48 protein-coding genes (1 of these 48 only partly in view) are annotated in these 57,671 nt (G+C 54.3%); 34 read left to right on the forward strand and 14 right to left on the reverse strand.

From position 1 onward, the window contains the following. The 4 genes from H4F65_RS19575 to H4F65_RS19590 form a co-directional block, all read left to right on the forward strand. Positions 1 to 621 carry the 3' portion of an amino acid ABC transporter substrate-binding protein gene (locus tag H4F65_RS19575; RefSeq protein ID WP_010284946.1) on the forward strand. It extends 171 nt beyond the left edge of the window, so the window shows 621 of its 792 coding nt (coding positions 172-792); the start codon falls outside the window, past its left edge; the stop codon is at positions 619 to 621. A 158-nt stretch (positions 622 to 779) separates the two neighbouring features. Beyond that, complete coding sequence (locus H4F65_RS19580) at positions 780 to 1,451, forward strand: amino acid ABC transporter permease (RefSeq protein WP_010284942.1); 672 nt, start codon at positions 780 to 782, stop codon at positions 1,449 to 1,451. Positions 1,452 to 1,460: 9 nt separating this feature from the next. Next, entirely contained in the window at positions 1,461 to 2,222 is a 762-nt protein-coding gene (locus H4F65_RS19585) for an amino acid ABC transporter ATP-binding protein (RefSeq protein WP_010284939.1), read from the forward strand. Positions 2,223 to 2,299: 77 nt separating this feature from the next. Beyond that, on the forward strand, positions 2,300 to 3,457 hold the full coding sequence (locus tag H4F65_RS19590) for a M20 peptidase aminoacylase family protein (RefSeq protein ID WP_010284936.1): 1,158 nt from the start codon (positions 2,300 to 2,302) through the stop codon (positions 3,455 to 3,457). A gap of 682 nt (positions 3,458 to 4,139) precedes the next feature. On the opposite strand, the gene hemY is transcribed toward H4F65_RS19590, so the two are convergent. Genes hemY through hemC form a run of 4 tightly spaced genes read right to left on the reverse strand, consistent with a single transcriptional unit; the run spans position 4,140 to position 8,168 of the window. Next, positions 4,140 to 5,333 (reverse strand): protoheme IX biogenesis protein HemY, encoded by a 1,194-nt coding sequence (gene hemY, locus H4F65_RS19595; protein WP_039311631.1) that lies wholly within the window; start codon positions 5,331 to 5,333, stop codon positions 4,140 to 4,142. A gap of 2 nt (positions 5,334 to 5,335) precedes the next feature. Then, a complete protein-coding gene (hemX, locus tag H4F65_RS19600) occupies positions 5,336 to 6,466 on the reverse strand; it encodes a uroporphyrinogen-III C-methyltransferase (RefSeq protein ID WP_010284933.1) in 1,131 nt (376 codons plus the stop codon). 23 nt (positions 6,467 to 6,489) lie between these two features. Next, positions 6,490 to 7,230, reverse strand: coding sequence for a uroporphyrinogen-III synthase (hemD, locus tag H4F65_RS19605; protein ID WP_010284932.1), 741 nt, complete (start codon positions 7,228 to 7,230; stop codon positions 6,490 to 6,492). Beyond that, positions 7,227 to 8,168: a hydroxymethylbilane synthase gene (hemC, locus tag H4F65_RS19610; RefSeq protein ID WP_010284931.1), complete on the reverse strand. Its 942-nt coding sequence runs from the start codon at positions 8,166 to 8,168 to the stop codon at positions 7,227 to 7,229. The genes hemD and hemC overlap by 4 nt, the downstream gene beginning before the upstream one ends. 337 nt (positions 8,169 to 8,505) lie before the next feature. Between hemC and H4F65_RS19615 the strand changes: the two genes are divergently transcribed. Then, the gene (locus H4F65_RS19615; protein WP_010284927.1) at positions 8,506 to 11,064 is read left to right on the forward strand and encodes a class I adenylate cyclase; all 2,559 of its coding nucleotides are present in this window, start codon (positions 8,506 to 8,508) and stop codon (positions 11,062 to 11,064) included. Positions 11,065 to 11,110: 46 nt separating this feature from the next. Beyond that, complete coding sequence (locus H4F65_RS19620; protein ID WP_010284925.1) at positions 11,111 to 12,283, forward strand: MFS transporter; 1,173 nt, start codon at positions 11,111 to 11,113, stop codon at positions 12,281 to 12,283. Between the two features lie 34 nt (positions 12,284 to 12,317). Here the strand turns inward: H4F65_RS19620 and cyaY are convergent, their stop codons facing one another. Further along, complete coding sequence (gene cyaY / locus H4F65_RS19625; RefSeq protein ID WP_010284924.1) at positions 12,318 to 12,638, reverse strand: iron donor protein CyaY; 321 nt, start codon at positions 12,636 to 12,638, stop codon at positions 12,318 to 12,320. Between the two features lie 59 nt (positions 12,639 to 12,697). Between cyaY and lptM the strand changes: the two genes are divergently transcribed. The 10 genes from lptM (at position 12,698) to H4F65_RS19670 (ending at position 21,876) form a co-directional block, all read left to right on the forward strand. Beyond that, positions 12,698 to 12,883 (forward strand): LPS translocon maturation chaperone LptM, encoded by a 186-nt coding sequence (gene lptM / locus H4F65_RS19630; protein WP_010284923.1) that lies wholly within the window; start codon positions 12,698 to 12,700, stop codon positions 12,881 to 12,883. 77 nt (positions 12,884 to 12,960) lie between these two features. Next, on the forward strand, positions 12,961 to 13,785 hold the full coding sequence (dapF, locus tag H4F65_RS19635; RefSeq protein ID WP_010284921.1) for a diaminopimelate epimerase: 825 nt from the start codon (positions 12,961 to 12,963) through the stop codon (positions 13,783 to 13,785). Further along, the gene (locus H4F65_RS19640; RefSeq protein WP_010284919.1) at positions 13,782 to 14,486 is read left to right on the forward strand and encodes a DUF484 domain-containing protein; all 705 of its coding nucleotides are present in this window, start codon (positions 13,782 to 13,784) and stop codon (positions 14,484 to 14,486) included. Before dapF ends, H4F65_RS19640 begins: the two co-directional genes overlap by 4 nt. Beyond that, on the forward strand, positions 14,483 to 15,418 hold the full coding sequence (xerC, locus tag H4F65_RS19645; RefSeq protein WP_010284917.1) for a tyrosine recombinase XerC: 936 nt from the start codon (positions 14,483 to 14,485) through the stop codon (positions 15,416 to 15,418). The genes H4F65_RS19640 and xerC overlap by 4 nt, the downstream gene beginning before the upstream one ends. After that, on the forward strand, positions 15,418 to 16,134 hold the full coding sequence (gene yigB / locus H4F65_RS19650) for a 5-amino-6-(5-phospho-D-ribitylamino)uracil phosphatase YigB (RefSeq protein ID WP_010284912.1): 717 nt from the start codon (positions 15,418 to 15,420) through the stop codon (positions 16,132 to 16,134). Before xerC ends, yigB begins: the two co-directional genes overlap by 1 nt. A gap of 80 nt (positions 16,135 to 16,214) precedes the next feature. Next, on the forward strand, positions 16,215 to 18,377 hold the full coding sequence (gene uvrD, locus H4F65_RS19655; protein WP_010284910.1) for a DNA helicase II: 2,163 nt from the start codon (positions 16,215 to 16,217) through the stop codon (positions 18,375 to 18,377). 144 nt (positions 18,378 to 18,521) lie between these two features. Further along, positions 18,522 to 19,268, forward strand: coding sequence for a cyclase family protein (locus H4F65_RS19660; RefSeq protein WP_010284906.1), 747 nt, complete (start codon positions 18,522 to 18,524; stop codon positions 19,266 to 19,268). Between the two features lie 187 nt (positions 19,269 to 19,455). Continuing rightward, complete coding sequence (ysgD, locus tag H4F65_RS22170; RefSeq protein ID WP_349814568.1) at positions 19,456 to 19,512, forward strand: YsgD/CorL family protein; 57 nt, start codon at positions 19,456 to 19,458, stop codon at positions 19,510 to 19,512. A gap of 166 nt (positions 19,513 to 19,678) precedes the next feature. Further along, positions 19,679 to 20,629, forward strand: coding sequence for a magnesium/cobalt transporter CorA (gene corA, locus H4F65_RS19665; protein ID WP_010284904.1), 951 nt, complete (start codon positions 19,679 to 19,681; stop codon positions 20,627 to 20,629). A 188-nt stretch (positions 20,630 to 20,817) separates the two neighbouring features. Further along, complete coding sequence (locus H4F65_RS19670) at positions 20,818 to 21,876, forward strand: AbrB family transcriptional regulator (protein ID WP_039311610.1); 1,059 nt, start codon at positions 20,818 to 20,820, stop codon at positions 21,874 to 21,876. Here H4F65_RS19670 and rarD read toward each other — a convergent pair. Both rarD and H4F65_RS19680 read right to left on the reverse strand, forming a co-directional pair. Further along, on the reverse strand, positions 21,842 to 22,771 hold the full coding sequence (rarD, locus tag H4F65_RS19675) for an EamA family transporter RarD (protein ID WP_010284900.1): 930 nt from the start codon (positions 22,769 to 22,771) through the stop codon (positions 21,842 to 21,844). The two genes, H4F65_RS19670 and rarD, sit on opposite strands and share 35 nt — an antisense overlap. A gap of 102 nt (positions 22,772 to 22,873) precedes the next feature. Further along, a complete protein-coding gene (locus H4F65_RS19680) occupies positions 22,874 to 23,362 on the reverse strand; it encodes a thioesterase family protein (RefSeq protein ID WP_010284896.1) in 489 nt (162 codons plus the stop codon). 269 nt (positions 23,363 to 23,631) lie between these two features. Between H4F65_RS19680 and pldA the strand changes: the two genes are divergently transcribed. From pldA to rhtC, 3 genes are all read left to right on the forward strand, one after another. Continuing rightward, positions 23,632 to 24,504 carry a phospholipase A gene (gene pldA / locus H4F65_RS19685; protein WP_010284892.1) on the forward strand — a complete coding sequence of 291 codons (873 nt, stop codon included), beginning with the start codon at positions 23,632 to 23,634 and terminating at the stop codon, positions 24,502 to 24,504. Positions 24,505 to 24,652: 148 nt separating this feature from the next. Continuing rightward, a complete protein-coding gene (gene recQ / locus H4F65_RS19690) occupies positions 24,653 to 26,479 on the forward strand; it encodes an ATP-dependent DNA helicase RecQ (protein ID WP_010284890.1) in 1,827 nt (608 codons plus the stop codon). A gap of 42 nt (positions 26,480 to 26,521) precedes the next feature. Beyond that, on the forward strand, positions 26,522 to 27,145 hold the full coding sequence (gene rhtC, locus H4F65_RS19695) for a threonine export protein RhtC (RefSeq protein WP_010284889.1): 624 nt from the start codon (positions 26,522 to 26,524) through the stop codon (positions 27,143 to 27,145). Positions 27,146 to 27,214: 69 nt separating this feature from the next. Here the strand turns inward: rhtC and rhtB are convergent, their stop codons facing one another. Beyond that, positions 27,215 to 27,835 carry a homoserine/homoserine lactone efflux protein gene (gene rhtB, locus H4F65_RS19700; RefSeq protein ID WP_010284886.1) on the reverse strand — a complete coding sequence of 207 codons (621 nt, stop codon included), beginning with the start codon at positions 27,833 to 27,835 and terminating at the stop codon, positions 27,215 to 27,217. Between the two features lie 130 nt (positions 27,836 to 27,965). Between rhtB and pldB the strand changes: the two genes are divergently transcribed. Continuing rightward, on the forward strand, positions 27,966 to 29,003 hold the full coding sequence (gene pldB, locus H4F65_RS19705) for a lysophospholipase L2 (protein ID WP_010284883.1): 1,038 nt from the start codon (positions 27,966 to 27,968) through the stop codon (positions 29,001 to 29,003). Positions 29,004 to 29,105: 102 nt separating this feature from the next. Continuing rightward, entirely contained in the window at positions 29,106 to 29,906 is an 801-nt protein-coding gene (yigL, locus tag H4F65_RS19710) for a sugar/pyridoxal phosphate phosphatase YigL (RefSeq protein ID WP_010284879.1), read from the forward strand. 72 nt (positions 29,907 to 29,978) lie between these two features. Here the strand turns inward: yigL and glpQ are convergent, their stop codons facing one another. Further along, a complete protein-coding gene (glpQ, locus tag H4F65_RS19715; RefSeq protein WP_010284878.1) occupies positions 29,979 to 31,046 on the reverse strand; it encodes a glycerophosphodiester phosphodiesterase in 1,068 nt (355 codons plus the stop codon). Positions 31,047 to 31,121: 75 nt separating this feature from the next. After that, positions 31,122 to 32,471 (reverse strand): glycerol-3-phosphate transporter, encoded by a 1,350-nt coding sequence (gene glpT, locus H4F65_RS19720; protein ID WP_010284875.1) that lies wholly within the window; start codon positions 32,469 to 32,471, stop codon positions 31,122 to 31,124. 311 nt (positions 32,472 to 32,782) lie between these two features. On the opposite strand from glpT, the gene glpA reads away from it, so the two are divergent. The 5 genes from glpA to gntR all read left to right on the forward strand — a co-directional run bounded on the left by glpA (position 32,783) and on the right by gntR (position 39,133). Beyond that, positions 32,783 to 34,453 carry an anaerobic glycerol-3-phosphate dehydrogenase subunit A gene (gene glpA / locus H4F65_RS19725; RefSeq protein WP_010284868.1) on the forward strand — a complete coding sequence of 557 codons (1,671 nt, stop codon included), beginning with the start codon at positions 32,783 to 32,785 and terminating at the stop codon, positions 34,451 to 34,453. After that, the gene (gene glpB / locus H4F65_RS19730; protein ID WP_010284867.1) at positions 34,443 to 35,705 is read left to right on the forward strand and encodes a glycerol-3-phosphate dehydrogenase subunit GlpB; all 1,263 of its coding nucleotides are present in this window, start codon (positions 34,443 to 34,445) and stop codon (positions 35,703 to 35,705) included. The genes glpA and glpB overlap by 11 nt, the downstream gene beginning before the upstream one ends. After that, positions 35,702 to 36,913: an anaerobic glycerol-3-phosphate dehydrogenase subunit GlpC gene (gene glpC, locus H4F65_RS19735; RefSeq protein WP_039320277.1), complete on the forward strand. Its 1,212-nt coding sequence runs from the start codon at positions 35,702 to 35,704 to the stop codon at positions 36,911 to 36,913. Before glpB ends, glpC begins: the two co-directional genes overlap by 4 nt. 367 nt (positions 36,914 to 37,280) lie before the next feature. Then, positions 37,281 to 37,976: a pirin family protein gene (locus H4F65_RS19740; RefSeq protein WP_010277898.1), complete on the forward strand. Its 696-nt coding sequence runs from the start codon at positions 37,281 to 37,283 to the stop codon at positions 37,974 to 37,976. A 161-nt stretch (positions 37,977 to 38,137) separates the two neighbouring features. Beyond that, on the forward strand, positions 38,138 to 39,133 hold the full coding sequence (gntR, locus tag H4F65_RS19745) for a gluconate operon transcriptional repressor GntR (protein WP_010277894.1): 996 nt from the start codon (positions 38,138 to 38,140) through the stop codon (positions 39,131 to 39,133). 9 nt (positions 39,134 to 39,142) lie between these two features. Here the strand turns inward: gntR and H4F65_RS19750 are convergent, their stop codons facing one another. After that, positions 39,143 to 39,655, reverse strand: a complete 513-nt coding sequence (locus H4F65_RS19750; RefSeq protein WP_010277892.1) for a gluconokinase — start codon at positions 39,653 to 39,655, stop codon at positions 39,143 to 39,145. Between the two features lie 158 nt (positions 39,656 to 39,813). On the opposite strand from H4F65_RS19750, the gene H4F65_RS19755 reads away from it, so the two are divergent. After that, entirely contained in the window at positions 39,814 to 41,190 is a 1,377-nt protein-coding gene (locus H4F65_RS19755; protein WP_010277889.1) for a GntP family permease, read from the forward strand. Positions 41,191 to 41,637: 447 nt separating this feature from the next. Here the strand turns inward: H4F65_RS19755 and H4F65_RS19760 are convergent, their stop codons facing one another. Next, the gene (locus H4F65_RS19760) at positions 41,638 to 42,231 is read right to left on the reverse strand and encodes a YhgN family NAAT transporter (protein WP_010277887.1); all 594 of its coding nucleotides are present in this window, start codon (positions 42,229 to 42,231) and stop codon (positions 41,638 to 41,640) included. A gap of 299 nt (positions 42,232 to 42,530) precedes the next feature. Here H4F65_RS19760 and asd point away from each other — a divergent pair, with 299 nt between their 5' ends. Continuing rightward, a complete protein-coding gene (gene asd / locus H4F65_RS19765) occupies positions 42,531 to 43,634 on the forward strand; it encodes an aspartate-semialdehyde dehydrogenase (protein WP_010277885.1) in 1,104 nt (367 codons plus the stop codon). Between the two features lie 103 nt (positions 43,635 to 43,737). Continuing rightward, positions 43,738 to 44,223: a GNAT family N-acetyltransferase gene (locus tag H4F65_RS19770; RefSeq protein ID WP_010277883.1), complete on the forward strand. Its 486-nt coding sequence runs from the start codon at positions 43,738 to 43,740 to the stop codon at positions 44,221 to 44,223. Between the two features lie 79 nt (positions 44,224 to 44,302). Here the strand turns inward: H4F65_RS19770 and H4F65_RS19775 are convergent, their stop codons facing one another. Continuing rightward, positions 44,303 to 46,021, reverse strand: a complete 1,719-nt coding sequence (locus H4F65_RS19775; protein WP_010277881.1) for a sensor histidine kinase — start codon at positions 46,019 to 46,021, stop codon at positions 44,303 to 44,305. A gap of 386 nt (positions 46,022 to 46,407) precedes the next feature. Between H4F65_RS19775 and glgB the strand changes: the two genes are divergently transcribed. From glgB to glgP, 5 genes are all read left to right on the forward strand, one after another. Further along, entirely contained in the window at positions 46,408 to 48,585 is a 2,178-nt protein-coding gene (gene glgB, locus H4F65_RS19780) for a 1,4-alpha-glucan branching enzyme (protein WP_010277878.1), read from the forward strand. Then, positions 48,586 to 50,562: a glycogen debranching protein GlgX gene (gene glgX / locus H4F65_RS19785; protein ID WP_010277875.1), complete on the forward strand. Its 1,977-nt coding sequence runs from the start codon at positions 48,586 to 48,588 to the stop codon at positions 50,560 to 50,562. Between the two features lie 35 nt (positions 50,563 to 50,597). Beyond that, the gene (gene glgC, locus H4F65_RS19790) at positions 50,598 to 51,875 is read left to right on the forward strand and encodes a glucose-1-phosphate adenylyltransferase (protein WP_010277871.1); all 1,278 of its coding nucleotides are present in this window, start codon (positions 50,598 to 50,600) and stop codon (positions 51,873 to 51,875) included. Between the two features lie 28 nt (positions 51,876 to 51,903). Continuing rightward, positions 51,904 to 53,343, forward strand: coding sequence for a glycogen synthase GlgA (gene glgA / locus H4F65_RS19795; protein ID WP_010277868.1), 1,440 nt, complete (start codon positions 51,904 to 51,906; stop codon positions 53,341 to 53,343). Positions 53,344 to 53,418: 75 nt separating this feature from the next. After that, on the forward strand, positions 53,419 to 55,866 hold the full coding sequence (glgP, locus tag H4F65_RS19800; protein WP_010277865.1) for a glycogen phosphorylase: 2,448 nt from the start codon (positions 53,419 to 53,421) through the stop codon (positions 55,864 to 55,866). Between the two features lie 89 nt (positions 55,867 to 55,955). Here the strand turns inward: glgP and glpD are convergent, their stop codons facing one another. Next, complete coding sequence (gene glpD, locus H4F65_RS19805) at positions 55,956 to 57,455, reverse strand: glycerol-3-phosphate dehydrogenase (RefSeq protein ID WP_010277863.1); 1,500 nt, start codon at positions 57,453 to 57,455, stop codon at positions 55,956 to 55,958. Positions 57,456 to 57,671 lie beyond the last annotated feature (216 nt).

Raw genomic sequence — 57,671 nt, forward strand, 5'->3', positions numbered from 1 at the left:
GTTGAAGTCACGGAAGCCATCGCGAAAGATCTGAACTACAAAGTTGAGTGGGTCACCGCCGATTTCAGTGGCCTGATGGGCCAGTTGGAAGCGAAAAAGCTGGATACTGTAGCGAACGTGGTAGCCATTACTCCAGCGCGTCAGGAAAAATACAATTTCGCTCAACCGTATAGCTTCTACGGTAGTCAGATTGTGACGCACAAAGACAACGCGGACATTAATACACTGGCTGACCTGAAAGGGAAGACGGTTGCCGGGGTTCTGGGTTCCAACCACGTCAACAACCTGAAAAAAGCGTTTGCCGACGGCAGCGTGAATATTCGCACCTATGAAACACGCGATGGCGCGATGAACGATGCGCTGTCTAAGCGCGTTGAAGGCTACGTGAATTCACGTCCTATCCTGTTGGCAGAAATCAATAAGCGTAACCTGCCGTTCAAACTGGTCGGCGAGCCGCTGGTGATTGAAGAAGTGAGCTTCCCGTTCCATAAGGACGAGAAAGGCGATGCGCTGCGTAAGCAGTTCGATGCAGAGTTAACGAAAATGCGTGAAGATGGACGCCTGAAAGCGATCTCCGAAAAATATTTTGGTGAAGACATCACGGTATCACCGGCTAAATAACCTCACGCCGTCATCTTGGCCGAGTCATTACGTAACTTGATGATTCGTTATGCCGCCAGATGCCTTGTTATGTAGCCAGATGTTCGTTATATAGCAAATAGTCATAATCCTGTTCCACCGGCGCAATATGGCCGGTGGATGCATTAATGGTATTACTCATGAATATCGATCTTGCCTACCTGTTAAAGGTCTTTCCCCAGGTATTAATGTATTTGCCAACCACGTTGTTCCTCGCCGTGGTTTCGATGTTTTTTGCTATGGTTCTCGGCCTTATCCTGGCGTTAGTCCGTGAAAGCAAGATTGTCGTAGTAGTAAAAATCGTCGAGCTGTATATCTCGCTGTTCCGCGGCATTCCGTCGCTGGTTCAACTGTTTATCATCTACTTCGGCCTGCCGCAGCTATTCCCCGGCTTATCCAATCTGGATGCGATGACGGCCGCGATTATCGGCTTTAGCCTGAAAACGTCCGCCTATATGGCTGAGATTTTCCGTGCGGGCTTGGCCTCGGTGGATTTCGGCCAGACGGAAGCGGGCTTATCTATTGGTATGAGTAAAGCGCAGGTTTATCGCCGCATCGTGTTGCCTCAGGCCATGCTGAATGCGCTGCCCGCGACGGGGAACACCTTCATTTCTCTGATTAAAGATACCTCGGTGGCCTTTGCGCTGGGCGTCTCCGAACTGTTTGCGGAAGGCAAGATGATTGCCGCTGAATCTCTGCGTTTCTTTGAGACCTTCCTGGTTGTGGGTCTGATTTACTGGTTGGTGATCATTGTTTATTCCTGGCTGCAAAAACAGCTGGAGAAGAAACTGAATCACTCGCTACAGCGATAAGGGGCTGACATGATCAGTGTAAAGAATCTTTCTAAACGCTTTGGCGATCAGGTGGTGTTGGACAACATTAGTCTGGATATCGCGAAAGGCGAAGTCGTGGCCATCATTGGCCCCTCCGGTTCGGGTAAATCCACGCTGCTGCGCTGTCTGAACCTGCTGGAAACGCCAGAGTCGGGCACGATTGAAATTGGTGACCAAACGCTGGATACGCGTCGTTATTCCTCTAAAGAGGCCTATGCGCTGCGCCGCCAGACGGCGATGGTATTCCAGAGTTATAACCTGTTTAAGAACAAGACGGCGCTGGAGAACGTGACGGAAGCGCTGATTGTTGTGAAAAAAATGCCGAAGAAGCAGGCGGATGAAATCGGTCTGGCACTGCTGGAGCAGGTTGGTCTGCTGCCGCAGGCGGCACAGTATCCGGTGACGCTATCCGGCGGGCAGCAGCAGCGCGTGAGCATTGCGCGTGCGCTGGCGGTGGACCCGAAGGCGATTTTGTTTGATGAACCGACCTCGGCGCTGGACCCGGAAAGGGTACACGAAGTGCTTCAGGTGATTCAGAAGCTGGCGAAAAACGACACCACGATGGTGATCGTCACCCACGAAATGCAGTTTGCGAAAGAAGTGGCTGACCGAGTGATCTTCATGGCGGACGGTCATATCGTTGAGGAAGGTCCGGCGGAGCAGGTGATTAGCTTCTCGGATAACCCGCAAACCCAGCGTTTCCTGCGTCAGTTGACCAAGCTGCCTGAGCCGCTTGAGTACGATATTTAACGCATACGTAGACACACCTGCACGCCTGAACAAGGCAGCCCTGTCAGGCAGGGCACGATAATGTGGAGCAAGTATTCATGAGAACAGCACCTCAGCATGAGCCTCTGGCTCAGTTTATTCAGGCGTTTCGCCACGATTTACACCGTAATCCTGAACTGTCGAATCAGGAGTTCGAAACCACGAAGAAGATTCGTACGGTATTGGAAAAAGAGGGGATTCGCATCCTCGACCTACCGCTGAAAACCGGTCTGGTTGCTGAAGTCGGCGGCCTTCAGGATGGCCCACTGGTCGTGGTACGTTCTGATATCGATGCTCTGCCGATTGAAGAAGAGTCTGGCGTAGAATTTACGTCGCTCAACAAAGGCGTGATGCACGCCTGCGGTCATGATTTTCACTCTTCCGCTGCACTTGGCGCGGCGATTCTGCTGAAAAAAATCGAGCCGGAGCTGAAAGGCACCGTGCGAATTTTGTTCCAGGCCGCTGAAGAGACCGGGCTGGGCGCACCGGAAGTCATCGCCGTTGGTGCGTTGGACAATGCGGTAGCGATTTTCGGCATTCACAACGATCCGACGCTGCCTGTTGGCGTCATCGGCGGGAAAGACGGCGCATTGACGGCGGGTGTTGACCGCTTTGAGATCAAGATCGCAGCGAAAGGCTGTCACGCTGCGAAGCCGCATGAAGGCAACGATCCGATTATCATTCTGGGTCAGCTGATTTCTGCCGTACAGACAATCATCAGCCGCACGGTATCGTCCGATAATAATGCGGTGGTGTCGATTACTCAGGTTCATAGCGGCAGCACCTGGAACGTTATCCCAGACACGGCCTACGTTGAAGGCACGGTCAGAACGTTTAATCAGGACGCGCGTGATTTGATTGAACAGCGTTTCCGTCAGATCGTTGCAGGTATCGCCAGCACCTTTGGTGCGGAAATTGAGTTCCTGTGGCACGCGGGGCCACCATCGGTGATCAACACGCCAGAGTGGGTTGAGTTTGCGCTGAATGTGGCGAGTGACGAAGGGTTTGAAGCGCGTCGCGTGGAAGCCAGCCCGATTGGTGAAGATTTCGCGTTCTATCAACAAAAATTACCGGGTACGTTCATGATGGTCGGTTCCGGCGGGCCGTATGCGCTGCACCACCCGAAATTCCGCGTTGATGACAGCGCACTGTTCCCGACCGCACACTATCTGTATCAGGTGGCGAAGCAGAGTTTAGAGCAGTTATCCTCCCGCTAGTCTCCTCTCATTAAGTCAGTTCTGTCCGCGTCGGTTTCCCGGCGCGGATATTTCCCTTTTTCTAAATTGAATCAGCAGCTTTGATAGGGCTGTCGGAAAAACACGACACTCTAGGGGTTCTGCTGTCTCAAAAAAGAGACATTTAATTCATTGATTATTAATGGTTAATATTTTACGTGACAAAATCGTCTCTGAATGGCGACAGGTTTTGTGAGCGCGATCTCGTTTTTGTCGCTCATTGTGTCTTAGCTTCGCTCACAATGGATAAATAAAAATAGCATTTATTATTAGATATTTACCTCTATTTTGTGAGGCTGAGTTAATAAAATTATGCATGTTGGCATAATTTATGCTTAAATAAGCGTGTAGATGCTCATTCCACCTTCTATGCTTGCTTCGGCTTCATAATCCTGGGAATGACGCAGAGCCAATTTGAGGTGCCTATCGTCCAACTCCAGATGAAGATGCAAGTCTCCATCGGGCCTTCCGGACATAACGTTGAGTGAGGCACCATTCTGTTGTCTGACAGACCTGATATTTTCAACGCTTACCGTTTATCGGTAAGCGTTTTTTTTCGTCTGAGGAAAATGTTCGGTAACGGCCTTCTGTCGCGCTATGCAGGACGGGTCACACAAAAGAATAAGGCTCCAAAAGGAGCCTTATGAAAGGAGCTGCGTAGCGGTTAGTCGGCAGGCTGCTGTAGCGTGAGTAGTAGCCCTTCGCGCCGCATTTGAGCCGCTTCATCCGGCAGACGCAACCGATCGAGTGCGTCGGCGCGCCAGGCATAATCATACGCGTCTGGGCGGAGCTCCAGAGCGGTGCGGAAAGCATCGCTGGCCTGCTGCCATTCGCCGTGTTTCATCAGCAATTGACCTAACGTGCTGCTCAACAGCGGCGTCGCCCCATGTTGCTTGATGTACTGGTGCAGCACTTTTTCCAGCTGTTCTGGGTTTCCGGCTTTGAGGCGTGGCATTAGCAGGATCAAACGTTCGTCATACTGGCGCTTGAGACCGTCGAGAATGATCTTCTGAGCGGTATCATGATCGTCACACTCGATCAGATGCTCAGCCATCGCGACTTGAAGCGGTATCTCATGGCGTACTTTGCGACTCTGATTATTCCACCATGACTTCAGCCCTTCGCTGCCGCCATCCGCCATTGCCTGATTCATCAGGCCGATATAGGCCTGCTGCTGTAGATCCAGCAAACGTTGTTCAGGGTACAGGTTGATCTTGCGCATCGCAGGCAGAATATCCAGCAGCGCGCTATAAGCGTGAGTACGCAGGAAAGCCTGCTCCGCTAAACGCAGCACCTCAGGGTGGCGGGGCGCGACTTCCAGCAGTTTGTCGACGCCGTGACGTGCGGCATGATCTTCATTACGCGCTAGCTGAATACGCACGCGCGTAATATCCACCGGAAGCTGATCGGTGTCTGCAACCTCGGCAGCACGTTCCAGATATTGCTTGGTGCGGAATTCGTCGCCGCGCTGCTGAGCGGCTTCTGCTGCCAGTAGGTAGTTAACCACGGGCTGCTCGGCATGGTCGGCATTGCGCGTCAGCAGTTTCTCTACCTGTAAATAATCCCCCTCGGCCAGCTTGAGCAGCGCGGCTTTGGTTTGTTTTCTGGCGCGAGTGCGTTTGCGGCCGAGGAACCAGCCGCGCGTGCGGGATCCGGTACGAAAGATCCGGCGGAGCACCCATTCCACTGCCAAAAAGGCGAGAAAGAACAGTATCAGCATAATGACCAGACCGGTCACGCTGGTTTGAATGTCATAGTTATCCGTTTGGATCAGGACGTAGCCTTGGTGACCCGCGACGATCGGGCCGATCACCACGCCTGCGATCAGGATCAGGAACAGCAATAAGACTTTTAGCATGCTCATTCCCCTTGCTGTGTGGCTGGCGCTGGTGCCTGAGCCAGTAGGTTACGAACGCGCGTTTGCATCAGTTTTTCCAACAGCGCCTGACTTTGTAGCTCCGTTGGGACATCCAGTGAAACCGACTGCTGACTTAAGGCATCGAGCTGATCTAAAAAAGCCTGCGTCGTGGGGTCGGTGGTATCGAAGTAGGCGCGAACCCAGGTTGCTGCCGTTTCCAGCGACTGTTTGTACACTTCATTCTGGTGGCGAGGAATGGCCTGTGCGGCAACCAGTAGACGTGAGCGGATATTCTCGCGCAGATACACATCCTGATTCGGTGCCAGCAGCGGTTCGGCGGCGCTGTCGCGGCGGCGAATGGTGATAAAATCAGCCAGGAAATTGTGCCAGCTCTTGCTCAGATTTTGTCGCCACTCGTTCAAGGAGGCGGACAGCTCTGTGGTGTTGGCGTCCATCGGCGCTTCATCGGTGTTGTTGTCGGCGAGCTGCAAGTTATCCAACTGATCGGTGAGCTGATTGACTTTCAGGATGATGCCATCAAAATCGACCTGACTTACGCCTGCCAGCGCACCGATATCGTTGGTCAGCGCGCGGCGGATTTCTATCAGGCTGGGATCGTTCATTTCTGCCAGGCTGGCGTCCGCGCTTTTCAGCAACGCGCCTGCGGTGGTGACGTCTTTGTCGCTCCACAGCTTGCGTCCTGCCAGTTTCACCAGAAAATCTGCCTGAGCAATCAGCCAGGTATTGGTGTCATGACTGGAAAGCGCCGCCAGCTTATCGCGCAGCTCGTCTGACTGACGCGTTAGCGCCTCAAGACGCTGTGCGGCCGTGTCCTGCGCTTTGCTTTGCTGCTGTTGAGCGTCCAGCCACTGCTGCTGCTCTTGCTTATGCTGCTGCTGCAAGGTGTTGAACTGCGCTTCCAGACGTTGAAGCGCGGCAGTTTCTTTCTGCGCCTGCTGGTGGCCGTGGTAATACAAGCCCGCGCCTATGGCTAACGCAATAACAATTGCGATCGCCCCCAGCACGGCACCGCTACGTTTGGGCTGCGGTGCGGGATCCTGCTGCTGATGCGCGGGTTCAACCCGTTCAGCAACCTCGTCGGATGGAGCTGTGGGGGTATTGTGTTCCGTCATAATGGTACATCCCATGATCAGGTTTATTGTAGTGCGCGCACGAGCGCATCGTTATCGGCGTTATCAGCCACTCGGATATCACGCCAGCCAAGCTGACGTGCCTGTTCAGCCAGCCGTTCGCTGACGACGATCAGCCAGCAGCCGAGTAACCAGGAAGCCCGATAGTAATCAGGTACTAAAGTATAGATCCGTTGTAGCATTTCTCCGCTGGTGATCACCAGTTTGTCGATGCCTATTTGTTGCCAATGGCGGCTTTGCTCTAGCCCGTCATAGTGAACGTCTCTGCGCTGATAACATTCACAGTAGGTTACCTGTGCGCCGCGTTCGGTTAGCGTTTCTCCCAGCAATTCCCTGCCGCCGTTGCCGCGCAGCAATAATGCGCGTTTACCGGAAACATCTTGCAGGTCAGGAAGTTGCAGGAGCGTTTCGCTGGTTTCGCGCTCAGGTGGATAGGTTACCGGGTGTGCACTGATTTTATGCAGCGCCAGCGCGGTGGTACGGCCGATGGCGTAATAAGCGAGATGGGCAGGCCAACTGATGCCCGTACGTACCAGCATCGGATCGGCGTAATGAATGGCGTGTTGTGAGAGCGCAAACACCAAATCGTCGGCGCTCAGTGCCTGTAATAAGGCAGGCAGGCTGGCGAGTTCTCGTCCGGGGGAAAACTCGATCAGCGGGCTGTGCCAGGCGTTATAGCCGAGCTTTCTTAAACGGGTCACCAGTTGTTCGCCAGTTGGTGACGGACGGGTAACCAGAATCGTCATGATGAGCTTGACCCTTGATAAACGGCTTGAAGGATGGCGCTGGCCCCTTTGGCTAACAGCTCTTCAGCCAGTGCAATCCCGAGTTGTTCGGCATCGGAGACGTTTCCTTTGCGTTCACCGACAATCATTTGGCTGCCGTCCGGCGCGCCGACCAACGCACGTAGCCACAGCGTATCGCCTTCCAGTTCAGCGTAGCTGCCAATCGGCACCTGACAGCCACCTTCAAGGCGTACATTCATGGCGCGTTCAGCCAGTACGCGGGCCGCGGTAGCGGGGTGATTGAGCGGGGCAAGAAGGTGACGGACATGTTCGTCATCCAAACGGCATTCGATGCCGATAGCGCCTTGTCCAACGGCTGGCAGAGACTCTTCCGGGCTTAACGCACAGCGGATGCGCGCTTCAAGGCCGAGACGTTTCAGGCCCGCGACCGCAAGAATAATGGCGTCATACTCGCCGTTATCCAGTTTTGACAGGCGTGTGCCGACATTACCGCGCAAATCTCGAATCACCAGATCGGGACGTCGTGCGCGCAGCTGGCACTGACGGCGCAGGCTGGAGGTGCCGACACAGCTGCCTTGCGGTAATTGATCGAGGCTGTCGTAATGATTGGAAACAAAAGCGTCGCGTGGGTCGTCGCGCTCGCAAATGGTGGTCAGACCGAGGCCGTCTGGGAATTCGACAGGGACATCTTTCATGGAGTGGACGGCAATATCGGCGCGCCCTTCAAGCAGCGCCAATTCCAGTTCTTTAACAAACAATCCTTTACCGCCGACCTTTGCCAGTGGCGTATCGAGAATGATGTCGCCGCGGGTGACCATCGGCACCAGCTCCACGTGTAAATCCGGGTAGAGGTGGTTCAGACACTGCTGAACATATCGTGCTTGCCACAGGGCGAGCGGGCTTTGTCGGGTGGCAATTCTAATAATATTGGCTAACATGCTTGATACCGTTTTTATCATTTTCCGCCATCGTATCATTGATGGTGCGTTGGTGTCAGGTTGTGGGCATTAGCGGTGCGCCTTTTAAAACGGTCTGAAATTCGGGTGCCGCATACATAGATAGGAAGCCGTGCTGATGCAGTCGGGTAGGTAAATTCGTAATAAAGCAAGATAGATAAGTCTAACTTTCTTTACTTTCTTTACGCCCAATCAGCAAGGTGTTAAATTGATCACGTTTCCAGCAATAATTCGCTAAACATAAACATTCTTCTAATTCATCATGCGGATTTGGAACACGGGGTTTTTCTAGGCACTGGGATAAATCAGGCGAAACGTCTTGTACTTCTACATCGAGACTTTGAAGCAAAGACTGGATGCGATCAACCAACTGCGTGTTGACCGTGCTCTGGGAGCAATGAAACCCGCTTTTCAGCAGGTTTACAGTCTTCTGCCCATTTTATTACATCATCATCACCCGTTGATGCCCGGCTACCTTGAAGGCAAGGTGCCTCACGGTATCTGCACTCACACGCCTGATGAAAAGCAGCAACAGTACCTTGATGGCATCGCGTTGCGCTGGGGTCAATTTGACTGTTCTCATCCGCAGGGTGAACTGCCGATCACGGGCATCTATTCAATGGGAAGCACCTCGTCTATCGGGCAGAGCTGTAGCTCCGATCTCGATATCTGGGTGTGCCACCAATCCTGGCTGGATAGCGAAGAACGCCAACTCCTACAGAAGAAATGTACGCTGCTTGAGCAGTGGGCTGCGGCGCAGGGCGCTGAGGTCAGCTTCTTCCTGATGGATGAAAGCCGTTTCCGCCACAATGAAAGCGGTAGCCTGAGCGGCGAAGACTGCGGCACCATGCAGCACATCCTATTACTCGACGAATTCTACCGCACCGCCGTGCGTATGGCGGGTAAACGTATTCTGTGGAACATGGTGCCGGTCGAGGAAGAATCTCACTACGACGAGTATGTGCTGTCGCTCTACTCGCAAGGAGCGCTGGCTCCTAACGAGTGGATGGATTTAGGCGGCCTGAGCACGTTGTCGGCGGAAGAGTATTTCGGCGCGAGTCTCTGGCAGCTCTATAAAAGCATCGATTCCCCCTATAAAGCCGTACTGAAGACGCTGCTGTTGGAAGCCTATTCCTGGGAATACCCGGACACAAGCCTGCTGTCGACTGAAATTAAAAAACGTCTGCATGACGGCGAGATCGTCTCTTTCGGGCTTGATCCTTACTGCATGATGTTGGATCGCGTGACGCACTATCTGACGGCGATCAACGATCCCACGCGTCTCGATCTGGCGCGTCGATGTTTCTACTTAAAAGTCTGTGAAAAGCTCTCCAGAGAAAAAGCCTGTGTCGGCTGGCGTCGTCAGATTCTGAGCCAACTGGTGCAAGAATGGGGATGGAGCGACAAACATCTGGCGATGCTGGATAACCGCGCTAACTGGAAAATCGAACAGGTACGCGAAGCACATAATGAGCTGTTGGATGCGATGATGCAGACCTATCGCAACCTGATTCGCTTCGCCCGCCGCAATAATCTGAGCGTCAGCGCCAGCCCGCAGGATATCGGTGTGTTGACCCGTAAACTGTACGCTGCGTTTGAAGCGCTGCCGGGTAAAGTTACCCTGCTGAACCCACAAATTTCGCCCGATTTGTCGGAGCCGAATTTAACCTTTATCTATGTTCCGGCAGGTCGCGCGAACCGTTCTGGCTGGTACCTGTACAATCAGGCACCGTCGATGGATGCGATCGTCAGCCATCAGCCGCTGGAATATAACCGCTATCTGAACAAACTGGTGGCGTGGGCGTATTTTAATGGCCTGCTGACGCCAAGCACGCGCCTGTATATTAAAGGTAACGAGCTGTGCGACATCACGCGCCTGCAAGCATTGGTGGACGACGTAGCCAGCCACTTCCCGCTGCGTCTGCCTGCCCCCACACCAAAGGCGCTGTACAGCCCGTGTGAAATTCGTCATCTGGCGATTATCGTCAATCTGGAACACGATCCGACGGCGGCCTTCCGCAATCAGGTGGTGCATTTCGACTTCCGTCATCTGGATGTCTTTAGCTTCGGCCAGCAGCAGCAGTGTCTGGTTGGCAGTATCGACCTGCTGTATCGCAACTCGTGGAACGAAGTACGTACGCTGCATTTCAGCGGCGAACAGGCGGTGTTGGAAGCGCTGAAAACCATTCTGGGCAAAATGCATCAGGATGCGGCGCTGCCGGAATCGCTGGAAGTCTTCTGCTACAGCCAGCACCTGCGCGGGCTGATTCGTACCCGCGTGCAGCAGTTGGTGTCCGAATGCATTGAGCTGCGCCTGACCAGTACGCGTCAGCAAGAGCCAGGGCGTTTTAAAGCGGTGAAAGTGGCGGGGCAAACCTGGGGCTTGTTCTTCGAGCGGCTGAGTGTATCGGTGCAGAAGCTGGAAAATGCGGTCGAGTTTTATGGCGCGATTTCCAACAACAAACTGCAAGGTCAGCCGGTTCAGGTTGAAACCAACCATGTGCATTTACCTCCGGTGGTCGATGGCGTCGCCAGCGAAGGGATCATCCAATTCTTCTTTGAAGATCTGACGGAAAATCAGGGCTTTAATATTTATATTCTGGATGAATCGAATCGCGTCGAGGTGTATCACCATTGTGAGGGCAGTAAAGAGGAGCTGGTGCGTGATGTCAGCCGCTTCTATTCGTCTTCGCACGATCGCTTTACCTACGGCTCCAGCTTTATCAATTTCAACCTGCCGCAGTTCTACCAAATCGTACAGCTGGACGGTCGCACGCAGGTGATCCCGTTCCGCAGCAGCGCACTTTCTCATCTGTGCATTACACCCGCAGTGGATGATGAGGTGACGACGATGAAGCAGCGGCTACAGATTCTATAACGTTCTGACCACTTGGCTTTCAGCGTATTCAGAAAGGGATGTATTGATGGATTCGTTGCAACGCCGAAACCTGATACTGCTGGCACTCGGACAAGGGCTGACCGGCAGTATTATTTCCCTGATGACGCTCTGTTCTACGTTGGTTGGCGTATTAATGACGCCGGTTCCGCTGTTGACCACGCTGCCGATTACCGCGACGGTATGCGGTGCGGCGCTCATGATCTATACCGTTTCGTCGCTGATGACGAAATATGGCAGGCGCAATGCGTTCATCATCGGCACGCTGCTGGGGCTGGTAGGCGCGCTGTTGGCGGCGCTGGCGATTCTGCTACACAGCTTCTCCCTCTTTGTATTTTCGACGTTTGTGCTGGGGATGTCCTGCGCCTTCAATCAGTATTATCGCTTCGCTGCGGCTGAAATTTTTACCGACAATCAGCAGAAAAATCGTGCTATTTCGTGGGTGATCAGCGGCGGTATCCTCGGCGGTTTTCTCGGCCCGTTCGCGGCCAGCCAGTCTTCTCAGCTCTGGGCGTCGTACCCGTTTCTCGGCAGCTTTATCGCCGCGGCCTGCATCTGTGTTATCACGTCTCTGCTGTTGCTTGGCCTGAAACTGCCTCCGATGTCCGTTGCCACGGTCAGTACTCAGCGTAGTGAACCGCTGGCGTCAATCCTGAAAAGTCGGGCATTTGTGCTGGGAACGGCAAGCTGTTCTGTCGGGTTTGTGGTGATGACGCTATTAATGAATTCCGTGCCGTTGGCGATGCACCAGCACCACTTTTCCGTCAGCCACAGTGCGACGGTGTTGCAGTGGCACTTTGTGGCGATGTATGCGCCCGCGCTGCTGTTAGTGCTGCTGGCGAAGCGACTGACGCCGATTCAGGTCGTGGTGATTGGCATGGTGTGTAACGTTGTCGGGGTAGCGGTCGCGCTAAGCGGTTTGACGTTCTGGCACTTCCTTTTTGCGCTGATGCTGTTCGGCGTCGGGTGGGCGTTTATGTTCAACGGCGGGACATTCATGCTGAACGCGTTTACCCATTCAGTGCATAAATCCCGTTTGCAGGGGATTAACTCGCTGGTGATTTACGTGCCTAACGCGCTGGCTTCGTTATCTGCCGGTAGCCTGATGGCGCTAACCAGCGGTTGGCCGCTGGTCAATATGGTGGGTATCGGCATGCTGTTGTTGCTGGTTCTGGGGTTGATCATTTTGGGACGGCGCTGAGCGGTGGAGCGCCGCGAGATCGTTGAAAAGGCGGTTACCCGAAGTGAACGGTTTCCCCTGCCTGATCCGAGCAGGCTGCTGACAGCAGCGCGATAAAATCTTCACCGCTGCGATCGCATACCCAGCGTTCCGCCTGACGGTTGAAGTGGTAACCGCCCGTTTTGGTCGCCAGCCAGATTTGGTGTAGCGGTTCCTGCCGATTGATCACGATTTTGCTGCCGTTCTCAAAGCTCAGCGTCATCACGCCGCCGTTAGTTTCGTAATCGATGTCGGCATCACCCTCAAACCGATCCAGCGTTTCTTCCAACTGAAGCATGAGTTCGTCGGCTAATTGGTGGAACTCGCTATCGTTCATTTTCGATTCCTATTGATTTTCATGATCCACCTGCGATTATAGAGAGCATACGAGTATTAATGACAGGTCTTAACGTGATGAAGAACGTATTTCGCCAGCTTTTTCTGGTGTTAGCCGTAGTGAGTTTATTCGGTTGTGGTCTGAAAGGGCCGCTTTATATGCCTGCCGATGGCAAATCTGGTGCGTCAACGACTCAGCCAAATGAGAACCAGCCGCCGCAAAAGAAAGCGTCAGTACGTCCTTAATGCGTGACGGTAATAATAAATAACAGGTCACGTAGATGTTTATCGCGCCCGGTTAAGCAAGCGGGGGAGTCAGGATAATGCAGTTCGCTAAGATGCACGGGTTAGGCAACGATTTCATGGTTGTTGATGCCGTTACGCAAAACGTTTATTTTTCACCCGAATTGATTCGCCGTTTGGCGGATCGACACTGTGGTGTAGGGTTCGACCAATTGCTGGTCGTCGAGCCGCCCTACGATCCTGAGCTGGATTTCCATTACCGCATTTTTAACGCGGATGGCAGCGAAGTCGCGCAGTGCGGCAATGGCGCGCGCTGCTTTGCTCGTTTTGTTCGCCTGAAAGGGTTGACCAACAAGCGTGATATTGCCGTCAGTACGCAGACAGGCCGGATGGTGCTGTCGGTGACCGATGACGAACTGGTACGCGTCAATATGGGCGAACCCAATTTCGAGCCGCAACAGGTGCCTTTCCGCGCGGTCAAAGCGGAGAAAACCTACATCATGCGTGCCGACGAACATACGGTGCTGTGTGGCGTGGTGTCGATGGGCAACCCGCATTGTGTGATTCAGGTTGAGGATGTGGAAACGGCGAAGGTGGACACGCTGGGGCCGCTGTTGGAAAGCCACGAGCGTTTTCCCGAGCGTGCCAACATCGGTTTTATGCAAGTGGTTGATAGCCACGCTGTCCGTCTGCGGGTGTACGAACGCGGTGCGGGAGAAACGCAGGCGTGCGGTAGCGGCGCGTGCGCTGCTGTGGCGGTAGGGATCCAGCAGGGATTATTGTCCGCGAGCGTTCGCGTATCGCTGCCGGGCGGGGAGTTGGATATCCAGTGGGATGGGCCGGGGCATCCGTTATTCATGACCGGGCCTGCAACGCATGTCTACGATGGATTTATTCATTTATGAAGAATGTCGAGGAACAGGCAGAGCGCGAGATCGCACTCAGTGACGAGATGGTTTTGCAGTTCCTGCAACAGAATCCCGATTTTTTTATCCGCAATGCGCGTCCCGTCGAGCAGATGCGCATTCCTCACCCCGTCAGGGGAACCGTGTCGCTGGTGGAATGGCAGCTGGCACGTCAGCGTAACCACATTACTCAGCTTGAGGAAGAAATCACGCTGTTGATGGAACAGGCGGGGGCGAACGAAGTGCTGTTCAATCGCCTGCTTGGGTTACAAACTGAATTGGCGTCGGCGGATAGCCTGACGGACATGTTGGATCGCTTGCAGCGCTGGGCGCGTCAGCTTGGTCTGGCGGGCGCAACGGTTCGTCTGTTTAATGATAAATGGCGCCTTGGCGCGCCTTCTGGTTTTACCCACCTTGGGCTAAACCGCTCCACCTTTGAGCCGCTGCGCATTCAGCGCTTCGGACAACATAACCACTATCTTGGCAGTCTGAACGGGCCGGAACTGTTGCTTCTGCTGCCACAGGCCAGACAGGTTGGGTCGGTCGCGCTATCGCTTATGGGAAATCATCACGATTTGGGCGTGCTGATTTTCAGCAGCCGCGACAGCCACCATTATCAGGATGGCATGGGAACCGTGCTGCTTCAGCAAATGGCCATGATGCTGCCAGCGATGTTGGCGCGCTGGGTTGAGCGGGCATGAGCCGGCAGCCTGCGCCATCGGAGACTCCTTCCTCTTCGCCGTTACAAGCTGATGTTGACGCGTTCCTGCGCTATCTGAAAGTAGAGCGTCAGCTAAGCCCGCTGACGCAGACCAGCTATTTGCGTCAACTGTCTGCGGTTATCACGATACTCTCCGCGGCGGGTGTGGCTGACTGGCGCAATCTGGACGCCTCTGGCGTGCGTTCCGTGGTGTCCCGCAGTAAGCGCGATGGGCTGCATTCCAGTAGCCTGGCGCTCCGTTTATCGGCACTGCGCAGTTTTCTCGATTGGATGGTGTCACGCGGCGTGCTGGTGGCAAACCCTGCTAAAGGGGTCTCAGCACCGCGAGCCGGGCGTCCATTACCCAAGAATATGGATGTGGATGAGACGAATCGCCTGCTGGAGATCGATTTGGACGATCCCCTTGCGGTGCGCGACCGCACGATGCTGGAAGTGATGTACGGCGCGGGGCTGCGTCTGGCTGAGCTGGTCGGCATGGATTATCAGCATATTGATTTGGCCAGCGGTGAAGTTTGGGTCATGGGGAAAGGCAGTAAAGAGCGCAAATTGCCGATAGGAAAAACGGCGGTAACCTGGCTAGAACGCTGGATGGCGCTGCGTGAGCTGTTTGGCCCACAGGATGATGCCGTGTTTATCTCCAATCAGGGACGACGCATTTCGATGCGCAACGTGCAGAAGCGTTTTGCCGAATGGGGGATTAAGCAGGGCATCAATAGTCATGTTCATCCGCACAAGCTGCGTCACTCCTTTGCGACGCACATGCTGGAATCCAGCGGTGATTTACGCGCGGTACAAGAGCTGCTTGGCCACGCTAACCTGACCACGACGCAGATTTACACCCATCTTGATTTTCAACATTTAGCCTCCGTGTACGATGCCGCGCATCCACGCGCCAAACGAGGGAAACCCTGATGCATTTTTACCGATCTCTTGGCCCGATCCGGGCGATCACGTTCGATCTGGATGACACGCTGTACGATAACGCGGACGTCATTCGGCGCACGGGGCAAGAGTCAATCCGCTTTCTGCAACAGTACCATCCGGCGCTTCGTGATTTTCAGGCGGATGACTTTCAGAACTTACGCCAGACCTTGCTGGAGCGCGAGCCGGACATCTATCACGACGTGACTGAATGGCGTCGCCGTGCGGCTGAACTGGCGATGTTAGAGCGCGGCCTGAGCGCGGCAGAGGCTAAGGATGGCGCAAAAGCGGCAATGGAAAACTTTGCCCACTGGCGCAGCCAGATTACGATTACCGAAGAAACGCACCAGACGTTAGCGGCATTAGCCGAGAAAGTGCCGCTGGCCGCCATCACCAACGGTAACGCTGAGCCGCACCGCTTTGGCCTCGATCGCTATTTTTCGTTTATCCTGCGCGCAGGCCCGCATGGTCGCGCCAAGCCGTTTGACGACATGTATCATCTGGCGGCGCAAAAGCTCAATTTGCCTGTGCATGAGATTCTGCATGTCGGTGACGATCTCACGACCGATGTGGCGGGGTCGATCCGCTGCGGTATGCAGGCCTGCTGGATTAACCTGCGTGAAGGCAGCCTGACGCAGATTGGCGACGCCCGACTGCTGCCGCATATTGAAATTTCGCGGTTGGCATCGCTGTCGGCATTGCTATAATCACGGCATTAATCTGTATAAATCACCAGTGGAAACGCCCTTGTCGATGCGGTGTTTCCCTCACCGGATAACCCGTACCTATGGACGTTTCTGATCTGCTCGATGGCCTCAACGACAAACAGCGTGACGCGGTAGCCGCGCCGCGCAGCAATTTATTGGTGCTGGCGGGGGCAGGCAGCGGCAAAACGCGGGTACTGGTTCATCGTATTGCCTGGCTCTTGTCCGTGGAAAACTGTTCGCCGTACTCCATCATGGCGGTGACGTTTACTAACAAAGCGGCGGCGGAGATGCGCCACCGTATCGATCATCTGATCGGCACCAGCCAGGGCGGCATGTGGATTGGTACTTTCCACGGGCTGGCACACCGCCTGCTGCGTGCGCACCATATGGATGCCAATCTGCCGCAGGATTTCCAGATTCTGGACAGCGAAGATCAGCTGCGTCTGCTGAAGCGTCTGATTCGGGCTCTCAACCTGGATGAGAAACAGTGGCCGCCGCGTCAGGCGATGTGGTTCATCAATGGGAAGAAAGATGAAGGGCTGCGCCCGCAGCACATTGAAAGCTACGGCAACCCTATCGAACAAACGTGGCAGCGCGTGTATCAGGCCTATCAGGAAGCGTGCGATCGTGCCGGGCTGGTGGATTTCGCCGAGCTGCTACTGCGTGCGCACGAACTGTGGCTGAACAAGCCGCATGTGCTGAACCACTATCGCGAACGTTTTACCAACATTTTGGTGGACGAATTCCAGGATACCAACCGCATTCAGTACGCCTGGATCCGTATGCTGGCGGGCGACAGCGCCAAGGTGATGATCGTCGGGGATGACGATCAGTCGATTTACGGCTGGCGCGGGGCGCAGGTAGAAAACATTCAGCTGTTCCTGAAAGATTTCGCCGGTGCAGAAACGATCCGTCTGGAGCAGAACTATCGCTCGACCAGCAATATCCTGAAAGCGGCGAATGCGCTGATCGCGCATAACGGCGGGCGGCTTGGAAAAAACCTGTGGACCGATGGCGTAGAAGGCGAGCCTATCTCGCTGTATTGCGCGTTCAACGAATTGGATGAGGCGCGCTACGTCGTTAATCGGATTAAAACCTGGCATGAAAATGGCGGTGCGCTGAAAGATAACGCCATTCTGTATCGGAGCAACGCCCAGTCTCGCGTACTGGAAGAGGCGCTATTGCAGCAGAGTATGCCGTACCGCATCTACGGCGGCATGCGCTTCTTCGAACGTCAGGAAATTAAAGATGCACTGTCTTATCTGCGCCTGATCGCTAATCGTAACGATGATGCGGCGTTCGAGCGTGTGGTAAATACGCCGACGCGCGGCATTGGCGATCGCACGCTGGACGTGGTGCGTCAGACGGCGCGCGATCGTCAACTGACGCTGTGGCAATCCACGCGGGCGCTGTTGCAGGAAAAAGCGCTGGCTGGGCGGGCGGCGGCATCGCTGCAACGCTTTATCGAACTGATCGATGCATTGGCCTATGAAACTTCTGAGCTGCCGCTGCATATTCAAACCGACCGGGCGATTAAGGATTCTGGCCTGTGGAGCATGTACGAACAGGAAAAAGGCGAGAAAGGGCAGGCGCGAGTAGAAAACCTGGAAGAACTGGTGACGGCAACGCGCCAGTTCAGCTATCAGGAAGAAGATCAGGATTTGATGCCGCTTCAGGCTTTCCTGTCGCATGCCGCGCTGGAAGCGGGCGAAGGTCAGGCTGACGCCAATCAGGATGCGGTTCAGCTTATGACGCTGCACTCAGCGAAAGGGCTGGAGTTCCCGCAGGTGTTTATCGTCGGCATGGAAGAAGGGATGTTCCCTAGCCAGATGTCGTTGGATGAAGGCGGACGTCTGGAAGAAGAGCGTCGCCTGGCTTATGTCGGCGTCACACGCGCGATGGAAAAGTTGACGATAACCTACGCGGAATCCCGCCGTTTATACGGCAAAGAAGCCTATCACCGGCCTTCCCGGTTCGTCGGCGAGCTGCCGGAAGAGTGTGTTGAAGAAGTGCGGTTACGCGCCAGCGTCTCCCGTCCGGTTAATCATCAGCGCCTCGGCACACCGATAACGCAAAACGACAGCGGCTACAAATTAGGGCAGCGGGTTCGCCATGCGAAATTCGGCGAAGGTACGATCGTGAATCTGGAAGGCAGCGGCGATCACGCCCGCCTTCAGGTCGCGTTTCAAGGGCAAGGCATTAAATGGCTGGTCGCCGCTTATGCCAGACTGGAAACGGTGTGATCGTCACGATGCAGTTTGAAGTATGACGGGGTTATATAACTTATAAAAACCCTGTCTTAGTCTTTATCGTCATTTTCGACAATGCTAGGTGACTTGCCGCGTATCCATGGATGTGTGGTATCACAATAAAAAAGGAGCATGCCCATGACGCTAGACCAGATTGTTGCCGAGTTGCAGAAGAAAAAATGGGTCGATCTTACGCATACGATTACGGAGTCGATTCCTATTTTTAGCGCGTTTGAAGGTGTGTTGCAGCGTAAGACCTTATTCAACGTTGAAGATCACGGGTTCTATGCGCAGGCCGTGACGTTTGCAACGCAGACGGGAACGCATATTGATGCGCCGGGGCATTTTGTCGCGGGTAAGCGTTATCTGGATCGTATTGATAATAAAGAGCTATTGCTGCCGCTGGTGGTGCTCCACAAGCAAGACGCCGTCGCGAACGATCCCGATTACCGCCTGTCGGTTGACGACATTCTGGCGTTTGAGCGTGAACACGGAGAAATCCCGTCAGGCAGCTTTGTCGCGTTTGCCAGCGGCTGGAGCACGCGCTGGCCTGATCTTGATGCCTTCGCCAATAAAGATGAAGAGGGCAACAGCCATACGCCTGGGTGGTCGCTTGAGGCGCTGACATTCCTGTTTGAAGAGCGCGGCATTAGCGCGGTTGGGCATGAAACGCTGGATACGGATTCCGCCGCGGATTTCCGTCGCAACAACGGGTTGATTGGCGAGTTCTTCGTGCTGAACCAAAATGCCTGGCAGGTTGAGGTCCTGAATAACCTGCATCAGTTACCGTCTACCGGCGCTTATATTCACGTCAGCTACCCTAATTTCGCTGGTGCGCCCGGCTTCCCCGTCCGTGCTATCGCCTATTTACCAGACCACGCTTAATCGATAAACGCAGTTCTTTTTTACGCTGAGGACTGCGCTTTTTACCCTTTTCCGCGCCAAACTTATTGAATAAACCTTATCCATTTGACCAATCTTTTACAGCGTGTTTCAGCCGAGGTTTTAAAGTTGAAGTCTTTTTCATCTCGGCGTAACATGCGCGCATCATTATTCTCGGAGGACTAACGCCTTGGACACACCCAGTCGATACTGGCTCACTAACCTGTTCATTAGGTACAACTTCTAAGGCTATCTTCCTCTGCTGATAGCCTTCGTGGTTGTCAGCGACGCTGTTTTTGTCGCTACGAGTCAGATCCGTCGAACGGACTGAAACCTGCTGGTGACACCTCACCTTTGTTTCTGTGCTTCAATCGCGTTGTCCATCTCTGCTACTGAAAGGGGAGCTATGGCCCATGCTGAGCGCATTTAAACTGGATAACTGCCGTTTATCTCGTCTGGAACTGGATGACTCCGATGATCTCACCACGTCAGTTTGGGTCGATTTGATCGAACCGGAAGACGATGAGCGTGAAAAAGTACAAAACGAACTGGGACAAAGCCTGGCAACCCGCCCGGAACTGGAAGACATTGAGGCGTCGGCACGTTTTTTTGAAGATGAAGACGGCCTGCACATTCACTCCTTTTTCTTTTTTGAAGATGCTGACGATCACGCCGGTAACTCGACCGTGGCGTTTACTATTCGCGATGGTCGTCTGTACACTTTGCGTGAGCGTGAGCTGCCTGCATTCCGCCTGTATCGCATGCGTGCCCGTAACCAAACGCTGGTGGACGGCAATGCTTACGAACTGCTGCTCGACCTCTTTGAGACCAAAATTGAGCAACTGGCGGACGAGATCGAGAACATCTACAGCGATCTGGAATCGCTGAGCCGCATCATTATGGAAGGGCGTCAGGGTGAAGAGTACGACGACGCGCTGTCTACGCTAGCGGAACTGGAAGACGTGGGCTGGAAAGTGCGCCTGTGTCTGATGGATACCCAACGCGCGTTGAACTTTCTGGTGCGTAAAGCCCGCTTGCCATCCGGTCAGCTTGAGCAGGCGCGCGAAATTTTACGCGATATCGAATCTCTGCTGCCGCACAACGAATCCCTGTTCCAGAAGGTTAACTTCCTGATGCAGGCGGCGATGGGCTTCATCAATATCGAGCAGAGCCGGATTATCAAGATCTTCTCGGTGGTTTCCGTGGTGTTCCTGCCGCCGACGCTGGTGGCATCCAGCTACGGGATGAACTTTGAGTTTATGCCCGAGTTGAGATGGTCGTTTGGCTATCCGGGTGCGATTGTGCTGATGATTCTCGCCGGACTGGCACCGTACCTCTATTTCAAACGTAAGAACTGGCTGTAAGTTTTTACCGATGCGCCTGATGGGGTTTAACCGTCAGGCGCGTTAAAACGCCTTTGTCTATACTTATCGTTCCCCGACTCACTCTTCCTGTTTATTCTTCCGCGTCTGTTCATTCTCCGGCCATCTTGTTTAGAATGGCGGACAGTCTTTCTGTTCTTACTTTCTATTACTAAAAACAGGTCGTGTGCATGAAAGGGATGTCTCCTTGGATGCAATGGGGAATATTGCTGTCGGTTTCATTATCCCTTGGGTTTGGGCTACAGATTTACCACGTTCCCGCCGCGCTGTTGCTGGGGCCGATGATGGTCGGCGTCGTCATGGGGTTAAACGGTGCGACGATTCGCATCCCGCCCGTCTGCTTTGCGGGCAGCAATGCCGTTCTGGGCTGTCTGGTCGCACAAAGCCTGTCATTTTCTATCCTGAAACCGCTGATGAGTGAATGGCCGCTGGTGCTGTTCATTCTGCTGGCGACGCTGGTTGCCAGCGGGCTATCTGGTTGGCTGCTGGTCAAATTTAGCGAACTGCCCGGCACGACCGGAACCTGGGGCGCATCGCCGGGCGGGGCATCTGCAATGGTCGCGATGGCCGGGGAGTTTGGCGCGGATGTGCGGCTGGTCGCCTTCATGCAATATTTACGCGTGCTGATGGTCACTGCGTCGGCGGCGTTTGTCGCGCGCCTGAGTTTGGGTGACGAAGCGGCAGAAAACAGCGCGATGCTGGTCTGGTTTCCCGCACTGGACTGGCGCTTTCTGGCGACGCTTTGCGTGGCGTTTGGCAGCGCCTGGCTGGGAAGACGCCTGCGCATTCCATCCGGGGCGCTGTTAGGGCCGATGATTATTGGCTCGATGCTGCATGCCAGCGGCACCTTGCATCTGCAAACCCCAGAATGGCTGCTGGCGCTGGCCTATGCCTTTATCGGCTGGAGCGTAGGTTTATGTTTCACCCGCCCGATCTTTTTGCTGGCGATCCGCACGCTGCCGCACATGATGGCGTCGATAGTCGGATTGATGTTGCTGTGCGGTGGAATGGCGTGGATGGTGACGAAAATGATGCCGGTGGATATGCTGACCGCCTTTCTGGCGACCAGCCCCGGCGGGCTGGATTCGATTGCGATTATTGCCGCAGGCAGTCGGGTCGATATGGCGTTTGTCATCGCCATGCAGACGCTGCGGCTGTTTTCGACGCTGCTGTTCAGCCCGATCTTATCGCGCTTTATTTCCCGTCGTGTTGAGGCTGGGAAACTGTAGCTGGCGTGCGGCGTAGCTTACGCTGCGTATAAAGCGCATCCAGAATAAACAGCGCCAGCGCACCCCAGATGAAGGCGAAAGTAATCAGTTTGTCGCTGCTGAATGTTTCACCGTAGAACACCACTGCCAGTATGAACATGATGGTAGGGCCGAGATACTGGAAGAAGCCGAGGGTTGACAGGCGCAGGCGCATCGCCGCGGCGGTGAAAAACAGCAGTGGCACCGTAGTGACGATACCCGCCGAGAGCAGCAGCAGGTTCAGCGACCAGGGATTGGCTGTCAGATGGCTACTTGGCGTGTCGGCAATAAAAAACAGATAAATGACCGCGACCGGCAGCAGCCACAGCGTTTCGATCAGCATGCCAGTTTGCCCGTCGATACCAATCTTCTTACGCAGCAGACCGTACAACGCGAAGCTGAATGCCAGTCCGAGTGCGATAACCGGCAGCGATCCGAATGTCCACAGCTGAACCAGTACGCCAGTCACGGCGAGCAGCACGGCCAGCCATTGCAGACGGCGAAAGCGTTCGCCAAGGAAGATCATGCCCAGCATGACGTTAACCAGCGGGTTGATGAAATACCCCAGGCTGGCTTCCAGCATGTGATGGTTGTTGACCGCCCAGATGTACAACAGCCAGTTCCCGCCGATAAGTACCGCCGTTAATGCCAACAGAAACAGATGATTGACGTTACGGCAGGCAAGTTTCACCTGACGCCATTTCCGGCCGATGGTCAGCAGGATGAGCATAAAGAAGAATGACCAGATAATACGGTGCGTCAGTATTTCATTGGGTGGAACGTGCTCAAGCAGCTTGAAGTAAACGGGAGCAATTCCCCAAATAAAGTACGCACCGAGGGCGAAAAAGATCCCCTCACGGGTTTGTTGCGCGTTCATGGGTGACTCGATAAGGACGGCGGGAAAACACTAAGTCTACCCAAAACTGTGAGCGCTTTCACGTAAAGTGTTAATGACAATCCTGTTTGCCCACGAGAAAGGCTACCCGACAATATAGGTTGCGGTGGCACTGGCGAGATGTGAACCCCGTTCGTTATGCAATTCGGCACGGGCGACGGCGATTTTATTGCCGCCGCGCAGCAGCGTGCTGGTAATAGTGAAGTGCTCGCCATAGCCCGGACGCAGATAATCTACCCGCATATCAATTGTTCCCATGCGGGCGAGGCGGTGGTGAAATTCCTGATCGCTGATCGTCTCATGGCGCAGCAGCGTGTTGCCGACGCAGACTAATCCGGCGGCAACGTCCAGCCCGGCAGCAATCACGCCGCCATGCAGGATTTTTTGTGCTGCATTGCCGATGAGCTTATCTTGCCGGGTGAACGTCAGGACGGCTTTGTCGGCTTCAAATTGCTGTAGTTCAAGGCCGAGTTCGATGTTGAATGGCATCTTGTAAATGAAAATCTCGCCAACAAGCTGGCGCACGGTATCTCTGGTTAATGTGGTTCCCTGAAATGATGGTATGTCAGCCATGGTTGTTTCCCGCTCAAATAAAAGCACTCGTCAAATGTAGTTAATTTGATACGTTTAGGTTGTGCAAGTGTTTATTTTATGCGCTGATTTTGTTTCTTTCCAGAAAAGGTAGAGAAACGGGAGAACGATAATTCAAACGTCGCTGAACTGTGTAGAATGGCGGGCTTGAGTGGGGAAGGCTTATCACTATTTAGATAAATGAGTTTATTTAGATAAAAGATTTTATTTGGATAAAAGAATGCCGGAGAAAAACATGTCGGAGAAAATGAATGCGTAAAATAGTACTCGTACTGGCAGCATTACTGATGGCACAGGCCCATGCTGAAACAACAACAAACGTAAACGAGCCTGCGCCAAATCAACCGGTGGTACGCGGCAGCATTATCGCCAGTCTGTTACAAGAGCACGATACCCCGTTTATCCTCTATCCTTATGAAAGTAATTACATACTGTATACCTATACCAGCAACATCAATAAAACGGCGATACAGAGCTATAACTGGGGCGATGAAGCACGTAAAGATGAAGTGCATTACCAGTTGAGTTTGGGGTTCCCGATCTGGCGCGGCATTCTGGGTGGTAACTCGTTGCTGGGGGCGTCCTATACGCAGCGCTCATGGTGGCAGTTGTCTAATAAGAGTGAGTCTTCTCCGTTCCGTGAAACCGATTATGAGCCACAGGTCTTTTTGGGCTGGGCAACGAACTATACCTTCGCGGGCTGGACGCTGCGGGATGTGGAAATGGGCTTTAATCACCAGTCTAACGGCCGTTCCGAACCGACGTCGCGCAGTTGGAACCGTGCCTATGCCCGCTTGATGGCGCAGAACGGCAACTGGCAGGTTGATGTGAAGCCGTGGGTGCGTTTCTCTGACAGCAAGGATGACAATCCAGATATCATCAAATACATGGGCCATTATCGCTTGCGCGTCGGCTATGTGTGGGGCGACAGTGTGTTTAGCGCAGAAGGACGCTATAACTGGAACAGCGGCTACGGCGGCGGTGAACTGGGCTGGAGCTACCCGCTGACGCGTCATGTCCGTTTCTACACCAAGGTGTTTAGCGGCTACGGCGAATCCCTGATTGACTACAACCACCGTCAGACCCGCTTTGGCGTTGGCGTCACGCTGAACGACATGTTCTAACAGCTGTGTTTTAGCAACCTGGGTTTTCGCGGCTGGAGTTTTAGCGATTGCCGCTTTAACCCTTGTCGTTTTACCAAACTAACGATTGCAGTTTTACCCAACGGCGCTGAAAATAGCGCCTGTTTGATTTCATTGAATTGGGGAAGGCGTGTCTACGGCGGAAGTATTGAATAAGGAAGCGCTGGCGGTTCAGGTTCTGCGGGACACGTTCGGCTACCAGCAATTCCGACCGGGTCAGCAGGAAATTATCAGCGCGACGCTCAGTGGGCAGGACTGTCTGGTTATCATGCCGACAGGCGGCGGCAAATCGCTGTGCTATCAAATCCCTGCGCTGGTGATGGACGGGCTGACGCTGGTGGTGTCCCCGTTGATTTCACTGATGAAAGATCAGGTCGATCAGCTTCAGGCCTACGGTGTTTCGGCAGCTTGTCTTAATTCGACGCAGACGCGTGAGCAGCAGCTTGAGGTGATGGCCGGTTGTCGTACGGGTCAGATCAAGCTGCTTTATATTGCGCCTGAACGCCTGACGACGGACAGTTTCCTCGATCATCTCGCCCACTGGCAGATCGCTCTGATCGCGGTGGATGAAGCGCACTGTATTTCCCAATGGGGGCACGATTTCCGCCCTGAATACCGGGCGCTGGGGCAGATTAAACAGCGTTTCCCTCATCTTCCTTTTATTGCGCTGACCGCTACGGCTGACGAGACCACGCGGAACGATATCGTTCGTCTGTTGGATCTTCAGTCGCCGCTGATTCAGATCAGCAGCTTTGACCGTCCGAACATTCGCTACACGCTGGTGGAGAAGTTCAAACCGCTCGACCAGCTCTGGATGTTCGTGCAGGGGCAGCGTGGAAAAAGTGGCATCATCTACTGCAACAGCCGCTCCCGCGTGGAAGATATTTGCGCACGGTTACAGGCTCGTGGGCTGAGCGCAGGGGCTTATCACGCTGGATTGGATAACGAACGGCGTGCACAGGTGCAGGAAGCGTTCCTGCGTGACGATCTCCAGGTGGTGGTCGCGACCGTGGCGTTTGGTATGGGCATCAACAAGCCTAACGTGCGGTTCGTGGTGCATTTTGATATTCCGCGTAACATCGAATCCTACTATCAGGAAACGGGGCGAGCTGGGCGTGATGGCCTCGCTGCCGAAGCTGCGCTGTTCTACGATCCGGCGGATATGGCGTGGCTGCGCCGCTGCTTGGAAGAAAAACCGGCTGGGCCGCAGTTGGATATCGAGCGTCATAAGCTGAATGCGATGGGGGCGTTTGCCGAAGCGCAGACCTGTCGCCGTCTGGTGTTGCTGAACTATTTCGGTGAAGGACGCCAAGAGGCCTGTGGCAACTGCGATATTTGTCTCGATCCGCCGAAGCGCTATGATGGGCTGGTCGAAGCGCAAAAAGCGCTCTCCTGCGTATACCGAGTTGGGCAGCGCTTTGGCTTAGGGTATGTCGTCGAGGTGCTGCGCGGGGCGAATAATCAGCGTATCCGTGATTTCGGCCATGACAAGCTGCCGGTTTACGGTATTGGTAAAGATAAATCGCAGGAGCATTGGGTCAGCGTGCTGCGCCAGCTGATTCATCTGGGCTTGCTCAACCAGAACATCACAATGCATTCCGCCGTACAGCTTACCGAATCTGCACGCCCTGTGTTGCGGGGAGAAATGCCGCTACAGCTGGCCGTGCCACGTGTGATTAACCTGAAACCGCGTGCCAATCAAAAATCGTACGGTGGAAATTACGACCGTAAGCTGTTTGCCAAATTACGCAAACTGCGTAAATCCATCGCGGATGAAGACAATATTCCGCCTTACGTGGTGTTCAGCGATGCCACGTTGTTGGAGATGGCTGAACTGATGCCGATCACCGCGGGTGAGCTGCTGAATATCAACGGGGTTGGACACCGTAAACTCGAACGTTTCGGTGCGCCTTTCATGAACATGATTCGCGATCATGTCGATAATGATGACGAGTAACGCTCGCCTTATCTGATTGCATTTAAAAATAGGAAAACCAAGATGCTGATGCTATTTCTGACGGTGGCGCTGGTGCATTTCATTGCGCTGATGAGCCCGGGACCGGATTTCTTTTTCGTTTCACAAACGGCGGCCAGCCGTTCCCGCCGTGAAGCGATGATGGGCGTGTTAGGTATTTCTCTGGGTGTGGTGGTCTGGGCGGCTATCGCGCTGCTGGGGCTGCATCTGCTGTTGCAAAAAATGGCCTGGCTGCATACGGCCATTACCGTCGGTGGTGGGCTGTACCTGTGCTGGATGGGCTGGCAGATGCTGCGTTCTGCTCGGCGTAAAGCACAGCTGGAAACCACGCAGGAAACGGCGGTGGTTCTGCCTCAGCGCGGTAAAACCTTCATGCGTGGACTGTTGACGAATTTGGCGAATCCGAAGGCGCTGATCTATTTCGGCAGCGTGTTCTCGCTGTTTGTCGGCGACAGCGTCGGCAGCGGCGCTCGCTGGGGGCTATTTGCGCTGATCTCGATTGAAACGCTGATCTGGTTCAGCCTGGTCGCGATGGTTTTCGCCCTACCGGCAATGCGTCGTGGCTATCAACGTCTGGCGAAATGGGTGGATGGCGTGGCGGGCGTGCTGTTTACCGGGTTCGGTCTGCACCTGATTTTCTCTCGCTAACGTTTCCCCAGCGCGTTTCTGGTGGATAAACAACAGCGCACCGTAATCTGATACGGCGCGCTGTCTTACTCAGGCTTTTCTCGCCGTGGCGAGTAACGCGCCGACCAGCACGAACAGTGAACCGAATATCCGGTTGAGCGTCTTCATCTGCCGTGGGCCTTTTAGCCATCCGGCGATACGTGTGGCCAGCGTGGCGTAGCCAATCATCACGATGATATCGACCACCACGGTGGTAATACCCAACACCAGATACTGTGCGGCCTGCGGCTGGTGGGGAATAATGAACTGCGGGAACAGCGCTGCCAGAAACACGATGCTTTTTGGGTTGGTCAGATTCACCAGCACCGCACGTTTAAAGAGCCGACGACGCGGCATCGCGCTGGCGATCGCCTGAAGGTCAAGTGCGCCTGCGGCGCGCCACTGCTGAATCCCCAGCCAAATCAGATACGCCGCGCCCAGCCATTTCAGCATATCGAAAGCCAGTACAGACTGGTTAAGCAACGCGCCTAACCCAATGCCGACCAGCACGATATGAATCGCCAGCCCGACCTGTAAACCACAGATTGAGGCCGTTGCACCGCGATAGCCGTGGCTAATTCCGGTGCTCATGGTGTTGATGGCACCCGATCCGGGTGACAGGCTGAGAATAAGCGTTGTGAGTAAATAGGTTAACCACCAATCCAATGTCATGAAGCATGCCCCTGAATCACGTTCTGTATTACGAGAGTCTGTCTGTTTTTTATGTCACAATACGCTGGTGCTCCACTGCTTGTCATGTTCTTCCGCTAGCTTTGTTTTCCCGCGTCACCGGAGAGGTGTGATGATTCAACGCCACAATACGTTGTTTACGTCGGAACGGTTAACGCCTGAAGGGTTAACCTCGAACCTGTTAACGCGAGAAGCGCAGTTTGCCGCTTTTGCTACCGGAGAATTACTGGATTTCTGGCGTCAGCGCGAAGAGGGCGAATTCTCTGGCGTTGATGATGTGCCGATCCGGTTCGTTCGTTTTACCGCACCCCAGCACGATAAGATTGTCGTTGTCTTTTCAGGCCGTATCGAAAGCTATGTCAAATATAGCGAAGTCGCTTATGACCTCTTTCATCGCGGCTATGACGTGCTCATCATGGATCACCGTGGGCAAGGGCGATCGGGTCGGGTGCTGCAAGACGGCCACCGTGGACACGTGCTGCGCTTCAGTGATTATGTCGATGATGCTGAAACGTTGTGCCAGCAGCATATTGGCCCGAAGCACTATACCCGCCGGTTTGCCTTAGCGCATTCGATGGGGGGCGCGATTCTGGCGCAGCTTCTGATTCGTCAACCTGAGACGTTTGATGCCGTGGCGCTGTGCGCGCCGATGTTTGGCATTCGTTTACCGCTTCCTCATTGCGTTGCTGGCTGGATTGTTGATTGGGCGGAGCATCGCCCAGCAATACGTGATTATTACGCCATCGGCACCGGACAGTGGCGTCCTTTGCCTTATCGGATGAATGTGCTGACACACAGCCGTGAGCGTTACCAGCGCAGCATTCGATTTTATGCGGATTCGCCGGATTTGCGCATCGGCGGCCCGACTTACCATTGGGTGCGTGAGGCGATACAGGCGGGGAAACAGCTGTTGGCACAGGCCAGCGCCGTCACCACGCCGCTTCTGCTGCTACAGGCGGGAGAGGAACGCGTGGTAGATAACCGCAGCCAGAATGCGTTTTGTCAGGCACTGGCGCAAAGCGGTAACGCCAATGCGAATGGCGTTTTGCAGGTTATCCCCGGTGCGCGGCATGAAATTCTCTTTGAAACGGATAACCTCCGCGCTCAGGCATTTGCGCTAATTTTGGCGCACTTTGCGCGTTATCATTAATTTTAGACTGTTGGCACGCCGTTCAACGGATGCTGCCAGCAACCTCGTTAATTTTTTGCGGCGCGTGCCGCCACAACACACCAGAAGTGAGATCTCATCGTTATGTACCATGTCGTTGCTTCCGATTTAGATGGCACACTGCTGTCACCTGACCACTCGTTGTCCCCGTATGCGAAAGAAACCCTCAGGCTGCTGACGGAAAAAGGGATTCACTTTGTGTTTGCTACCGGACGTCATCACATGGATGTCGCGCAGATCCGCGATAACCTCGGCATCAGCGCATTTATGATTACCTCGAATGGTGCGCGCGTGCACAACTCGCAGGGCGAACTGATTTTCAGCCACAACCTGGATCAGGACATCGCCCGCGACCTTTACAGCGTCGTACACAATAACCCCGATATGCTGACGCACGTTTACCGCGATGATGAGTGGTTTATGAACCGTCCGCGCATGGAAGAAGAGCGCTTCTTCAAAGAGTCGATCTTTAAATACAAGCTGTTTGAGCCTGCACTGCTTGAAACCGATGGCGTCAGCAAAGTGTTCTTTACCTGTGATTCCCATGAGCAGTTGCTACCGCTGGAAGAAGCGATCAATGCGCGCTGGGGCGACCGCGTTAACGTGAGCTTTTCGACGCTTACCTGCCTGGAAGTGATGGCGGGTGGCGTGTCTAAAGGTCATGCGCTGGAGCAGGTGGCGAAGATTATCGGCTTCTCGCTCAAAGAGTGTGTGGCGTTTGGTGATGGCATGAACGACTACGAAATGCTGTCGATGGCGGGTAAAGGCTGCGTCATGCAGAACGCGCATCAGCGCCTGAAAGATATGCTGCCGGATCGCGAAGTGATTGGGTCTAACGCGGACAGCGCGGTGCCGAATTATCTGCGTGAGCTGTTTCTGAAGTAAGCCGTGAAGTAATCCGTATAGTATCGACCGACGCATCATCGGGCACGTGGTGCCCGATGGCAAAACTGAGTCTCAGCGCGGTTTTTTCAGGAAATCGACCGCTTTGTCGGGAAAATCGGTGAACAGCCCGTCAACATCCGCCTGATAGTAGAGAATGTCGTAGAGCCGATCGATATCGCTGGCGTACGCCGGTAGTCTGTCAGCTCTTGCCGTGAACGGGTGTACCTGAAGTTTATGCTGGTGGGCTTCCTTCACCATGTCGGTAAAGGTGATGTGGTCAGGCGTCGACCCTTTCTGGACGAGCATGTGATAGTCCGGGCCGATACCATCGGCATAGGTCGCAATTTGCTGCATCGCGCCGGGCTTTTGCATCCAGTCGTAGTTGTAATTCACCCACGTCCCATCGGCCTGCTTCTCGTAGGTTTCATGCCAGTCGGTATAGGCAATCAGCTGAATCAGGTTCAGATCCATCTTCATCTGCGGCTGCAATTCGGTTTTGATGCGCTTTAGCTCTGCGACATCAAACGATTGCAGGAAGACCTTATCGCTTTTTTTCGTATAGCCATACTGCTTCAACACGGCCAGCGTTTCGCGCGCGATGTCTTTCCCTTCCTGATGGTGAAACCACGGTGCTTTGATTTCGGGGTAGAGTCCGATGTTCTTGCCAGTCGAGTGGTTCAGACCCTGAATAAATTCAATTTCTTCCTGAAAGGTATGAATACGGAAGTCGGATTTCCACATCGGAAAACGGTTCGGGTAACTCTGGACCTGTTTGCCGTCTTTGATATCGAATCCTTCGGTGAACTTCAGTGACTTGATCTCTTTTAGCGTGAAGTCGATAGCGTAAAAGCGTCCATCTTTACGGGCGCGTTGCGGAAAACGCTCTGCCACGTCGGTCACGCGATCCAGATAGTGATCGTGCAACACAATGAGCGCGTTATCTTTGGTGAGCACCAGATCCTGTTCCAGATAATTGGCACCCTGAGCATAGGCCATCGCCTTTGCCGGAAGCGTATGCTCGGGCAGATAGCCGCTGGCACCGCGGTGGGCAATAACGATTTTGTCGGTTGATGAAGCGAAAGCACTAAAGGAAACGGAGAGTGCGAGGGCGGAGAGTAGAGATGTTACGGTAACGTTCATGCGATCAAACCTCTTTCTGTTGAGAGAAAGGCGGCGTCGTTATGACGCCGCCAGAGGGATGCTTACAAGAGCGGGTTAGGCGCGATTGGCTAACTCTGCTTTATGCTTTTTCTCATTCAGCATAACAACAACCAGCAGAAGTACCGCCAGAATGCTGCCGCCTATCATCACCATGAAGCCGCCGTCCCAACCGAAGAAGTCAACGGTGTAGCCGACGATGGCGCTAGCGGCAACGGAGCCTCCGAGGTAACCGAACAGGCCGGTGAAGCCCGCTGCGGTACCCGCTGCTTTTTTCGGTGCCAGTTCCAATGCATGCAGACCAATCAGCATGACCGGACCGTAAATCAGGAAGCCGATGACGATCATACAGGCCATGTCCACACCCGGGTTACCGGCTGGGTTCATCCAGTAAACGATGGTTGCTATTGTTACCAGCGTCATGAAGAACACGCCCGTTGCACCACGGTTGCCTTTAAATACCTTGTCGGACATCCAGCCACACAGCAGCGTGCCCGGAATACCTGCGTATTCGTAGAAGAAATAGGCCCAGGAAGACTTATCCAGTGCGAAGTGTTTAACTTCCTTCAGGTAGGTCGGTGACCAATCGAGGATACCGTAACGCAGCAGGTAAACGAAGACGTTGGCGATCGCGATGTACCACAGCAGTTTGTTCGGGAAAACGTACTGCATGAAGATTTGCTTAGCCGTCAGCTCTTCTTCCGCTTTTTCATTGTAATCAACCGGATAATCGTTTTTGTACTCTTCAATCGGTGGCAGACCACAGGATTGCGGTGTGTCACGCATCAGTGCAAAAGCGATCATGGCAACCAGAATAGCGGCGAAGGCCGGCATATAGAGTGCGGCTTTCCAGTCGTTGAACCAGGCCATACCCAGCAGGAACAGCAGGGGAGGAATACCACCGCCGACGTTGTGAGCACAGTTCCATACGGACACGATGCCACCACGTTCTTTTTGCGACCACCAGTGAACCATCGTACGTCCGCACGGTGGCCAGCCCATACCCTGAAACCATCCGCACAGGAACAGCAGGACGAACATAATCGCAATGCTGGATGTTGCCCACGGCACGAAGCCCATGAACAGCATGACCGCACCTGACAGAATCAGACCCGCAGGCAGGAATACGCGCGGGTTAGAACGGTCGGATATCGATCCCATGATGAATTTGGAAAAGCCGTAGGCAATAGAGATACCTGACAGTGCAAAACCGAGGTCACCACGTGAGAAGCCCTGTTCAATCAGGTAAGGCATGGCCAGTGCGAAGTTTTTACGCACCAGATAGTAGGCGGCGTAGCCAAAAAAGATCCCCATGAAAATCTGCCAGCGCAGACGGCGATAGAGCGGATCAACGTGTTCTTGCGACACGCGCGGCTGGTGGGCGGCGGGCCTAAAAATACTCAGCATAGATATCTCCAATGCGAAAAAAAACGATAGCTTTTTTGTTCTATTACGAACGTTATTGTAAGGGGATAGCGTGCAAATGAGTGTGATTCATGACGCTTATGTTACACTTTTATGAAACTGTGACGATTTTTGCGCTCATGTTAACAGAATCGGAAAATTCCACAGTGCGGTTTTAGTGACCTAAATCACACTTATCGTTTTTAAACCTCGCTTTATTTTCGTTTAGTGTTCGTTTTTGCTCTTTATCAAACATTAACCCTTCTTTCTGTGTCCCAATAGCAACATGTAGACCATCCGCCTGGAGCGAGAACATGAAGCAAAATACGGGGAACTGGCGTGAAACTGACGTGGTTGTCATCGGCGGTGGTGCAACGGGAGCAGGAACGGCACGGGACTGTGCCCTGCGCGGACTGCGCTGCCTGCTGCTTGAACGTTATGATATTGCGACTGGCGCGACCGGGCGTAATCACGGCTTATTACACAGCGGTGCCCGCTATGCGGTAACCGATGGCGAGTCTGCCCGTGAATGTATTGAAGAAAACCAGATTCTCCGACGGATTGCTCGCCACTGTATTGAACCTACTGACGGTCTGTTTATCACCTTGCCCGAAGACGATCTTGGTTGGCAGGCACAGTTTATTACCGCCTGCCAGCAGGCGGGAATTCGCGCGCAGGCGTTGGATCCGCGGGAAGCGTTACGACTGGAACCGGCAGCAAACCCGGCGCTGATTGGCGCGGTGCGCGTGCCGGATGGTTCGGTCGATCCTTTTCGCCTGACGGCAGCCAACATGATTGATGCTTGCGAGCACGGCGCGGAAGTGCTGACCTATCATGAGGTTATCGGACTGATTCGTCAGGGCGACCGTATTACCGGCGTGCGCGTTTTCGACCATAAAAAAGGTGTAGAAACAGAAATTTATGCACAGGTGGTGGTCAACGCGGGCGGTATTTGGGGACAACACATTGCGGAATATGCCGATCTGCGCGTGCGCATGTTCCCGGCAAAAGGCGCGCTGTTGATTCTTGGACACCGCATCAACAACATGGTGATCAACCGCTGCCGTAAACCGGCGGATGCCGACATTCTGGTGCCGGGCGATACCATTTCGCTGATTGGCACTACCTCAACCCATATCGATTACGATCAAATCGACAATATGCTGGTAACACCTGCCGAGGTGGAAACGCTGATGCGGGAAGGCTCAATGCTGGCACCGACGCTGGCGAGCACGCGCATTCTACGCGCCTATGCCGGTGTCCGACCGCTGGTTGCTAACGATAGTGACCCGAGCGGACGTAGCGTAAGTCGCGGCATTGTCTTGCTCGACCATGCCAGCCGCGACGGGCTGGAAGGATTTATTACCATCACCGGCGGCAAGCTGATGACCTACCGCCTAATGGCGGAGTGGGTGACTGACGCTATTTGCAAAAAGCTGGGTCATGACGTGGCCTGCTCGACGGCACAGACGCCGCTGCCCGGTTCTGAATCGCTGGAGGAGCTGAAATCCGCTCCTCACCCCCTGTCTGCTTACCCTGCGGCAAAACCGCTCTCTGCGCCGCTGCGCGGTTCGGCGATTTATCGCCACGGTGAACGTGCCGGAAGGATGCTGTCCGGTGAGCGTCTGGACCGCAGTCTGGTGTGCGAATGTGAGGCGGTGACGGCGGGAGAAGTGCGCTACGCCGTGGAATCGTTACAGGTGAATAACCTGATTGATTTACGTCGGCGCACTCGCGTGGGTATGGGCACCTGTCAGGGTGAACTCTGTGCCTGTCGTGCGGCGGGTCTGCTGTGCCGTCTGGGTACCGCGACGCCGGAGCAGTCGCTCACGCAGCTCAGTCAGTTTTTGAACGAACGCTGGAAAGGCATTCGCCCGATTGCGTGGGGCAATGCGCTGCGCGAAAGCGAGTTTACCAGCTGGATTTATCAGGGATTGTGCGGCCTGACGGCCAGCGACAGTCAGGAGGATCGTCATGCGTTATGACGTTGTGATTATCGGCGGCGGACTGGCGGGATTGACCTGCGGTATTCGCCTGGCGGAGCAGGGGAAACGCTGTGCCATTGTTAGTGCGGGGCAGAATGCGCTGCATTTTTCTTCCGGCGCGCTGGATTTACTCTCTCATCTCCCCGACGGACAGCCCGTGAGTCAGCCGCTCGATGCGCTGGATGAACTGGCGCGTCAGGCTCCTCACCATCCTTATTCCCGTATGGGGGCGGCGGCAGTGGCGGCGCTGTTGCCACAGGCCGAGGCGCTGCTGGAACGCAGCAATATCACCCTGCTGGGTAATCATCAGCAAAACCACTGGCGCATGACGCCGCTAGGTAAATTTCGCGCCTGCTGGCTGAGTCCGGTCGATGGCGTCACGCGTGGTCTGCCGGATTCCCGCTTTGGCGATAATCCGCTGATTGCGGGTATCGAAGGCTTTCTGGATTTTCAGCCCCGTATTGTGGCCGGTACGCTTCAGACGCAGGGGATCGCGGCACGCAGTGATGAACTCAAGCTGCCCGTGTTGGATAGGTTGCGTCAGAACCCCAGCGAATTCCGCGCGGTCAATATCGCCCGTGTGCTCGACCGACCAGAAAATCGCTCGGCGCTGCTGGAGGAGCTATCGCTTCTGGCTAACGGCAACGATGCCATCATCATGCCTGCCTGTCTGGGCTTGGACAGTCCTGAAATCATCAATGAACTTGCTGATGCGTTAGGTAAACCGGTGCTGCTGCTGCCGACATTACCACCGTCATTGCTCGGGTTACGCCTGCATCAGGCGCTGTCGCAGCGCTTTCGCCAACTGGGCGGCATGGTGATGCCGGGCGATCGTGCGGTGCGCGCCTCGCTGTCGCCGCAGGAGATTGCGATCCATAGCCACCATCATCGCGATATTCCTCTGCGGGCGAAGCACGCGGTGCTGGCGAGCGGCAGCTTCTTCAGTAACGGATTGGTGACGACATTCGATCGGGTGACCGAGCCGGTCTTTGGGCTGGACGTTCGATTCGCTGATCAGCGCGAGGGCTGGAGCCAGCAGGATGTGTTTGCGCCACAGCCTTATATGCAATTTGGCGCGATTGTCGATGAACACCTGCATCCGTGCATTGGGGGCGAAACGGTCAACAACCTGTACGCGATTGGCGCGGTGCTGGAAGGCTTCGACCCGATTATGCAGGGATGTGGAGCGGGGGTTTCCTTGCTCAGCGCACTTCATGTTGCCGAACAGATTTTGAAGGAGGGCAACCCATGAGCCTGCTTAGCGATAACAGTTTTGAAGATTGCATTAAGTGTACGGTGTGTACCACATACTGTCCGGTTTCACGCGTGAACCCGCTTTATCCTGGCCCGAAACAGGCTGGACCGGACGGCGAACGCCTGCGGCGAAAAGATCCGGCGCTGTATGATGATGCGCTGAAATACTGCACCAACTGCAAACGTTGTGAGGTCGCGTGCCCGTCGGATGTCAAAATTGGTGACATTATTCAGCGTGCAAAGGGGACGCACAGCACCCACAAGCCGACGCTGCGCGATGCGATTCTGAGCCATACCGATCTCATGGGGTCGATTGCCACGCCGTTTGCGCCGCTGGTGAATACGGCGACCAGCCTGAAACCGGTGCGCCAACTGCTGGATAAAGCGTTGAAAATCGACCATCGTCGCCAGTTGCCGAAATATTCATTCGGCACTTTCCGGCGCTGGTATCGTCAGCAGGCTGCAAAGCAGCAGGCCTATGATGAGCAGATTGCCTACTTCCACGGCTGCTATGTGAACTACAACCATCCACAGCTGGGTAAAGATCTGGTTCAGGTCTTTAACGCGATGGGTATTGGTGTCCAGTTGCTGAATAAAGAGAAGTGCTGCGGTGTGCCACTGATCGCCAATGGTTTTCACGACAAGGCCAGAAAGCAGGCGCACGCCAATATCAAATCGCTGGATGAGGCGATCAATCAGAAATCCCTGCCGGTAGTCGCGACGTCATCCAGCTGTACGTTCACGCTGCGGGACGAGTATCCACATCTGCTGGGCGTGGATAACGGCCATGTGCGCGATGGCATCGAACTGGTGACGCGCCAGCTCTACCGCTTGCTGGAAGAAGAGGGACGCACGCTGCCGCTGGGTAAATTGCCGCTGCGGGTGGCGTATCACACGCCCTGCCATCTGGAGAGGATGGGCTGGACGGCGTATACCCTGGCACTGCTGCAACGCATCCCCGGTCTTGAGCTGGTGATGCTGGATTCCCAGTGCTGTGGCATTGCGGGCACCTACGGCTTCAAGAAAGAGAACTACGCCACGTCGCAAGGCATTGGCGCACCGCTGTTCCAGCAGATTGAAGAGAGCGGCGTCGATATCGTGGTAACGGACTGCGAAACCTGTAAATGGCAGATTGAGATGTCGACCAGCAAACGGTGTGAACACCCGATCACCCTTTTGGCGAGGTCATTGGCGCAGCCAGAGTAACAAACGGAAGGGGAGCAAAACGGGCTGTCACTTAGTCCGTATTGAGAATAAGAATTTATCGCAAAAAGCACTTTACAAGTGCGAATGATAATGATTATTATTGCTGTGCGTTCCGGGGAACGATGTCATGTGCCTGTGTTAATTACCGATGGTGTTCATGATGATCCGGTTTCCCTGTGAAGGCACGACATTGCTCACATTGCTTCCAGTATTATTTAGCCAGCTCGGGTGCTGGCTTTTTTTTTGCAATTCTCCTCCAGCCCGGCATCCCGTTCTGATTTTTCGAACAGAGCGGTGAGTTTTTTGCGCTATCTTATTTACCGCCGCCCGTTACACTTTCCTTATCAAAAACGCGGGAGGAAATAACATGATCTATTTACGTCAAGCGCAAGATCGCGGACATGCGAATCACGGCTGGCTCGACAGCTGGCACACGTTCTCATTTGCCGATTATTACGATCCTGATTTCATGGGATTTTCGGCACTGCGCGTCATTAATGAAGACGTCATCGAAGGCGGTCAGGGCTTTGGCACACATCCGCACAAAGATATGGAAATTCTGACCTATGTATTGTCCGGTGCGGTTGAACATCAGGACAGCATGGGGAATAAAGAGCAGGTGCCAGCGGGCGAATTCCAGATTATGAGTGCGGGCACGGGCATTCGTCACTCCGAATACAATGCCAGCAAAGACGAACAGCTGCATCTGTACCAAATCTGGATTATCCCGGAAAAAACCGGGCTGACGCCGCGCTACGAGCAGAAACGCTTTGATGTGCAGCAAGGGCGTCAATTGGTGCTGTCCCCGGATGCGCGTGAAGGTTCGCTGAAAGTCTTTCAGGACATGACGCTGTGGCGCTGGGCCCTGAAAGCGCAGGAGCAATCGGTGTACCAGATTCAGGCCGATCGTCGCGTCTGGGTTCAGGTGGTGCGCGGTACGGTAGAGATTAACGGCCAGAAAGCGGAAACCAGCGATGCGTTTGCAGTCTGGGACGAAACGGCGATCTCCGTACACGCCAGCGAGGACAGCGAAATCCTGCTGTTTGATCTGCCGCCAGTATAACGGCGAGTGAGAAAAGTGAAGAAGCCCACGTAGGAAAGGACGCGGGCTTTTTATTGGTCACGGCCTGACGTCATCATTCAGATTCTGCCCCTTTGCCTTTACCTTCTTAATGCTTTTTTTGTTAGACTTAGATTACTGTTTTTCAGGCATTTTAGTCGACGATGAAGAAAAAAAGACCCGTTCTCCAGGACGTTGCTGACCGCGTTGGAATTACCAAAATGACGGTAAGCCGTTATTTGCGTAATCCCGCTCAGGTATCCGCCGCGTTGCAGGAAAAGATCGCTATTGCATTGGATGAGCTGGGCTATATCCCCAACCTCGCGCCGAATATGCTCGCCAGCTCCACCAGTCGGGCGATTGGCGTGCTGCTGCCGTCATTAACTAATCAGGTTTTCGCCGAAGTCTTGCGCGGGATTGAACGCACGGCGGAAGCACACGGCTACCAGACCATGCTGGCGCACTATGGCTATCATCCTGACAGAGAAGAGCAGCGTCTGACGTCACTGCTGTCGTATCACATCGATGGGCTTATTCTGGCCGAACGCACCCACACGCCGCGAACGCGCCAGATGCTGGACGTTGCTGGCATTCCGGTCGTCGAGCTGATGGATTCCGTCTCGCCCTGTCTGGATATGGCCGTCGGATTTGATAACGTTGAAGCTGCCCGACAGATGACGCTGCGTATGGTCGCGCTGGGGCATCGTCATATTGTCTATCTCGGCGCGCGTCAGGATGAGCGTACGATTATGCGCAGTCAGGGCTACGAGCAGGCGATGTGGGAAAGCGGGCTCAAGAGCTATTGTGTGATGAGCGAGCGGGCGTCTTCCTATTCGCTCGGTGGCGAATTGCTGCGGCAGACGCAGGTGGAATACCCGCAGGTCGATAGCGTATTTTGCACCAATGACGACTTAGCCGTCGGTGCGATGTTCGAATGTCAGAGGCAGGGGCTGCGCGTGCCGGATGACATTGGCATAGCCGGTTTCCACGGGCATGACATTGGTCAGGCGATGGTGCCGAAGCTGGCTAGCGTGCTGACGCCGCGTGAACATATGGGACGCGTCGGCACCGAACAACTGCTGGCTCGTCTGCGGGGCGAGCCAGTTGCGCAGGAGAGGGTCGATGTCGGCTTTACCGTGCTGGACGGAGAAAGCCTCTAAGTCGCTGCGTTAGCCTGCCGCGCGCAGTGCGTCAACGCAGCGCTGCACAACGTCTTCCCGGGTGCCGTCAATATCGACTTTCAGGACATCCGGCTCATCGCTACCCGGTTCTTCCAGCGCATCGAACTGGCTTTTCAGTAGGTCTGTCGGCATGAAGTGGCCTGCTCTGGCTTTGTGACGCTCCAGAACCAGTTCAAAGCTGCCTTTCAAATAGATAAACACCATCTTTTCGTTGCCTTCGCGCAGGCGGTCGCGGTAACGCTTTTTCAGCGCGGAACAGACGATGATGCCGGTCTCATTTTTGTGCGCCAGACTGTAGGCAACATCGCTGAGTCGCTCCAGCCACGGTGCGCGATCGTCGTCATTCAACGGCGTGCCGCTGGCCATTTTCTGGATATTCGCACGCGGGTGCAGATCGTCGCCGTCAATAAATTTTGCCTGAATGGCGCGGCCAAGTTCAGCGCCAACTGAGGATTTTCCACTGCCTGATACGCCCATCAGAATAATGCTTCGACCTGACATAATTTGATCTCTATCTCAAACTGTAAATTAAATGATACTTAATGGTTCCATACTTTAACATGTTACCCGTATCATGTTACCGGTATCAAATGATGATGTGATGCATCTCACAAACAATTAGCCAACCCAGACCGAGTGCCCTAAAGAGATTATTAACGATGACAGAAATCACCTCCGCCTATAGCGCCAGTGTGTTGTTGACCATTGCCGCTGGTGCAGTCGCACTGTTACTGGTGCTGATTATGCGCTTCCGCGTCCACGCGTTTTTGGCGTTGACGCTGGTGAGCCTGATCACGGCGCTAGCGACGAAAACCCCTTTTGAGAAACTCGTTCCTACGCTGCTCAGCGGTTTCGGCAGTACGTTGGCATCTGTTGCCTTGCTGGTTGGTCTGGGGGCAATGATTGGTCGCCTGCTGGAAGTGACCGGTGGCGCAAATGTGCTGGCGGATACGCTAATCAATAAATTTGGTGAGAAACGTGCGCCTTTCGCGCTGGGTCTTGCCTCTCTGCTGTTCGGCTTCCCGATCTTTTTCGATGCCGGGCTGATCGTGATGCTGCCGATTATTTTCAGCGTGGCGAAACGTTTTGGTGGCTCAACGCTGACCTATGCGTTCCCTGCGGCGGGCGCGTTTGCTGTTATGCACGCCTTGCTGCCGCCGCATCCCGGTCCGGTTGCTGCCAGTGAACTGCTGGGTGCCAACATTGGCCTGCTGGTACTGGTTGGTGCTGTGATTGCTTACCCTACCTGGTATCTGGGCGGTTATCTGTTCGGCCTGTGGGCAGGTAAGAAATTCCATTTGCCGTTGCCGTCTACCTTCCTGACCGAAGTCAAAGCGGATGAGAAGCATACGCCGCCAGCGTTTGGCGTGGTGATGTGGGTGTTGCTGCTGCCGCTGATCCTGATCTTCCTCGATACCGGATTGAATACCCTGACGGTAATGGGCGTTATCAGCGGTGATAGCGGTCTGGTGCAGTTCCTGCGTATGTTAGGGAAAACGCCGATTGCGCTGCTGATTACGGTCTTGTTCGCCATGATTATGTTTAGCGGCCAGCATAGCCGTAGACACCTTGAGAAGATCTGTGAAGGCGCGCTGGGTCCGGTTTGTTCGATTATTCTGGTCACCGGTGCGGGCGGGATGTTCGGTGGCGTTCTGCGTTCCAGCGGTATCGGCGATGCGCTGTCTGGCGCGCTGGCAGATACCGGTATGCCGGTGATTGTAGCGGCGTTTGTGGTGTCTGCTGCACTGCGTGTGGCACAGGGTTCCGCAACGGTAGCGTTGACGACCACGGCGGCGTTGATGGCACCAGCGGTGGCGGCGACACCTGGCCTCAGTCAGTTCGATCTCTGCTTTATCGTGGTAGCGATTGCGGGCGGTGCGACCGTGCTGTCGCATGTGAACGACTCAGGCTTCTGGCTGGTTGGCCGTTTCCTCGAAATGGATGAGAAAACGACCCTGAAAACCTGGACGGTGATGGAAACGTTGCTCGGCAGTATCGCGTTCCTGATAGCGTTAGTGGGGAGTATTTTCCTCTGATGTATTTAGCCCCCTCCTTGCGGAGGGAGGCTTTTAGTCACATTTTTATGCCGATCAAGAGACGGTTTCGTGCGCGATAATGTCGTTATTTTCATGCTACTTCGTAGCACGCGCCCGACATGGGGCGGCTCAAACGCCGCTCGCCCCATGACCCCAGGCTTCTGGCTAAATTATGCCGCTACGCGGTGCCATCGGTGTTCATGACCACTTTTCGAGCCGACTGTGACGCGTTTACTTGCCCCATAAACGGGGCTCGCCCTTCGGGCCAGCACAAGTGCTGTTCAAAAACGTCTCTGACGTTTTTGTCCGGCGCGGCACAGCCTTTCGCGGCGTCCCTGCCGCTCACTCGGTGGTCATGCCCATCGCTGCATAATTTTTACGCCAGATAACGTCAACCCCCGTAATAATTTGCACATTATGTACAAGACACAGGGGGAAACGGATCGCCTATAGCTTCATGTAGGCACGCACGCCGTCGAGGAACATCTGCGTCGACAGCATCACCAGAATCAACCCCATCAATTTCTCCAGCGCACTCACGCCTTTCTCACCCAGCAAACGCAAGAACACATCTGACATCAGCAGGATGATGAACGAAATCGTCCAGGCGATAAACAGCGCCAGCGTCAGGTGAGGTAGCTGATTGGGATACTGGTGAGACAGCAGCATCAGCGCCGCGAGGATCGACGGCCCCGCTACCAGTGGAATCGCCATGGGCACCAGAAACGGCTCTTCGCCGGCTGGCAGACCGCTGCTATTGCCTTCCTGCGAAGGGAAAATCATACGAATCGCGATGAGGAACAGCACGATACCGCCGGAAATCGACACGGTTTCGGTGCGCAGATTCAGGAATGCCAGAATGTGTTCACCGGCGAACAGGAAAATCAGCATTAGTCCGAGTGCGATCAGCATTTCACGGATCAACACCACACGTCGGCGTTTGGGGTCGAGGTGTTTGAGTACGGACATGAAAATCGGCAGATTGCCGAGTGGATCCATAATGAGCAACAGCAGCACTGTTGCGGAGATCATTTCTGTCATTTTGGTTTTTTACTCCCGAAACCTTGTTTCCTGACCTGGGCCATCTTTACGGGCTGACCAACGTGATTATCCTGCGTCAGGTTGATGATATTAGAATGACTGCTGAAAAAGGGCGTACTATCGAATAAATTCACTTGCGAGTTTAGGTACATTTTGTAAGGCTGAATGACACAATTATTTACGGGTTTACGACACGACGCGCGCGCGACCTCTGCGGGAGATCACCGAACCAGCAATCACTCAGCGCTATCGACGTTAGCCAGAATTCTTTTTGTTACCCCCAAAGCAGGACAGTTACCATGAAAAATGTTGGTTTTATTGGCTGGCGCGGTATGGTCGGCTCGGTTCTCATGCAGCGCATGGTGGAAGAACGCGACTTTGATGTGATTCACCCGGTATTCTTTTCGACTTCTCAGCACGGCGAACCTGCTCCGGCGCTGGGTGGTCATAAAGGCGTGTTGCAGGATGCTTATAATATCGATGCACTGCGCGCGCTGGACATCATCATTACCTGTCAGGGCGGCGATTATACCAATGAAGTTTACCCAAAGCTGCGTGAAAGTGGCTGGCAGGGTTATTGGATCGACGCAGCATCCTCACTCCGTATGAAAGATGACGCGATTATTATTCTGGATCCGGTGAACCACGGTGTGATTCAGCAGGGTCTGGATAAAGGCATCAAAACCTTTGCCGGCGGTAACTGTACCGTCAGCCTGATGCTGATGTCATTGGGCGGCCTGTTTGCGAACAATCTGGTGGAGTGGGTTTCTGCCGCGACGTATCAGGCGGCTTCTGGTGGCGGTGCGCGTCACATGCGTGAACTGCTGGCCCAGATGGGATCGTTACACGGTGAAGTGGCGAAAGAGCTGCAGGATCCGGCCTCTGCGATTCTGGACATCGAACGTAAAGTGACCGCGCTGACCCGTAGCGGTTCGCTGCCGACCGATAACTTCGGCGTGCCGTTGGCAGGTAGCCTGATTCCGTGGATCGACAAACAGCTGGATAACGGCCAGAGCCGCGAAGAGTGGAAAGGTCAGGCGGAAACCAACAAAATTCTGAGCACCAGCAGCGTCATTCCTGTCGACGGCCTCTGCGTGCGCGTTGGCGCACTGCGCTGCCACAGCCAAGCGTTCACCATCAAACTGAAAAAAGACATGGCGCTGCCGGAAATCGAACAGCTGCTGGCAACCCACAATGACTGGGTGAAAGTGGTGCCGAACGATCGCGATATCACTATGCGCGAGCTGACGCCTGCTGCGGTAACGGGCACGCTCTCTACGCCGGTGGGTCGTCTGCGTAAGCTGAACATGGGGCCGGAATACCTGTCCGCCTTCACGGTTGGCGATCAGCTGCTGTGGGGAGCCGCTGAACCGCTGCGCCGTATGCTGCGCATCCTGCTGTAGTTATTTTGATATAGCTATCTTGCTATAGTTCCTGCTTTTCTGGCGCAACATCGGTTGGTGTTGCGCCTGTTTCATACTCAGGTCTCATCAAGAACATAAACGAATGAATATCAACAGTGAACAGGATATGTCACAAGTATTGACATGGAAAAATCAGAAATTTGTTGTTACGACGAATAATGATCTACTGGATATTCATGCCATACATTGTTATTTAACACGTTCAAGTTGGGCAGAAGGCATTGATATCGATACTGTTCGGGAATCCATCACTCACAGCCTTAATTTCGGTTTATTTACTGACGATAAGCAGATTGGATTAGCGCGAGTAGTGACGGATTTTGCGACTTTCGGTTATCTCTGTGATGTTTATATACTGGAAGAATATCAGCAGCAAAAGTTGGGAAGCTGGTTAATGGAATGCTGCCTTGATCACCCAGTGATCAAGCGGTTACGGCGTATTATGCTACTAACATCAACCGCTCCATGGCTCTATGAAAAAGCAGGCTATTCTCCAATTAACAAAGAAAACTATGTCTGGGCGATTACGCGTCCCGATATATATCAATCGAAGAGGCATCCGGCTTGAATCAATCAGCCAACTAAGCGTGAGTAAGGTCATCAAGCCGCTATTCGACGACGTAACCCGCAACGCCTTTATCTCCCCGTCACGCCACGCTATCCAGCTGTTCTAGCACCTTACGGGGTGAGATCAGTGGGACGCGTACTTCGACCCGAGTGAATTTATCCGCTTCGCTGACTACCGTGATGCCATAGCGGTTGCCGTAGCGCGCCTTAATTCGACGGTCGACCAGATTCATACCTAACCCATCGCCGCCGCTGCGGGGCTGATAGGTACCAGCGTTATCTTCTACGGACAGTTCCAGCGTGTTGGCGTGCAGGCGTCCGCTAATGTGGATATGCCCGTTTTCAATCATCTGAGAGATACCGTGCTTAATCGCATTTTCGACAATCGGTTGCAGGGAAAACGCGGGTAAACGCGCCTCACGCAGCGATTCCGGCAGCGAAATGTCTACGGTCAGGTGATCGGCAAAGCGCGCTTTTTCGATTTCGAGATAGGCGTTAACGTGCTCCAGCTCGTCATTAAGCGACACTTCATCGTTGCTGCGCTTGAGATTTTTACGGAAAAACGTCGATAGGGACAGTACCAGTTGGCGAGCGTGATCGGGGTTGCGTCGTATCACCGCGGACAGCGTATTGAGCGCGTTAAACAGAAAGTGCGGGTTGACCTGCGCATGTAGCAGCTTGATTTCCGACTGGGCCAGCAGCTGTTTCTGCTGTTCAAAGCGGCCTGTCAGAATCTGTGCGGAAAGCAGGTGGGCGATCCCTTCCCCCAGCGTGCGGTTAATGCTGGAAAATAGCTTATTTTTGGGCTCATAAAGCTTGATCGTGCCGACAACGCGCTGATCTTCGCCACGCAGTGGGATCACCAGCGTGGAACCGAGTTTGCAGTGTGATGAAACCGAACAGGTATAAGACACCTCGTTGCCGTCGGCGTACACCACCTGATTGTTGTCTATCGCCCGACGGGTGTGTGATGAGGTGATAGGCGCGCCGACATTGTGGTGGTCGTCGCCCAGTCCGATGAAGGCCAGCAGTTTGTCGCGATCGGTAATGGCTACGGCACCCACCCCCAACTCTTCATACAAAATACGGGCAACGCGCATACTGTTTTGCGGGTTGAATCCCTGACGCAGCGCCCCTTCGGCGCGGGCGGCGATTTGCAACGCCTTGGCGGAAAACGCGGAGGTGTATTTTTCAAAAATGGCGCGTCTGTCGAGCAGGATGCGCATGAACATGGCGGCACCGATGGTGTTGGTGATCATCATCGGTAGAGCGATATCTAGAACCAGTTCGACCGCATTATCAAACGGACGGGCGACCAGCAGGATAATCGCCATTTGCAGTATCTCCGCGACCAGCGCGGTCAGGCCGACGGCGAGGGGCTGAAACAGCAGGTCGATGCGGTTGCGGCGTGCCAGATAGCGGTGTAACAGCCCACCGAGCAGGCCTTCGGCAATCGTCGACAGCATGCAGGCCAGTGCGGTCATGCCGCCCATCGAATAGCGGTGTAATCCACCCGTTAAGCCGACGAGAAAGCCAACGGAAGGGCCGCCGAGCATACCGCCGAGCACCGCCCCCGTTGCGCGGGTGTTGGCAATGGAATCATCTATATGTAGGCCGAAATAGGTTCCCATAATGCAAAAAACGGAAAATACCAGATAGCAAACCAGCTTGTGCGGCAGGCGAATGGTGACCTGCATCAGTGGGATGAACAGCGGTGTTTTACTGAGCAGATAGGCGATAACCAGATAAACACACATCTGCTGTAACAGGGAAAGAATCAGATCAACCTGGCTAACCATGGGCGGGGTCTCTTCACACACAATTTACAACATACATAATCGCCAAATTGTACTGCTTTTTGCTAGCGGACGAATCGATCTTTAAACAAAAGATGCTAATTATCCCGTGTCATAACTTATTCATATAAATATAAACGGAAAAATTTCATCCGTTCTCTGATATTTCTCCGTTCTTTGACTACGCTGAATTAGGGGGCGTGGGTCAAGAACTCTTTCATAGTATTCATTATTTTTACACGTCGCCGTTATTCATTAGCAAGCTAATAACCCATTATTTTTATTGAATTTTTGTTAAAAATAAGTAACGGGGAATATAAGCGCAACGTAATGCGATTTTTATATTACTTATTTATTTAATTCAAATGGTTAATCAGAGGATGGATACCATGTCAGCGTTTTCTGAGGCGATTAATTCACTTATTTCCGGGCACTATGCCGATCCGTTTTCGCTGTTAGGTATGCATCACTCCTCCAAAGGTCTTGAAGTTCGGGCACTACTGCCGGATGCGCAGTCAGTTTGGGTTGTGGATGCCATCAATGGACGAAAAATCGTCGAGCTGGATCGTGTAGACGAACGCGGTTTTTTTTGTGGCCTGGTGCCGCGCCGGAAAAATGCCTTCCGTTATCAATTGGCCGTGACCTGGGGTGAAGAAACCTGGGTCATTGAAGATCCTTACCGTTTTGGTCCGCTGTTGCAGGATATGGACATTTGGCTTTTGGCTGAGGGTACCCACCTGCGGCCTTACGAGCGGCTAGGCGCACATCTGGAAACGCTGGACGGTGTTGAAGGCACGCGTTTTGCCGTCTGGGCACCGAATGCTCAGCGCGTTTCCGTGGTGGGACAGTTCAACTTCTGGGATGGCCGACGTCACCCGATGCGGCTGCGACAGGAAAACGGTATTTGGGAACTGTTTTTGCCCGATGTGAAAGCGGGGCAGCTCTACAAATATGAAATGATCGACAGCCACGGCAGCGTCCGGCTGAAGGCCGATCCGTATGCGTTTGAAGCGCAGATGCGCCCGGATACCGCCTCGCTGATTACACCGCTGCCTGAGAAAGTCCCGACCAGCGACGCCCGGCGTGAGGCGAACGGTCTGCGTTCACCGATCTCCATTTATGAGGTTCACCTCGGTTCCTGGCGGCGGCATACGGATAATAATTTCTGGCTGAGCTATGAAGAACTGGCGAATCAGCTGATTGATTATGTGCAGTACATGGGCTTTACACATGTGGAGCTGATGCCGATTAACGAGCACCCGTTCGATGGTAGCTGGGGTTATCAGCCGCTGGGGCTGTATGCGCCAACGCGCCGTTTCGGCACCGCGTCGGAGTTCAGAGCCTTTGTTGATGCGCTCCACGAGGCGGGTATCAACGTCCTGCTGGACTGGGTACCGGGGCATTTTCCTGGCGATGAATACGGTCTGGCACAGTTTGACGGCACCGCGCTGTATGAATACGCCGATCCGCGCGAAGGCTATCATCAGGACTGGAACACGCTGATTTATAACTATGGTCGCCATGAGGTGCGTAACTACCTGGCGGGTAATGCGCTGTTCTGGATGGAGCGCTATGGCATCGACGGCCTGCGGGTCGACGCTGTGGCTTCCATGATTTATCGCGACTACAGCCGCAGTGAAGGCGAGTGGGTGCCGAACCATTACGGCGGTAAAGAGAACCTCGAAGCGATTGCGTTTCTACGCTACACCAACCACATGCTGGGTCATGCCGCGCCCGCGGCGATCACGCTGGCCGAAGAGTCCACCGATTATCCGGGCGTCACGCTGCCGCCGGACTGCAACGGCTTAGGATTTCACTACAAGTGGAATATGGGCTGGATGCACGACACATTGACCTATATGCAGCACGATCCGGTTCACCGTAAATACCATCACGATTTGCTGACATTCGGCATGTTGTACGCCTATAGCGAGAACTTCGTGCTGCCGCTGTCTCACGATGAAGTGGTGCACGGCAAGCGCTCGCTGCTGGATCGCATGCCCGGCGATGTCTGGCAGAAATTTGCCAATTTACGCGCGTATTACGGCTTTATGTGGGCATATCCCGGCAAGAAGTTGCTGTTTATGGGCGGCGAATTTGCGCAAGGGCGTGAGTGGAACCACGACGCCAGTCTGGACTGGCACCTGCTGGATGAGCCGGAAGGTTGGCACCGCGGCGTGCAGAAGCTGGTGCGCGATCTTAACCACTGCTATCGCCAGCAGCCGCCGCTGTATCAGCTGGATTTCCAGCCGCAGGGCTTTGAATGGCTGGTGGTGGATGACCGGGAAAACTCGGTCTTTGCCTTTGTCCGGCGTGATGAGCAAGGCAATGAAGTGCTGGTGGTCAGCAACTTCACGCCGGTGCCGCGCTATGGCTATCGGATCGGCATCAACCAGCCGGGCGGCTGGCGAGAAGTGCTCAACACGGATTCGGTTCACTACAACGGTAGCGATGTGGGTAATGTCGGGACAATTTACAGCGAGGAGCACGCTAGCCACCAGCGCCAGCATTCTCTGGTTCTGACCATTCCGCCGCTTGCCACGCTGTATCTGGTTAAGGAGGCGTAAATGGTGGAATTGCAGACGGGCAAGCCGACGCCGCTGGGGGCGAGTTTTGATGGACAGGGCGTGAATTTCGCCCTGTTTTCGGCGGATGCCGAGCGGGTTGAGCTGTGCATATTTGCTGACCGCCAGCAGGAACAGCGCATCGAATTGACCGCGCGCAGCGGCGATATCTGGCATGGCTATCTCCCTGATGCGCAGCCGGGGCTACGCTACGGTTTCCGGGTCGATGGGCCATTCGAGCCGTCGCAGGGGTTGCGTTTCAATCCGCATAAGCTGCTGTTGGATCCGTGCGCCCGCCAGCTTGATGGCTGGGTAGTGGATGACGCTTGTCTGCAAGGCGGGATTGACCAGCGAGATGAGCGTGATAGCGCTGATATCATGGCGAAGTGCGTGGTCACGGCGGAAGATTACGACTGGCAGGATGACCAGCATCCGCAAACGCCCTGGAATCAGACGGTGATTTATGAGGCGCATGTCCGCGGGCTGACGCAGCTGCATCCCGATATTCCTGAAGACATTCGCGGTAGTTATGCGGCGTTAGGCCACCCGGTGATGATTGATTATCTGACGTCGCTGGGTATCACGGCGCTGGAGCTGCTTCCGGTGCAGCAGCATGCCGATGAACCCCGGCTTCAGCAGTTGGGGCTGCGTAATTACTGGGGCTATAACGTGCTGCTGCCGTTTGCCGTCGATAACAGTCTGGCGGCGGGTGACGATGCGTTGAATGAATTTCGCGATGCGGTGAAAGCGCTGCATCACGCGGGCATCGAGGTCATTCTGGATGTGGTGTTTAACCACAGCGCCGAGCTGGACGTCGAAGGGCCCACGCTGTGCCAGCGCGGCATCGACAACCGCAGCTACTACTGGCTGACTGAAAACGGCGAATACCATAACTGGACCGGCTGCGGCAACGTTCTGCGCCTGAATCATCCGGCGGTGATTGATTGGGTGATGGATTGTCTGCGCTTCTGGCGCGAAGTCTGCCACGTAGACGGTTTTCGCTTCGATCTGGCAACGGTGCTGGGACGAACCCCGGATTTTACTGCTGCCGCGCCGCTGCTATCCGCCATGAAAAATGACAGCCGTTTACAGGGCTGCAAGCTGATCGCCGAACCGTGGGACATCGGACATGGCGGTTATCAGCTCGGTCAATTCCCGATACCGTTTGCCGAGTGGAGCGACCGCTACCGTGACGACATGCGCCGATTTTGGCTGCATGGCGACATTTCTCTTGGCGCATTCGCCCGCCGCTTTGCTGCCTCCAGTGACATCTTCCAGCAGCGCGACCGCCTGCCCTACGCCTCCATCAACAAACTGACGGCCCATGACGGCTTTACGCTGCGCGACCTGGTGAGTTTTAACCACAAGCACAATGACGCCAACGGCGAGGGCAACCGCGACGGCACAGGCAGCAACTTCAGCAATAACCACGGTACGGAAGGGCTGGAAGCGGACGACGACATTCTCCAACGCCGGCTGGCCAGCCAGAAGGCGCTGCTGACAACGCTGATTCTGTCGCAGGGAACGCCGATGTTGCTGGCGGGCGATGAGCTGGGACACAGCCAGCAGGGCAACAATAACGCCTACTGTCAGGATAACGAATTGACCTGGCTGCACTGGGAAAACGCGGATCGCACACTGCGCGAGTTTGTCGCCGGATTGATTCAGTTACGCCGCACGATTCCGGCATTACAGCAGGAAACGTGGTGGCAAGAAGGGGATGGCGCGGTGCAGTGGCTGAACCGAGAAGGGCAGCCTTTGACGCCGCAGCAGTGGGAGCAAGGAGAGCACCAGCTACAGATTTTACTTTCCGATCGTTGGCTCGTGCTGTTTAACGCCAGCCTGCATGCCGGTGCGTTCATGTTGCCAGAAGGCCACTGGCAGGTTTCACCGCCGTTTGATGAGACGAATCCGCCTGAAGGTGGAATTTGGCACGGACAAGCGCAGGCGGTAGGCGTCTTGATAAAACAGACCACCTAAGCGCAAGCCATTAAAAGAATAATCAGGAGATAGCCATGGTGAATAACGACAAGCATGACCCTCTGATGTTGGCAAGACAGCTCCCTTTGAAATCCGTGGCATTAATTTTGGCCGGAGGCCGTGGAACGCGACTGAAAGGGTTGACGGCATTACGTGCCAAGCCCGCCGTCCATTTTGGCGGCAAATTTCGCATTATTGATTTCGCGCTCTCTAACTGCCTGAATTCCGGTATCCGCCGTATTGGCGTGATTACGCAATATCAGTCGCATACGCTGGTGCAGCACATTCAGCGCGGCTGGTCATTTTTGAACGCGGAAATGAACGAGTTTGTTGATTTACTTCCTGCGCAGCAGCGCCATTCGACCGATCACTGGTATCGGGGAACGGCAGACGCGGTTTGTCAGAATCTCGACATTATTCGGCGCTACAGTGCGGAGTATGTGGTGATCCTCGCGGGCGATCACATCTACAAGATGGACTACTCGCGTATGCTCATCGATCACGTGGAGAAGGGCGCGGAATGTACCGTCGCCTGCCTGCCCGTACCGATAGAAGAGGCCAGCGCCTTTGGCGTCATGAGCGTGGACAAGCAGCATCGCATCCTCGATTTTGCCGAAAAACCGGATAACCCGACGCCGATGCCGGATAACCCCGATATGGCGCTCGCGAGCATGGGGATCTATGTTTTTAATGCGGACTATCTTTATCAATTACTGGAAACGGATCGTAGCGCGACGGATTCTGCCCACGACTTTGGGCAGGACTTGATTCCGAAGATTGTCTCGCAGCGTCTGGCCTGGGCGCATCCTTTTACGCTGTCGTGCGTCACGTCTGGCGAAGATGAACACCAGTATTGGCGGGATGTCGGCACGCTGGAAGCCTACTGGCGCGCCAATCTCGACTTGGCGTCCGTCACGCCGGAGCTGGATGTATACGATCGGCACTGGCCGATTCGTTCCGCGATTGAATCGCTGCCGCCCGCCAAATTTGTTCAGGATCGTTCCGGCAGTCACGGCATGACGATGAACTCGCTGGTATCTGGGGGCTGCATCGTCTCCGGTTCTGTTGTCACGCATTCCGTGCTGTTCCCGCGCGTGCGGGTGAATTCGTTTTGCAGTATCGATTCGACGGTGATCCTGCCGGATGTCAACGTGGGGCGCTCCTGCCGTTTACGCCGTTGTGTGGTCGATCGCGCCTGCCACTTGCCGGAAGGCATGGTGATTGGTGAAAACGCGGAAGAGGATAGCCGCCGTTTTTACCGTTCGGAAGAGGGGATCGTGCTGGTCACGCGATCAATGTTGGAAAAGCTGTAAACACCATCGGAACAAAACGGGAGTAATAATGCGGGTCTTACATGTTTGTTCGGAGCTCTTTCCACTATTGAAAACCGGTGGACTGGCGGATGTGGCTGGTGCGTTGCCCGGCGCGCAGATTGCGGCGGGGATGGATGCCCGTGTCATCCTGCCTGCCTTCCCCGATCTGAAAAAAGGCATCGCCAACCTACAGGTTGTGCGTGAGCTGGATACCTTCGCTGGACACGTCACGCTGCTGTTCGGTCATTTTAACGGCGTCGGTATTTATTTGATTGATGTGCCTGAGCTGTATGAACGCGCGGGCAGCCCTTATCATGACCCGGCGCTTTATGCGTATGCCGACAACTACCTGAGGTTTGCACTGCTGGGGTGGATGGGATGTGAAATGGCATGCGGGCTGGATCGCTACTGGCTGCCTGATGTTGTGCATGCTCATGACTGGCACGCAGGGCTCACCTGCGCTTATCTGGCGGCGCGCAACCGTCCGGCGAAATCGGTCTTTACCGTTCACAATCTGGCCTATCAGGGGCTGTTTGATGCCCGGCATATGCCGAATCTCCACCTGCCGAGTGAATTCTTTCAGGTGTACGGGCTGGAGTTTTACGGCCAGATTTCCTACCTCAAAGCGGGATTGTACTACGCTGACCATATTACGACCGTCAGCCCAACCTACGCGCACGAGATTACGCTGCCGGCTTATGGCTACGGTATGGAAGGTTTGCTGAAAACGCGCGAAGAAGAAGGACGGCTGTCCGGCATCCTCAATGGCGTAGACGAAACGATTTGGAATCCGGCGCACGATCCTTTACTCACCAGCCATTACTCCCGAGATGCTTTAGCGGACAAAGCCGCAAACAAGCGGCATCTGCAAACGGCGATGGGCTTGAAGGTGGACGACAAAGCCCCGGTTTTTGCCATCGTCAGCCGCCTGACCAGTCAGAAGGGGCTCGATATCGCGCTAAGCGCGGTGCCGGACCTGCTGGAACAGGGCGGACAACTGGTGGTGCTGGGCGCAGGGGATGCGGATTTACAGGAGGGCTTTCTGGCGGCGGCGGCGGAATATCACGGCCAGGTTGGCGTACAGATTGGCTATCACGAGTCCTTCTCACACCGCATTATTGGCGGCGCGGATGTCATCATGGTGCCGAGCCGATTTGAGCCTTGCGGGCTAACGCAGCTCTACGGCCTGAAATATGGCACGTTGCCGCTGGTGCGCCGAACCGGCGGGCTGGCGGATACGGTATCGGACTGTTCGCTGGAGAATCTGGCGGATGGGCTGGCAAGCGGGTTCGTCTTTAACGATTGCAGTGTGGGATCGCTATCCCGCGCGATTCGTCGTGTGTTTGTGTTGTGGTCCCGACCCACGCTATGGCGCTATGTGCAGCGTCAGGCGATGGCGATGGATTTTGGTTGGCAGGTTTCTGCTCAGGCTTATGGTGCGCTCTATCAACGCTTGTATACCCACTAGTTTTCGCGCTGCGCGTCATCCTCGTGCAATCTGAAAACGACAGGGTAGGGTAACACTCACTTGGGAATGAATATTATGAACTCGCCGTTTATCTATACTTCACCAACGCTCAGTGTGGAAGCGCTGAAACACTCTATTGCTTACAAGCTCATGTTTAGCGTGGGGAAAGATCCCTCCATTGCGAATAAACATGACTGGCTGAACGCCACGCTGCTGGCCGTGCGTGACCGGATGGTGGAGCGCTGGCTGCGCTCGAATCGGGCACAGCTTTCGCAGGATGTGCGGCAGGTCTATTACCTGTCGATGGAATTTTTGCTGGGGCGGACGTTGTCGAACGCGCTGCTGGCGATGGGGCTGTATGACGATCTGAAGGCCGCGCTGGATGGCATGGGGCTGGAACTGGACGATCTGCTACAGGAAGAAAACGATCCCGGCTTAGGGAACGGCGGCCTGGGGCGTCTGGCTGCCTGTTTCCTTGATTCACTGGCGACGATGGCGCTGCCGGGGCGCGGCTACGGTATTCGCTACGAATACGGTATGTTCAAACAGAATATTGTTAACGGCAAGCAAGCGGAATCGCCGGACTACTGGCTGGAATACGGTAATGCGTGGGAATTCCCGCGTCACAGCACGCGCTACAAAGTGCGCTTCGGTGGCCGAATCCAGCAGGAAGGCAGCAAAATGCGCTGGCTGGAAACGGAAGAAGTTATTGCGTGCGCCTATGACCAAATCATTCCCGGTTTTGATACCGATGCCACCAATACACTGCGCCTGTGGGGGGCTCAGGCCAGTAACGAAATCAATCTGGGTAAATTCAATCAGGGCGACTATTTTGCGGCGGTAGAAGATAAAAACCACTCGGAAAACGTGTCGCGCGTGCTATATCCCGATGATTCGACCTATTCAGGCCGCGAGCTGCGTTTGCGTCAGGAATACTTCCTGGTTTCCGCCACGGTGCAGGACATTCTCAATCGCCACTGGATGATGCATAAAACGTACGCCAATTTGGCGGAGAAGTTCGCCATTCACTTGAACGATACGCATCCGGTGCTGGCTATCCCTGAGCTGATGCGTTTGCTGATCGATGAGCATAAATTCAAATGGATAGAGGCGTGGACCGTGGTGAGGAAAGTCTTCTCCTACACCAACCACACGCTGATGCAGGAAGCGCTGGAAACCTGGCCGGTTGATATGCTGGGTAAAATCCTGCCGCGCCATCTGCAATTGATTTTCGAAATTAACGAACATTTTCTGGAGTACGTCCAGAAAGAAGTCCCCGATGACAACGAACTGTTGGCGCGGGTTTCCATCATTGATGAAAACAACGGGCGTAAAATACGCATGGCGTGGCTGGCTGTCGTTGCCAGCCATAAGGTGAACGGCGTATCGGAGCTGCATTCGGATCTGATGGTGCAGTCTCTGTTTGCTGATTTCGCCCGTCTCTTCCCTAATCGGTTCTGTAATAAAACCAACGGTGTGACGCCGCGGCGCTGGTTGGCACTGGCTAACCCGTCGCTCTCCAAACTGCTGGATGACACCATTGGGCAGACTTGGCGTACCGATCTGAGCCAATTGAGCGAGCTGAAGCAGCACATCGATTATCCGGCATTTGTGCAGAAAATAAGCAAGGTGAAGCTGAAGAACAAAGTGCGTTTAGCGACCTATATGGCGGAAAACCTGAATATTGTGGTTAACCCGGAATCGCTGTTTGATGTGCAGATTAAGCGTATTCACGAATACAAGCGGCAGCTGCTGAACGTGCTGCACGTCATCACACTCTATAACCGCATTAAGGATGACCCGGAGGTCGAGCGTGTACCGCGTGTCGTCATTTTTGCGGGCAAAGCCGCATCAGCCTATTACATGGCGAAGCACATTATTAACTTGATCAACGATGTCGCGAAGGTGATCAACAACGATCCGACCTTGCACGATCGGCTGAAAGTGGTCTTCATCCCGAACTACAGCGTGAGTCTGGCACAGGTGATCATCCCAGCAGCGGATCTCTCTGAACAGATCTCGCTGGCGGGCACGGAAGCATCCGGAACCAGTAATATGAAGTTTGCCCTGAATGGTGCGCTGACGATTGGCACGCTGGATGGGGCGAATGTTGAAATGCTGGAACATATTGGTGAAGAGAATATGTTCATCTTCGGCAACACGGCCGATCAGGTTGAAGCGCTGCGTCAGAACGGCTACAACCCACGGCAATATTACGATCAGGATGAAGAATTGCACCGCGTGCTGACGCAAATCACCACGGGTGTCTTTAGCCCTGATGATAGCCGACGCTACAGCGATCTGTTTGATTCACTGGTGAATTTTGGCGATTACTACCAGCTCTTGGCTGACTATCGCAGCTATGTGGATACGCAGGATCGGGTGGATGAGCTGTATGCGAAAAAGGACGAATGGGCGCGCTGTGCCGTCCAGAATATTGCCAGCATGGGCTATTTTTCGTCCGACCGCACCATCGGTGAATACGCAGAAGATATCTGGAATATTAAACCGATACGGTTGTGATGACGCGTTGATGATATGAAAAAGCGCCGTAGGCAAAAACCTACGGCGCTTTTGTGTTTGTACGAAAAGGCGCTGGTGATAACCGCTGATTAACCCGCTTTTGCTATCTGCTGGTAATGGTTTGCCAGCCAGTCGCTGATGCGTTGTTTCTGTGCATCATCGAAACGCATACCCAGTTTGGTGCGACGCCAGATGACGTCATCAAGCATAACGGCCCATTCTTTTTCGACCAGATAGCGCAGTTCCGCTTCATACAGGTCATGACCGAAATCTTCACCCAGGTCGCTGAGGCCTTTCACGTTTGCCAGAATCAGTTCGCTGTTTGAACCGTAGGTGCGGCTGTAACGGCGCGTCAGTGATTCAGGCAGATTGAAGCGGCGACGCAGCGCGGCGGCGTAGTCATCACGCGTGCCGGCGATATCACCACCCGGCAGTACCGCACCTTTCGTCCAGGCTTTACCCGCTTGCGGGTAGTATTTGTGCAGCTTGTCCAGCGCGTGCTCTGCCAGCTTACGGTATGTCGTCAGCTTGCCGCCAAACACGGAAAGCAGTGGAGCCTGACCGTTATCATCATCGACCGACAGCGTGTAGTCACGGGTAATCGCCTGCGGAGAATCGGACTCGTCATCACACAGCGGACGCACGCCAGAGTAGGTCCAGACGATATCGTCACGCGTAAGCTGCTGTTTGAAATGGTCGTTATACACGTCCAGCAGGTAGGCGACTTCGTTGTCATCGATCTTCACATCGTGCGGATTGCCTTTGTACTCCACGTCGGTCGTGCCGATGATTGAGTAGTCATCCTGCCACGGGATCACGAACACAATACGGTGATCTTTGTTTTGCAGAATATACGCCTGCGGTTGGTTGTGCACTTTTGGCACCACGATGTGGCTGCCTTTGATCAAACGGATACCGTAAGGCGATTTCAGTTGCAGGCCGTCATCAAAGAATTCTTTTACCCACGGGCCCGTCGCGTTCACCAGACCTTTGGCGCGCCAGGTGAAGGTTTCGCCAGTCAGTGAGTCAACCGCATCGACAATCCATACGCCTTGTTCACGGCGAGCGCGGGTTACTTTGGTGCGGGTACGGACTTCTCCGCCGCGTTTTGTCACTTCCTGCGCGTTTAACACCACCAGACGTGCATCGTCCACCCAGCAGTCAGAATATTCAAAGCCCTGCTTCAATTCAGGCTTAAGCACAGAATCTGCGCCGAATTTCAGTCCTTTACTGGCAGGCAGGCTGACGCGTTTGCCGATGTTGTCGTACATGAACAGGCCGATACGAATCATCCAGGCCGGACGCAGGTGCGGCTGGTGGGGCAAACGAAAGCGCATAGGGAAAATAATGTGCGGGGCCATTTTCAGCAGCGTTTCGCGCTCAGACAGCGCTTCGCTCACCAAACGAAACTCATAGTGCTCAAGGTAACGCAGGCCACCGTGAATTAGCTTGGAACTGGCGGAGGACGTGGCACAGGCAAGATCCTGCGCTTCCAACAACAGGACTGATAACCCTCGCCCAGCCGCATCTGCGGCGATGCCTGCACCGTTAATTCCGCCGCCGATAACGATTAGATCTTTGGTTTCCACGTTTCTTCCTCCACCCTCGAATAAATCAAAATGTTCGTTTTCGAGCATTATAATAATCGAAAACAAACAAATCAGCCAACGGTTAACCAAATAAAAACATTTATGCGTGACGAACCTAACAATATGATGATAGTTGTCACATTAAAAGAAGGGATATCGGGCTGGAATTGTGCCGTTTTGCCGTCACTCTCCACATTAGTGAAGCACTGTTTTTAT

The organism is Pectobacterium brasiliense (assembly GCF_016950255.1).
Classification (GTDB): domain Bacteria; phylum Pseudomonadota; class Gammaproteobacteria; order Enterobacterales; family Enterobacteriaceae; genus Pectobacterium; species Pectobacterium brasiliense.

Coding starts and splice junctions, on each gene's coding strand:
- pldA (WP_010284892.1), top strand. CDS start 23,632: ATGCGTAAAATAGTACTCGTACTGGCAGCATTACTGATGGCACAGGCC.
- H4F65_RS19775 (WP_010277881.1), bottom strand. CDS start 46,021: ATGGTTAGCCAGGTTGATCTGATTCTTTCCCTGTTACAGCAGATGTGT.
- uvrD (WP_010284910.1), top strand. CDS start 16,215: ATGGACGTTTCTGATCTGCTCGATGGCCTCAACGACAAACAGCGTGAC.
- H4F65_RS19660 (WP_010284906.1), top strand. CDS start 18,522: ATGACGCTAGACCAGATTGTTGCCGAGTTGCAGAAGAAAAAATGGGTC.
- yigB (WP_010284912.1), top strand. CDS start 15,418: ATGCATTTTTACCGATCTCTTGGCCCGATCCGGGCGATCACGTTCGAT.
- glpB (WP_010284867.1), top strand. CDS start 34,443: ATGCGTTATGACGTTGTGATTATCGGCGGCGGACTGGCGGGATTGACC.
- xerC (WP_010284917.1), top strand. CDS start 14,483: ATGAGCCGGCAGCCTGCGCCATCGGAGACTCCTTCCTCTTCGCCGTTA.
- glpT (WP_010284875.1), bottom strand. CDS start 32,471: ATGCTGAGTATTTTTAGGCCCGCCGCCCACCAGCCGCGCGTGTCGCAA.
- H4F65_RS19750 (WP_010277892.1), bottom strand. CDS start 39,655: ATGTCAGGTCGAAGCATTATTCTGATGGGCGTATCAGGCAGTGGAAAA.
- H4F65_RS19740 (WP_010277898.1), top strand. CDS start 37,281: ATGATCTATTTACGTCAAGCGCAAGATCGCGGACATGCGAATCACGGC.
- dapF (WP_010284921.1), top strand. CDS start 12,961: ATGCAGTTCGCTAAGATGCACGGGTTAGGCAACGATTTCATGGTTGTT.
- rhtC (WP_010284889.1), top strand. CDS start 26,522: ATGCTGATGCTATTTCTGACGGTGGCGCTGGTGCATTTCATTGCGCTG.
- pldB (WP_010284883.1), top strand. CDS start 27,966: ATGATTCAACGCCACAATACGTTGTTTACGTCGGAACGGTTAACGCCT.
- H4F65_RS19770 (WP_010277883.1), top strand. CDS start 43,738: ATGAATATCAACAGTGAACAGGATATGTCACAAGTATTGACATGGAAA.
- rhtB (WP_010284886.1), bottom strand. CDS start 27,835: ATGACATTGGATTGGTGGTTAACCTATTTACTCACAACGCTTATTCTC.
- glgP (WP_010277865.1), top strand. CDS start 53,419: ATGAACTCGCCGTTTATCTATACTTCACCAACGCTCAGTGTGGAAGCG.
- H4F65_RS19680 (WP_010284896.1), bottom strand. CDS start 23,362: ATGGCTGACATACCATCATTTCAGGGAACCACATTAACCAGAGATACC.
- glpQ (WP_010284878.1), bottom strand. CDS start 31,046: ATGAACGTTACCGTAACATCTCTACTCTCCGCCCTCGCACTCTCCGTT.
- H4F65_RS19670 (WP_039311610.1), top strand. CDS start 20,818: ATGAAAGGGATGTCTCCTTGGATGCAATGGGGAATATTGCTGTCGGTT.
- rarD (WP_010284900.1), bottom strand. CDS start 22,771: ATGAACGCGCAACAAACCCGTGAGGGGATCTTTTTCGCCCTCGGTGCG.
- hemY (WP_039311631.1), bottom strand. CDS start 5,333: ATGCTAAAAGTCTTATTGCTGTTCCTGATCCTGATCGCAGGCGTGGTG.
- hemX (WP_010284933.1), bottom strand. CDS start 6,466: ATGACGGAACACAATACCCCCACAGCTCCATCCGACGAGGTTGCTGAA.
- asd (WP_010277885.1), top strand. CDS start 42,531: ATGAAAAATGTTGGTTTTATTGGCTGGCGCGGTATGGTCGGCTCGGTT.
- hemC (WP_010284931.1), bottom strand. CDS start 8,168: ATGTTAGCCAATATTATTAGAATTGCCACCCGACAAAGCCCGCTCGCC.
- lptM (WP_010284923.1), top strand. CDS start 12,698: ATGACAGGTCTTAACGTGATGAAGAACGTATTTCGCCAGCTTTTTCTG.
- glgB (WP_010277878.1), top strand. CDS start 46,408: ATGTCAGCGTTTTCTGAGGCGATTAATTCACTTATTTCCGGGCACTAT.
- H4F65_RS19640 (WP_010284919.1), top strand. CDS start 13,782: ATGAAGAATGTCGAGGAACAGGCAGAGCGCGAGATCGCACTCAGTGAC.
- H4F65_RS19580 (WP_010284942.1), top strand. CDS start 780: ATGAATATCGATCTTGCCTACCTGTTAAAGGTCTTTCCCCAGGTATTA.
- glgA (WP_010277868.1), top strand. CDS start 51,904: ATGCGGGTCTTACATGTTTGTTCGGAGCTCTTTCCACTATTGAAAACC.
- H4F65_RS19760 (WP_010277887.1), bottom strand. CDS start 42,231: ATGACAGAAATGATCTCCGCAACAGTGCTGCTGTTGCTCATTATGGAT.
- hemD (WP_010284932.1), bottom strand. CDS start 7,230: ATGACGATTCTGGTTACCCGTCCGTCACCAACTGGCGAACAACTGGTG.
- glpC (WP_039320277.1), top strand. CDS start 35,702: ATGAGCCTGCTTAGCGATAACAGTTTTGAAGATTGCATTAAGTGTACG.
- glpA (WP_010284868.1), top strand. CDS start 32,783: ATGAAGCAAAATACGGGGAACTGGCGTGAAACTGACGTGGTTGTCATC.
- H4F65_RS19755 (WP_010277889.1), top strand. CDS start 39,814: ATGACAGAAATCACCTCCGCCTATAGCGCCAGTGTGTTGTTGACCATT.
- yigL (WP_010284879.1), top strand. CDS start 29,106: ATGTACCATGTCGTTGCTTCCGATTTAGATGGCACACTGCTGTCACCT.
- cyaY (WP_010284924.1), bottom strand. CDS start 12,638: ATGAACGATAGCGAGTTCCACCAATTAGCCGACGAACTCATGCTTCAG.
- glgX (WP_010277875.1), top strand. CDS start 48,586: ATGGTGGAATTGCAGACGGGCAAGCCGACGCCGCTGGGGGCGAGTTTT.
- gntR (WP_010277894.1), top strand. CDS start 38,138: ATGAAGAAAAAAAGACCCGTTCTCCAGGACGTTGCTGACCGCGTTGGA.
- glgC (WP_010277871.1), top strand. CDS start 50,598: ATGGTGAATAACGACAAGCATGACCCTCTGATGTTGGCAAGACAGCTC.
- H4F65_RS19585 (WP_010284939.1), top strand. CDS start 1,461: ATGATCAGTGTAAAGAATCTTTCTAAACGCTTTGGCGATCAGGTGGTG.
- corA (WP_010284904.1), top strand. CDS start 19,679: ATGCTGAGCGCATTTAAACTGGATAACTGCCGTTTATCTCGTCTGGAA.
- H4F65_RS19590 (WP_010284936.1), top strand. CDS start 2,300: ATGAGAACAGCACCTCAGCATGAGCCTCTGGCTCAGTTTATTCAGGCG.
- H4F65_RS19620 (WP_010284925.1), top strand. CDS start 11,111: ATGGATTCGTTGCAACGCCGAAACCTGATACTGCTGGCACTCGGACAA.